This is a genomic window from Oceanobacillus alkalisoli (genome assembly GCF_021556485.1).
GTDB lineage: Bacteria > Bacillota > Bacilli > Bacillales > Amphibacillaceae > Oceanobacillus > Oceanobacillus alkalisoli.
Genome location: NZ_JAKGBW010000009.1, coordinates 57,672 through 115,342, shown reverse-complemented (window position 1 = coordinate 115,342; position 57,671 = coordinate 57,672). Strand labels below are relative to the sequence as shown.

The following is a 57,671-nucleotide window of genomic DNA, read 5'->3' as shown; positions in this document are numbered from 1 at the left end:
GTGTTTTTAAATTTATAAGCATGAATGAATTTCATCATTACCAAAGTCGGCTTTTCCATCACCATATGTAGTTGGGAACGAACCAACTCAACTACATATGGTGATGGTGAAGCATTAAATACGTATTATGAAATTCATTAGCATAGATAAAGATTAACAAGACATATATCCGCCATATTTGAAAACAATCCAGGTATCCTCTATACTTTTATGTATGAAGAAAGGATGAGCTCGTATGAAATTTGAAGAGGCATTGCCACGTCTTCGGGCGGGTGAAAAAATAATCCGTTCCGGTTGGCCGGGCGCTGAACTTTACGTCAAGCTTGTTGGTGAAAGTGCAATCGATGGTGAAAAATTGAATCCATATTTATTAATAAATGTCGAGGGGGAAGGGTATACAATGTTTACCCCGACTGTTTGTGATTTACTTGCAGAAGATTGGGAAATAGTCAAGTAAAGGGGGAGCCTATTTTTAGCATGGGCTCTTTTTTAATAGTAACTATAAAATAAAAGTGCTATGGATAACTTAGGTATTCAGGGCTGGCCACGTCCGGCTCAAGCGCCCAGCAACTATCAAACTTCACACTCCTCCAATCGATAAAGAAGACTTAGCCGTTTGGTCTTTGTGAGGCTTAGTCGCACTTATACCCTTGCGGTGAAAGTCAACATCAACTCTCTATCGTCGCCTGAGTTTCCTTTATCTCCCCTTCGGAGTGCTCCAGTTTGTACGTTGCTAAACGGGCGCTTGCGCCTTTGTTCTATAAAAAACTTTAAAAGGATGATGATGCTTGAATTTTTCAGAGTACGATGGGAAAACGGTTTTTATTACAGGTGCAGCTTCGGGGATTGGCTATGCGCAGGCAGAAGCCTTCTTGAAGCAAGGTGCTTCCGTATTTGCGGTGGATCAGAATGAAATGGGTTTACAGCTGTTAAAACAAGCGTACCCGGAGAAATTTGCTTTTTGGTGTGCGAATGTAGCGGAGAAGCAAGAAGTTGCGGAAGCGGTCCATCAAGCATTAAGAGAGTATGTCCGGATTGATATTCTCGTGAATACAGCAGGCATCCTCGATGATTATAAAACAACCCTCGATACGACGGAAGAATTATGGGATAACGTATTTGATACAAACGTGAAAGGAATTTATCATGTTACGAATAATATCCTGCCTCATATGTTGAAATGGGAGCAAGGTGTTATTGTGAATACCGCATCGATTGCCGGGCTTGTCGCAGGTGGCGGGGGAGCGGCATACACGGCTTCCAAGCATGCGATTGTCGGCTATACGAAACAGCTCGCTTATGATTACAGCAGGAAAGGGATCCGGGTAAACGCGATAGCACCTGGAGCAATCCGGACCCCAATGAACGCAGAAGACTTCGCGGGTGGAGGCGAGATGGCGAACTGGGTGGCAGAAGAGACACCGGCCGGGCGCTGGGCTGAACCAGAAGAAGTTGCAAGCCTTACCTTATATCTTGCAAGCAGTGCGGCAGATTATATTCATGGAGCTGTTATCCCGGTTGACGGCGGCTGGACTGTTAAATAGCGTATCCTAACTCTTTTCAGGCAAAAATCCTTCTATGCAACAGAAGGGTTTTTTGTTATACTCATCTGGCAAACTTTTTTGCTTGTATTATGGCACTTTGCAGGGCGCTTGTCCGATCCTTTGGCCATAATTATTACTAAAATAGCAATCTGCTATTTTACAAAGGAGTCTATCAAATGAATAGTTCTATTGCACACGAAGAGTCACTGACTTCCATAAGAAGTATAGTGAAAATTTCATTAGTTGCCGCATTATATATGGCGGTCACCCTCATTTTATCTGTCATTAGCTTTGGACCAATCCAGCTCCGTCTATCTGAAATGTTCAATTACCTGGCACTATTTCACAAAAGATATATTGTCGCGGTTTTCTTGGGTGTTGTGATTGCGAACTTCATGTCACCGATGTGGTTTATCGATGTGCCAATCGGCGGACTTGCGACCCTTGCAGTACTGCTCGCGGCCCGGGCTCTGACAAAAAATATAAAAAATGTAAAAGCTAAATTTGTTGTTACAGCTATTATTTTTACGTTATCGATGTTTACCGTCGCTGTGCAGCTTTATATCCTATTCAATCTTCCATTTTGGATGACTTATCTCACGGTTGCCCTAGGGGAACTGCTATCTATGACAATCGGTGGGTTCATCATGTACATGGTAAGTAAGAGAGTGGATCTGACAAAATAAGACGAAAGCCAGGTTTTCAAAGTGTTGACCTGGTTTTTAGTATTTGTATTAAATTACCGAGTCCCCTTACTATACGCCGCAATATATTGTATAATAGATTCAACTATCATTGAAACGGAAACACATTAGAAAAAGAGAAATTAGGTGTAAAAGTGAAAACAATTAGTGTAGAACGAATTTCCAAAGAATTATCCTTGGAAATTCTTGCAGGGGCAGATAGTCTTGACAGAAAAGTATCAAAGAATAAATCACACCGGCCAGGACTTGAGTTTATCGGTTATTTTGATTTTTTCCCGACGGAACGCGTGCAAGTTCTCGGATTAACGGAAATAAATTACTTGAAATCGCTTAGTGTGGAAGAAAGAAAACAAAGAATCGGCAATATTGTAAATTACCATCCTCCTTGCTTTATTGTAACGCGGGGACAAGAAGAATTGACCTATCTCGAACAGTATTGCAACCAGGAGAATATTCCGTTACTCCGAACGAATGATTCTACATATGAATTCATCGCTAAATTGGACGCTTATTTGGGTAGAGCTCTAGCAGAGGAGATTGCTGTACCGGGTGTTTGCCTCAATGTATTCGGGATTGGAATCCTCTTGCGCGGTGAATCGGGAATAGGAAAAAGTGAAACCGCTTATACGCTAATCGGTCGGGGTCATCGTCTTGTTGCCGATGATATCGTCGTCCTTAGAAAGCTTAGTCACCGTACGATCCTTGGAACACACAATGAGATGAATAAAGAATTCCTTGCATTAAGAAGTGTAGGTCTGTTAAATATTGTTCGTGTTTATGGAAGAAAAGCATTCCAGGATGAAACGCGGATTGCGCTTGATATCGAGCTCACCAAATGGGGAGATAATGAGCTGAACAATGATCTTGAGTTAAAGACAGAATATACGAGTTATATGGGAGTCGAAATTCCTCATATTAAAATCCAGCTTCAGCCGGGAAGAGATGTTGCCGGTTTAATTGAGGCAGCAGCAAACAGCTGGTATTTAAAACAACAAGGCTACAGTGCTGCTGAAGAATTTATCCATCGAACGGAAAATTATAATGGAAACGAATAAGGACAGCTGGTTCGAGCTGTCCTTTTCTTGTGTCCGGTAAATGGCCGGTTTTTCGTAGGGCGAGCATTGTCAGTTAAAACTCCAGCCTCTTCCAATTGAGAAAGAAAATTTATCCGTTCGTTCTTTGTCAGGCTTAGTCACCATTTAATCAACTGAAGCACCAGACGGCCAGATTTTTCGGGCGATTAGGGCATTACTAATCTACCTAATCAGCGGAATGGCAGCTCCTTCAGTTGATTAGGAGCTCTCTGATTTATCGAAACAACAGAAAATCAGATCTTTTACGTGATTAAGGGATATGTTTCTTACAAGTAAAAGAAAAGTTCGATTAAATTTATCTGCTTCTGGGGCGTTTCCCGCTCTTATTCTTTTTAAATCCGCTTTCTTACCGTAAAGTTATCCCGCAGCAATTCCCAGTTCTGAGGGAAAGGATAGCCGAGTGCCCAATAACTGATTCCGCCAAGATTGAATTCTTTTGCCAAATCAAACTTTGCCTGAGCACTTCTCGCATCCTCAAACCACACTTCATGATCTACGCCGTCTTCATCCGTATAACGAAAGAACGGTGAAGCGGCAACTTCATCATACTGAATTTCTGCGTTATATTCGGTAGCAAGCTCCACAGCCCTTTGAGGACTGAACGTTTGTGCAGCTTGCCCCTGCACATGTGGCAACTTCCAATCCCGCGCGTAAATCTGGAAACCGAGGAATATTTTTTCCGCGGGGATTTCTGTCAAGGCATATTTTATAACCCGCCGCATTTGGTTTAACGGTGAAATGGCTTGAGGCGGACCGAGACGGTATCCCCATTCATATGTCATCACGACAACGAAATCGGCAATCCTTCCTTGGGCTGCATAATCATGTGCTTCATATAATAATCCAGGCTGGTCGGCGCTCGTCTTCGGTGCTACAGCGGTCGAAACAAAATAGCCTTCTGGATGGAGCCGGTCCACAGCCAATTGAATAAAGTTATTGAAACGCTCCCTGTCTTCCGGCAATACATTTTCAAAATCAATATTTAATCCCCGGTAGCCTTTTTCATTCATCACCCTTAAAATATTCGTCAATAATGTATCCATCAGTTCGTCGCTCGTTAGAATGGTATGAGTGAGGGTGGACCCGGCTTCCTCCGAGGTGAAATTCAAAATCGACATCATCGGCAAAATATTCTCCTCATAACTTGCAGCAATCATCTGCTCATCCGGAAAAGGCTCCAAGCTTCCATCCGCTTGAATCAAATAGGCGAATGGGCTCACAATTGTCAGCAGCTCTCCAACTTCACGGATCGACTGGGCGCCAGCAGCATCTTGTTGGTAGGAATAGGCATTGACATCAATAATTGGTTTTTCCCGTGGGATAAACAGTGTTTGGCCAGTGAAGATAGGCTCGGTTATCGTGAGGGCATTCTCCTGGGCGAGTGCATATACAGATACCCCATACTGGTTTGCAATACTTGCGAGCGTCTCACCTGGTGCCACTTCATGACGTAGAAGTGGAATAAAAATTTCCTGTCCTGGCATGAGTGTCTCCGCATCAATTCCTGGATTTGCTTCTAAAACTAGATTTAAAGACATTCCATAATCATTAGCAATACTCCACAAGCTTTCTCCAGCCCGAACCGTATGCCACGTTCCTTTAACCGGAATAAGTAAAGCCAGCCCAACAACAAGCTGTTCTGGATTCGGCAAATCATTTACCCGCAATAAATCGGCCATGCTCACCCCATATCGTTCGTGTAACGTATACAAATTATCTCCTGGCTCCCCAACATGAATAATCAAAACAAACTCCCCCTCACAAATTTCGCTCCAATATCCTATGCCCAAAAAGTGAGAATGTGTAGGAAATAGGGTCAGGGCATTTGTTCCGCTAAATTAATAGAAATTTTAAGAAATAAATCATTATCCCAATAGACATCTGCCTATAACATGTTAAAATTAAAGTAAGGAAATGATTGGGAAGTGATGCTCATGAAGATATGGATGAAGAAAGCGCTCGTTGCACTTATTGCAATTGCAACACTCGGAATGTACACGCCGACCGCTTTACTGGAAATTGATGCCGAAAATAATAAGAATAGTGTCTCCTCGAAAACAGAATTTGATCAAGCGACTGAACTCCGTACAAGTGAAGCGACTCTCGAAAACTATGAAACAATGCTTGAGATCGAGACAGAACCGGATTATTTACGGAAGCTTCAAGAACAGGCGAAAGTTCAAAGCTTGATGAAATTTGGTCCTCGTATTGCTGAGCAGGTAGAGGACGAGTTTTCTGCGGTTATTTTGCCGAAAATGGAATCTGTGTTGGAAGAACTAGCAGTTGAAGCGGGAGAAGATGCTGTCCGTTATTATAGAATCACGGAACAACCGGCAAAAGGTTACGGGGAGCGAATCTTTCACGTAACGGATTACCGGACGGAAGAAGATATCGTCCGCTTCCATGTCCGCCGTGATAACCGCCCATTAGAAGGCTATTATTTCAATTTCCATTATCATCTTCAAAAAGATGATTTCAAAGAGCACCACACTCTCGGTGAAATTTACTGGGATAAAAATACACCACCTAAGTGGATGGCATAAAGATAAAGGAAAAGGTTGGGATATAACTGTCCCAATCTTTTCCTTTATCTTGTTAACAGAATGAATTTCATAATTACCAAAGTCGGCTATTCCATCACCATATGTAGTTGGGAACGAACCAACTCAACTACATATGGTGATGGTGAAGCATTAAATACGTATTCTGAAATTCATTAAATATAAAAGGGAGCTGCCAACTATTTTAGTAAACCACTTTACCATAGTGTTAATAGAACTAACTATTTAGAATAGTTTCACTGGTTTGTCACAATTCACCAAAACGGCAAGCGCTTCCAGATGCTATGATAGTTTTGAAAGCGAAAGACGAATTTTTATAAAATAACATGCTCAACAATTCACAATAAAGAGGTGATTATAACATAAACGAACAGACACTATTCTCCCGGTTTTAAATGAAATTTGCTGGCAAGCATTAAGCCATATTTTTTTAAAATTAAAATGATCAATATTTCACAAATAAACGAGGAGGATTTACGATGACTACCAAAGCGCCTGAAAAGAAACAAGTTAAATCATTAGTCGAAAGCATTGATGCCCTAGTTGAAAAAGGGAATAAGGCATTAAAAGAAATGAAAATGCTGGATCAAGACCAAATTAACAACATAATTAAAGAAATGGCTTTAGCAGGTATGGAGCAGCATATGGAATTGGCAAGGCTCGCTGTAGACGAAACAAAACGCGGGGTTTACGAGGATAAGATTATTAAAAACATGTTTTCAACAGAATATATTTATCACAACATTAAATATGAACGGACAATAGGGGTCATGCATGAAAATGAGATGGAAGGCATCGTTGAAATTGCAGAACCTATCGGAGTCATTGCTGGAATTACTCCTATTACCAATCCGACTTCTACGACAATGTTTAAATCAATCATCTCAATTAAAACGGGCAATCCGATTATCTTTGCTTTTCACCCCGGGGCACAAAAATCAAGCGCCAAAGCAGCGCAGGTCGTCTATGAAGCTGCTTTAAAAGCGGGAGCACCTGAGCACTGCATCCAGTGGATTGAACAACCAGCTGTGGAAAAAACGCAGTCACTTATGAAACATGAAGGTATCGCGCTCATCCTAGCTACAGGTGGAGCCGGTATGGTTAAATCTGCTTACAGTTCCGGGAAACCAGCCTTAGGTGTCGGTCCTGGTAATGTCCCTTGTTATATAGAAAAAACTGCACATATTAAACGGGCAGTCAACGACCTTATTTTATCCAAAACATTCGATAATGGCATGATCTGCGCTTCCGAACAAGCTGTCATTATCGATGAGCCAATCTATGAAAAAGTGAAACAAGAGATGATTGCCCATAATTGTTACTTTTTAAATGCTACGGAAAAGGTAAAAGTCGAAAAACTGGTCATTGATGAAAATAAGTGTTCTGTCAATCCTGCAATTGTAGGAATGAGTGCAGCTGCCATTGCGAACATGGCTGGAATCACCGTACCGGAAAATACAAAAGTATTGGTCGCTGAGTTAACCGGTGTGGGTCCTGATTATCCGCTGTCACGGGAGAAGCTCAGCCCTGTCCTTGCCTGTTATAAGGCGAATAATACAGAAACAGGACTCAGACGATGTGAGGAAATGCTGGAATTTGGTGGACTTGGTCACTCCGCTGTCATTCATTCTGAAAATCAGCAGGTCATCGATGCATTCAGTCAGCGGATGAAAGCCGGCCGCTTGATTGTCAACCAGCCATCTTCCCAAGGGGCAATTGGTGACATTTACAATGCGTATACCCCGTCACTGACTCTTGGATGTGGTTCATATGGCGGAAATTCAGTGTCTAGCAATGTGAGCTCTGTTCATTTATATAACATCAAAAAACTGGCAAAAAGAAGTGTTAATATGCAGTGTTTTAAAATCCCACCAAAAATATATTTTGAAAAGAATGCCGTCCGATACCTTGAGAAAATGCCGGATATCTCAAAGGCTGTCATTGTAACGGACCCGATGATGGTCGAATTGGGATATGTGGATAAGGTCTTATATTATGTAAGAAAACGTCCGGACTATGTCCATTGCAGAATTATATCGGATGTGGAGCCAGACCCTTCTAAGGAAACAGTTATGCGTGGTGCAAAGGTGATGAAAGAATTTGAGCCGGATGTCATTATCGCTCTCGGTGGCGGCTCACCTATGGACGCCGCTAAAGGGATGTGGTTATTCTATGAATATCCGGAAACAGACTTTAATGGTTTGAAGCAGAAATTCATGGATATTCGTAAACGTGTTTATAAATACCCGCAGCTCGGAAAACGGGCGCAATTTGTCGGGATTCCAACAACCTCCGGGACAGGTGCGGAAGTCACATCTTTTGCCGTCATCACGGATAAAGAGAATAATATAAAGTACCCGCTGGCTGACTATGAATTGACACCGGATGTCGCAATCATTGACCCACAATTTGTGATGAGTGTACCGAAAACGGTGACAGCTGACACTGGAATGGACGTCTTAACCCATGCGATTGAAGCTTACGTATCCAATATGGCGAACGACTTTACAGATGGGTTGGCAATTAAGGCGATTCAGCTTGTCTTTGAATACTTACCACAAGCCTATCATGATGGATCGAATGAATTGGCTCGTGAAAAAGTGCATAATGCTTCTTCCATTGCGGGAATGGCGTTTACCAATGCTTTCTTAGGGATAAATCATAGTTTGGCACATAAACTGGGCGGTGAATTCAATATCGCGCATGGGCGTGCCAATACCATTTTGTTACCTCATGTCATTCGCTATAATGCAACGAAGCCGACGAAATTTGTGTCATTCCCTAAATATGAACATTTCATTGCAGATAAACGCTATGCAGAGATAGCCAAAGCAATCGGCTTACCAGCTGCTACGACTGAAGAGGGGGTAGAAAATCTTGTCCAAGCCATTATTAAATTGGCAAAAGAATTGGATATCCCGATGAGTATGGAAGAGAATGGGGTCACGAAGCGAGAATTTGAGGCGAAAGTGGATCATTTAGCTGATAAAGCTTTTGAAGATCAATGTACAATGGCAAATCCAAAGTTACCTCTCGTCACAGAACTGGCTGATGTTTATAGAAAAGCATTTAAAGGTGTATAGGCCGTAAAGGAGAAGAGGTTGGGAAAAAAGCCAGTAAATAGAATTGAAAGACGCGGTATCTACTCTCATTAGTGGATACCGCGTCTGTTTTTTTTTCTTATAGATTCTCATCCAGTTCTTGCAAAAGTACACCAATTTTCTTATCTTGGATAACTAAATCTGCAGACCCATCAAGCGGTGTATCTTCCGCATTCACAATAACCAATTTCGCGCCGTTTTCTTTTGCAAGCATGGGGAATTGGTTTGCCGGTGTGACAGTAAGCGAAGAGCCGAACACAATGAATAAATCTGCCTTCTCCGTCTCCCGGAGTGCAAATTCAAACGCATCGACTGGCAAGCTTTCTCCAAATAAAACAATCGAAGGTCGCAACACACCGTTACATTCCTCGCAGTAAAACGCCTCTTTTACATAATTCTCACTACCATACTGGCGCCCGCATGATTCGCAATGTAATTTTTGCAATGTACCATGAAGTTCTGCAACTTGCTTACTGCCTGCAAGCTGATGAAACCCATCGACATTTTGTGTAATAATCGATTTTACTTTGCCGGACTGTTCCCAGTTTGCAAGGATTGAATGTCCTTTATGGGGACCGTATTCCTTCACACCGAGGACACGCTCCCGATAAAATGCAATAAATTCTTCCACATTATGATTGAGTGCATCAGTACTTGCAAGCTGCGCGGGGTCTTTTTTCGTCCATAATCCTGTATTTGCCGACCGAAAATCCGGGAGGCCACTTTCTGTCGACATCCCTGCTCCGGTGAATACGACCGTATAATCAGACTGCTCCAACCAATTTTTAAGCATGTCATTCCTCCTTCTTGATATCCCCAGTATACCGTGAATTCAGGAAGCTTGCAGGGAGACCCAAGTTGATTGACTTCATAGAAAGGATATGGTATTTAATTAGGTGGATTAGTACGTGCGAGTTTACATACTTATAACGAAAGAGGAGAGAGATTATGGAAAGAAGAGAATTTCAAGCGGAATCCAAGAAACTATTAGATATGGTGATCAACTCGATCTATTCACAACGGGAAATTTTCCTGAGAGAGTTAATTTCCAATGCGAGCGATGCAATCGACAAACTATACTACCGGGCACTTACAGATGACAAGCTCACGTTTGATCAAGACAGTTACTTCATCAAGCTTGACCCGAACAAAGATACACGAACATTAACCGTAACCGACACGGGTATCGGAATGACAAAAGAAGAGATGGAGAACAACCTTGGCATTATCGCGAAAAGCGGATCCCATCAATTTAAGCAAGAGAATGAAATTAAAGATGGCCATGACATTATTGGACAATTCGGTGTCGGCTTCTATGCGGCCTTCATGGTTGCGGAAAAAGTAACTGTCATCAGTCGTTCTGTTGATAGTGAAGAAGCTTATAAATGGGAGTCAACAGGACCAGAAGGCTACACGATTGAACCGGCAGAAAAAGCTGAAGTCGGTACGAAGATTATTCTCACAATCAAAGAAAATGAAGAAGAAGAGAATTACGATGAATTCCTAGAAGAATATCGACTCAAGCAAATTGTGAAGAAATACTCCGACTTTATCCGCTATCCAATTAAAATGGACGTGACGGAAAGTAAGTTAAAAGAAGGTACGGAAGACGAATATGAGAATGTTTCTACGGAAGAAACCTTGAATACGATGATTCCAATCTGGAAGAAGAATAAGAATGAACTTACCGATGAAGATTATGAAAACTTCTACCAAGAGAAGCATTATGGCTTTGATAAACCGTTAAAACATCTCCATCTATCCGTTGATGGTGCGGTTCGGTATGACGCGATTCTTTATATCCCGGAGAGCGCCCCATATAATTATTACACGAAGGAATTTGAAAAAGGCCTGGAGCTTTATTCAAATGGGGTTCTTATTATGGAGAAAAGTCCAGAGCTGCTGCCGGACTATTTCAGTTTTGTAAAAGGATTAGTAGATTCCGAGGATCTTTCTCTAAATATTTCACGGGAAATGCTTCAGCATGACCGTCAGTTAAAAACAATCGCGAAAAACATTAATAAACGAATCAAACAGCAACTGAAACAAGTACTGAATAATGACCGGGAAGCCTATGAACGCTTCTATCAGTCCTTTGGTCAACAATTGAAATTCGGGGTTTACAGTGATTTCGGCCAGCATAAAGAAGTGCTGCAAGATTTATTATTATTCTATTCATCGAAAGAAAAGAAATTGGTTACGTTGGATGAATATGTGGAGCGCATGCCAGAAGAGCAGAAGTATATCTACTATGCACAAGGGGATAGCGTTGACCGCGTGGATAAGCTTCCACAAACGGAACTTGTAAAAGACAAAGGATATGAAATTCTATATTTCACGGACGAAATTGATGAGTTCGCAATCCGCATGCTCATGAGCTATAAAGAGAAGGAATTCCGAAACGTCTCCAGTGGTGACCTCGGCATTGAACAAGATGAGCAAGAGAAGGAAGAGGAGAAAGAAACAGCGAAGGAACACGAAGACCTGTTTACGAAAATGAAAGAGATGTTAGGAGATAAAATTACAGATGTCCGGGCTTCAAAACGTCTGAAATCCCATCCGGTTGTGCTCACGGCAGATGGCGATATTTCAATTGAGATGGAAAAAATCATTAATTCCATGCCGGATGACCAGCAAATTAAGGCAGATAAAGTATTGGAAATTAATGTGGATCATGAGATCATGAATGCATTGGAGAGAGCGAAAGAGCAAGGCGACGAGCAATTGAAACTTTATACAAATCTATTATATAATCAAGCATTACTAATCGAAGGCTTACCAATTGAAGACCCAGTTGCTTTCACGAATGATATGTGTAAAGTGATGCTTTAATATTTTAATGGTGCTTTTCCATATATCTGGAAAGGTGCCATTTTTTATCTACTCGATTTTCGTAAAAAAATAGCAATTTAGCCCTATCAAGCACTCGTACTTGGGCTAGATATGAAATGACCAGCGGATTGCTTTCATACAGCGTAAGTGCGCCAAACCCCGAAACTTCCTACTGGAGGTCCGCAGTCCAGACACCTCTCGCACCTGCTGAGCGGCTGGTGAGCCTCCTCGCGGGCAAGCCCGCTGCGGGGTCTCACCAAGCCTATCCTCCCGCAGGAGTCTCGAGGTATCTGGACTGCTACCAGGAAAGGAAAAATTTTGAACACTGTTTAATATTCCAGGAGTTTAATCCTTATCGTGACGGAACAATTTCTATTCAGAGAATCATCTAACCAGCTCAGTTGCCCGGGGGACGGTGACTCTTACCAGAAAAGCACGTGTCCAGACCTGAGCAGGAAGTGTACTTCTTCCGAGGAGGCTGAAGCCGTGCCCTTAGGATGCGCATCCGTCCCCCGGGCAACTGAACGGCGATTGGTGCTCTGAATAAGTGAACGAGCCAAAACACTTATGCTGTATGAAAGCAATCAGTAGCCTTGGAACGGAGCGTTTAGTTATTCCAGGCTGTTAAAGTTGGGTTATCTACTGAAACTTTAACTTGCAATTATATCACTTTTTTGATATGATGGAAGGAAACCCAAAAATTACAGTAAATAACTTACCATCTGAATGAATTTCATAATTACCAAAGTCGGCTTTTCCATCACCATATGTAGTTGGGAACGAACCAACTCAACTACATATGGTGATGCATTAAATACGTATTATGAAATTCATTAATCTATGTTAGAAATTACCTCCAGACGGGTAGACTGTTTTTCCCAGTCGATTGAAAGTATCTGAAAGGAAGTGATTTCATGATATTCAGTATTATCCTACCTGTCTTATTCCTCGGCCTCATTGTCTTCATCTTGCGTCAGTCAACTAGAAGATCCTAAATCAAAAGCGAGTCATTCCTGGCGTATTCATCATAGGCCAGGAAAGACCATGTCGCAGCCCTATCATTACTTACACATAAAAATTAACCTGTAAGATCAATTTTCGCCTTCTAAAATAGGTAACTATCTCTTGATACAATTAGTGAAACTACCTATTCACAATGGTTCTAGATACTTTAGAAATCCGCTCTGATTTCCCAATATCCCCGTCTCAAAAACTAACGTAACCACTTAATACTTTTACTCTCATTCAGCGTAAGTGATTTGCACGTTCTCTTGGTAGGTTTTCTAGTCGGCGTTCAGTTGCCCGGGGGACGGATGCGCATCCTAAGGGCACGGCCTCAGCCTCGACGCAAAGGACGTGCTAATGCAGGCGTTTCCACAGGACGTGGCGTTCTTAGTCTGCCTCGGAAGAAGTACACTTCCTGCTCAGGTCTGGACACGTGCTTTTCCGGTAGGAGTCACCGTCCCCCGGGCAACTGAGCTGGAAAGAGGATTATTATAAATAGCATTTATTCCAGTGCCGTATCACGGTAAAAATAATAATCTTGGAATAATAAACAGTGATCAAAATATGGCCTTTCCTGGGAGCAGTCCAGACACCTCGAGACTCCTGCGGGAGGATAGGCCTGGCGAGACCCCTTAGTGGCTCAGCGCGGGGAGGCTTGCCGGCCGCTCAGCAGGTGCGAGAGGTGTCTGGACTGCGGACCTCCAGTAGAGAGTTTCGGGCACTTACGTTGTATGAAAGTAGTCATCAAATCAATTTGAAAAGGCCTTCATTTTAAAGTACATACTTCAAAAAATACGGTTTTCAGGAAGAAAGTAGGAGTTTTGCTACAGCGAATTAAGGTAATAATGATTCTATGAGGCAATTGTGGAATAAATAAGTAAAAAGTTAGGAAACCCCCATATTGCGTTGACAAATGACACCGTGTCATCTATCATAAAATTATAAAGATGACACCGTGTCATGATCTGGTGGAAATGGAGGTACAGGAATGCCCAAAGCAACATTTTTTAATCTGCCAGAGAAAAAGCGTCAATCCTTAATTAAGGCAATGGAAATGGAATTTTCCAGAGTTCCTCTATTCGAAGCCTCCATCGCAAATATCGTAAAGACAGCAGAGATATCCCGGGGAAGCTTTTATCAGTATTTTAAAGATAAAGAAGACGCATATTATTATATTCTCCAAGAACAGGCAAACCGTAGAAACAAACAGTTCATTCAACAACTGCAAACACATCAGGGAGACTTATTCGAAGCAATTACCGCTTTTTACTACGATTTGCTTATTGAATTACCTGATCAAAAGGAGTATAACTTTTTCCGGAACGCTCTTCTTAACGTAACACATCAGATTGAAACCATTTTCAATGAGATAATTGAAAGCAATCTGAAAAAAGATGGCATGGAAAAAATTACAAAACTAATAAATAGAGAGCTTTTAAATATCGAATCAGACAGCGAATTAACCCATGTCATTCATATTATATCGGCCGTTGCATTTCGCAATTTTGTCGAAAAGTTTACGAAAGAGCTATCCGACGAGGAGGCAATTGAAAGCTTCAAAGTAGAAATGAGCTTATTGAAAAAAGGCATAGCAAGATAAACGTATCAATAAATTAACCAAATTGAAATGGGGTATGATATATGACAGTGATAATATATGGAGCTGCATGTTCATCGACAAGGAAAGCGAAACAATGGTTTACGAAGCAAGACATCCATTACGTAGAGCGGAACATTTTGAAACACCCGCTGACAGTATCGGAACTTCAAGGCATCTTACGTATGACGGTTGACGGTACGGATGAAATTATTTCAACCCGATCCAAGATTTATAAAGATCTTGATCTGGACATTGAGGCATTACCACTTCAAGAACTGTTGGAGCTGATTCACAAGCATCCTCGTTTGCTGCGCAGCCCAATTATGGTCGATGAGAAGCGATTGCAAGTAGGGTACCATGAGGACGATATTCGCCAATTTTTACCGAGGAAAACACGTGAGTACCAATGGTTGCAATGGAGACTTAATCATATGCGACTTGCTGAAGGATAATTTATGACACAATTGCTGGCAGAACAATCGTATGTGAAAGTTGTTCGCACCGTCGATTCCATCAGTCAGACAAATACGGAAGAACAACGTATGATGTATTTATATGAGGATCGATTGGTGACGAGACATCGTGAATTTTTGATAGATACCATTCATGATCTGTCCTACCGGATGCTCGGAACACAAGGTGGGCTGCTATATGTACATACGAATAAAGGTGTATTCTCCTATATGATTAAAAGCTCTCCAGAACAATTTATTGAAGTTTTTAAAACATATAAAAAAAGGTAAGCCCGGGCTTCAGGGTTTACTTTTTTTATTGCAGCAGCCTATTTGCTGAAAATATGTGGGCACCTCAGGTTACTAACTCGAAACAACCAATCACGCCTTTATTCTAATCGAAAGGGAGTCATGTCTTTAATCGGCTACTTGTTATCAGCCTCGTGTACATTCTGAAATACATTAAGAACAAACAAAATAACAGATAATAGAAATGCAATCCCGCCGCCTGAGACAAAAATTTCAAGCACAACTGGTGGTACATTAAAATAAATCATCATCATTCCGATAAAAAGGAAAGGTAGGCCAATCTGATGAAGCCAAAAGTGTAACTTACCAAGTGGACTATTTCCTGCTCTTGGATAAATGGAATAAATGACGCCGATTAGACCAGTAGACAGCCAACCGACAACATTAATATGAGCATGCGTCGCTCCCCATTGAAGCTGGATCGTGTAATGCATGAATAGCCCGAAGCCAATCCCGATAATGAAATAAAGAACTGCGATTTTTATCCACTTTGCACCCAACGTTATCCACTCCTTTATTTTTTGAATCCCTTTCGATCGTTAATCCGAATTCCAGGAATATAGAAATAGGCGGAAATGCTGAGTTACGATACTCTACCTAACAAGAAGCATCTTTAACATATTTTTCAAAAAACTTCCTCATTTTTAATTCAACTCCTTCATACGTATATATTGTTCCAATTGGAACAATATGCCCTACCCAGAGGCTATTAAGAAATGTTAAAATATAAAGTAATGATAGAACAGAGGAGTTTATCGGATGAAACGATTAAGTTACCGGGATACATGGGTTGAAGTTTCTTTAGCTGCAATCCGGGGGAATACGCAAGCCTTTAAACAATATATGAATAAAAATAGTAAACTGCTCGCAGTTGTAAAAGCGGATGGCTACGGTCACGGAGCGGCAGAAGTCGGAAGGGCTGCCTTGGCGGCTGGAGCTGATGGTTTAGGTGTCGCCTTGATCGATGAAGCGATTGAACTTCGGCGGGCGGGGATTGACGCTCCGATTCTAGTGCTTGGCTTCACGAAACCCGAAGTTGTAAAAGAAGCGATTATAAATGGAATCACACTTACTGTTTATAGCGAAGATGTGCTGGATGCCCTCATCACCGCTTGTGATGAATTAAAGCAAACGGCTAAAATCCACTTGAAAATAGATACAGGTATGGGAAGAGTTGGCGTTCAATCAAAAGAAAAAGCACTTGAGTTACTTAAGAGCATAGAAGGTAAACGAATTGAAGTTGAAGGGATTTACACCCATTTTGCAGATGCGGACAATGCGGATGATACATATACACGGATGCAATTTTCACGTTTTCTCGAAGTAACGGATTATTTGGCTGAGAATGGTTTTTCCGTGCCATTGAAGCATTGTTGTAATAGCGCAGCAACAATTAATTTTCCAGAGATGCACCTGGATATGTGCCGGGTCGGGATCAGCATGTATGGCCTTTACCCAGCAAGATATATGAAAAAGATGATTAGCTTGACCCAAGCAATGACCTTCCAGACAAAAGCGGTGCTGATTAAGGAAGTGGCGGCAGGAGAGCCAATCAGTTATGGATGTACCTATCAAACAGAGAGAAATTCGCGAATAGCTACTCTTTCAGTCGGATATGCGGACGGTCTTTCGCGTCGCCTGTCTAATTGTGGCAAGGTCACGATAAATGGTGAGCGAGCACCGATTGTGGGAAGAATTTGTATGGATCAGACAATGATTGACGTAACAGACATCGATGAAATGCAAGATGATGATATCATCACGATATTCGGTGAGGAAAAGAAAGGTTATATCTCCCTCGACGAAATAGCGGAACAACTGCAAACGATCCACTACGAAATCATTTGTCTTATTGGAAAACGCGTCCCAAGAGTTTATGTCGGATAAGGAGGAGGCGGCAGAGATGCCGCCTCTAAATTTTTTTATTAGACTTACGAATCATAAGCAAATAATAAATAAGAACAAAAAGATTGCAACTAGGGAGAAACCATGTTATATTATTGACTGTAATTAAGTTATATTTAATTAAAAGTTATTTAGACATAGACAACAGGAGGAATACGAATGTTAAAGATTGGTATTGTTTTAGGAAGTGTACGTGAAGGACGCAACGGAGAGCAAGTTGCGAAATGGATGATGGATTTTGCAAACAATCGCAATGACCAGGATGTCGAATATGAATTGGTAGACTTAGCAGATTACCGATTACCATTCTTAGGTGAAAGCCTTCCAGAAACAGAACAAGAAGAAGCAAATGCAACAATTAAAGCTTGGTCTGATAAAATGGCCTCTTTCGATGGTTATATTTTCATCACTCCAGAATACAACCATGCAATCGGTGGTGCGCTGAAGAACGCAACAGACTACTTAAATCCTGAAGTGAACAACAAAGCGGCAGGATTTGTTGGTTACGGAAGCCTTGGTGGGACACGTGCTCATGAAAACATGCGCTTAATTCTTGGTGAATTGCAAGTAGCGGACGTCCGTACTGCAGTTACCTTCTCCCTACTAGCTGACTTTGAAAACTTCTCTGTCTTCAAACCAGCTGATTACCATGCAGACAATGCAAACCAAATGCTGGATCAAGTCATTGCTTGGAGTACTGCTTTAAAAACACTAAGAGGCAATTTAGCAACCGAAAATGCTTAAAGAATAAAGTAAAAAAGGAAGATGCTGTGATTAACGCACAGCATCTTCCTTTTTTTCATATAATCTCAGAAATTCCGGGATATACATCAAGAAAGATATAGATAAGAAAATCCCTGTTACAATCATGAGGAATGTGATCAAATACGTATCCAAGTTAGGAAATGTAATCAAAATTCCCATTGCAAGATAGAACACTGCCGTCGATACTTTTCCAAACCACTTCGCTCCGTCCAGTTTTTTCCCGCGTTTTAATAGAATGAGTCCATTGATTCCCATAAACAACTCTTTCAAGATAAAAAGGATAAACAGAATCCACATATACGGATAGCGGAACAATAGACAGGCGACGATTGCTGTCTGGGTCAATTTATCTGCAATCGGGTCAACAATTTTCCCGAGTTCTGTAATTTGATTGAATGTCCGGGCAATCCAACCGTCCAATGCATCTGTTAGACCAGATAAAAGTATAATAAGACCGATAACATAATAATCTCTTGAGTCTGTTGCATGGAAAAAGAGATAAATAAATACAGGAATCAAGAGAATCCGGATATAAGATAAAATATTCGGGACCGATAAAACTTCCCTTGTTGTTAACTTCACATGAAATTCCTCCTATGTTAGAACTAAACGAGCGAACTCTTGTAATTTAAAGCAGCTAGGTATACCATATAAAGTCTTAATAAACATATTAAAAATAGTTGTTTTACATTCTGTATTGCTACCAAATGATGCGCTTGTTTTGGTCAATAAGCGAGTAGAGACTAACTGTAATGAAAAACTGAGCTGCATAGTACGGGAACATAACAAGAGCATCAGCAAATGGAACTGGATCGATGAACATATTCCAAGCAAGAATCGAGTCGGAGATAACAAATAATAATGCCCCAAATTGTGCTGGTCTATTCCCTGTTGCAACCGCGGCAAAGAGCATGAGTGAAATAATGATGATATAAGCAATTACTGGGATTACGAGCGCTTGCTCCCCGGTATCCGTTAGAGCAGGAATAAGGAATATCCCGAAAGTAATAGCGTAGATGCTGATTGGAACCGCAGCTAACATCCGCTTTCTAGTAAACTTGGCCACCGTAAAAAAGCCAATCACATAACAGACATGGGCAATAAAGAAAGCGACAAGTCCAACGAGAAACCAGTGCAAAGTTGCGTCACCTATCATCGAAAAAAGAAGACCAAGAATAATGAACCAATGGACAGCCATTTTATTTTCCGGTGCGATTCGGAAAGCGTAAAATAAAATGACGATCATTGGCAGCAGTTTAAAAAAGAGCTTGAACGCAAAGGGCTCATCAGGAGCGATGAAAATGTATACGAGACTTAGGGTAAGAATCATTATCGGCAAGCGGTAAAGAACCATGATGTTCCTCCTCGTCGTTAATCCATGTCAACTTATTTTAAGATGGCAGGCAGCTTAATTTGTAATGTAAAGATTTGATTTTTATAAACGAAATCAAGATAGCCAGCATGTTTTTCGACAATATGTGCAATAATCTGTGTTCCCAGTCCTTCATGATTTCCTGATTTTGTTGATTGTGACCGTTTCGTAAATAAATGATCGAGCACATCATTCGGCAAGGGACGGGTGCAGTTTTTGCAAGTTAGCATAAAAAGACCGCTGCGCTTGAAGGACTGTAAGATAATCTGCGGTTTTTTTCCGTTCTCTCTTTGCCATTCGGCACTCGCCTCCAGTGCATTATCTAGTATATTCCCGATTAAGGCTGTTAAATCACGATCAGAAAGTGGTAAGCCGGAAATCGCTGCTTCGAGATCATATATCACTTCGATCCCTTCTTCCTGTCCTTGCCGGTAACTGTGATGCAGGACACCCGCTACTGTTCCGCGTTCTCCTTGAATAGACAGGTTTGTTTCCTTATATCCTTCTACTAGCTCATTTAAATACGTTGTTGCTTCTTTATGGTTATTATTTTCGAGCATATAATGCAAGCTGGATATATGTTTTAAAAAGTCATGTCTTTCTTTGCGGACAATGAGAAAGGTGTCATTCATTTGCTCCATTTCTCTTTTGTGTGCCTGGATAAGTTGGCGGTTATTATGTAGCTTATGACTGATGATATGCCGGTTCGCTTCCAACAGGATAAAAGTGAGAAGCGGAATAAGCGAAATCAGACCAGGTTCAGTTAATACGTAAATGATGAGAAGCAGGAGCTGGATGCTGTATAATCTGAGATTTTCCTTTGTTCCAAGTGCATCTATGTGTACCATGAGTTTCCTCTGTAATAGAAAAATAAGTAGGAAAGCTAAAAAAATCGAGACGAAAAAAGGTAAATCAAAAGGTAAAGCTCGTCCTGCAAATTCAATATGAATAACAGCGAGCGAGGCAATACTTACCCAATAAAAATACACACGCTTCATAACTCAACCCCCTCTCAGCCGGGACAACTGCACTGACCCCATGTCCCAATGGAGCAGAGGGATTGTCCCGTTCTAAAAGTAATTTTCCTGTAAGTAGTCGACCATGTCTTTTGTAATCATTGCTGTTTCATCTAATCCGTCAAAGTTTACGACGAATGAATTTTTGGCGTATAGTTCAAAGTTTTGAATATAGTGGATGTTAATGATAAAGGAACGGTGGGAGCGAAGAAAATCCCTTTCCCTCAGCTCACCCTCCAACTCTTTTAACGTTTGGTACGTCTTAATGGTTCCATTTTTTGTGAAAATCGTAGAAGACCTGCCTGTTCGTTCAATGAAAATAATATCTTTCTTTTGGATGATATGAATGTTGTTCTTCTGCTTAATATAAAGTCTTCCCGTAATTTCCGCTTGCCGAGACCTCTCCATTACCCGCTTAATCGATGTCTTGAGCCGGTCTTTCGTATAGGGCTTCATAATATAGTCATGTACATTGATTTCAAAGGCATGAACCGCATACCCGCTGTTTGCTGTTACAAAAATAACCTCAATATGAAGCGCATGGGAATGAATAATATCTGCGAGCTCATAGCCGGAAAGATGGGGCATTTCAATATCGGCGACGAGCAGCATGATTTCCTCATCTTTAATCCGTTTATACGCTTCTTCTGCGGATGTGGTGGCGAAGACGATCTCCACATTATCAATCTGTGAAACAATCCCAACCACTTTATCTAAATCAATCTGACGGTCATCAACAATTCCAACCTTCAGCATACGTGCAACACCTGTACTTTCTATTGTTTTTGACGCAATCGTTTTTCTTCATTATACCATCTCGAAGCGTGAATAGGGCATTTTCACGACATCAAAGGGACGATTCGCGACATGTCCGGTGAAAGAAGCGATGGTTTTGCTTACAATGAATGTAACAAATCAAAAGAGGGATGGGAACGAAATGATTGAAATTCAAAACGTGACGAAACGATTTCAAGATAAGAAAACATCAGTAACTGCTTTAAATCATGTGTCCTTTACAGTTCAGGAGGGGGAAATTGTTGGTCTGTTAGGGGAAAACGGAGCTGGGAAGACGACGCTTCTCCGCTCGATTGCAACATTGCTTACACCGACTGAAGGGGAAGTTCTGGTAAAAGGCTATGACACGGTGAAAAAGCCAGATGAAATTAAAAAGCGGATGGGCGTCTTATTTGGCGGTGAGACAGGGCTCTATAACCGCATGACCGCTAGAGAAAACCTCGAATACTTTGCAACACTCTATCACTTGAGCAAGCATGAGACGAAGGTGCGGATTGATGAGCTCGCGAAAATGTTCGGTATGCGCGATTTTCTTGACCGGAAAGTGGACGGTTTTTCTAAAGGGATGCGCCAGAAAGTGGCGATCGCCCGAGCTATCATTCATGACCCGGAAATTATTCTATTCGACGAACCGACAACAGGGCTTGATATCACCGCTTCCAACGTATTCCGCCAGCTCGTTCAAGAACTGAAAACACAAAGAAAAACCATTATCTTCTCGAGTCACATTATGGAAGAAGTCGATCTGCTCTGTGATCATGTCGCGATGATCCATAAAGGTGAGCTTGTTTATCACGGGGAGAAAGAGGCTTTATATGAAGAAGAAAACAGTCGTGATTTAAACTATATCTTTATGAGTAAATTAGTGAGGGGGACAGATGGCTATGCTATTTAAAATATATAAAAAAGAAATGATCGATTCCTTCCGTGATAAACGGACATTGTTATTAACCGTGTTATTACCGATTTTGATGATGTCGGCACTGACTTTTTTCTATGAAAGTTTGATTAGTGACGGCGAAGATGAAACATATACACTGGCTGTGGAAGAAGAGTTGTCAACCGGACAGGAAACGATACTTGGGACAATGGATAATGTGGAACTCTTACGTACGGAAAATCCAGAACAGGCATTTATTGATGGAGACGTCCAAGCGGCAATTGTATTTGCGGATAACTTTGATGCGGAAGTTCAAGCGGGAGAAGCCGGTAATGTGGAGCTGATCGGCGATACATTTAGTCAAAAGTCTTCTAACCTTATTTACATTGTAACTAGCAAGCTTGCGGAATATGAACAGATTGTTGTCGCAGAAAGATTGCAGCAAGCGAATATCGATCCATCCATCACCCAGGCAGTTGCAATGGAGCAACGGGAAACGAATGCAGAGGATAGTAATATCCAGGTGCTGGCGCTGTTAATTCCCCTTATTCTATCGATTGCAATTGGGGTTGGAGCAGGCCCATCAGCAGCAGATATCTTTGCGGGTGAAAAAGAAAAGAAAACGATGGAAGCACTGCTTATGACACCAGTCAATCGCTCTACGTTATTAATGGCAAAATACTTAACGATATCCTCTGTGGGTGTCATTATTGGAGTTATTACGCTCACAGTCGTGGCAATCGAGGTAGCCTTCTTTACGGAACACTTGAAAGCGGCAATTTCGTTCGGTGATAATATGGTTGCGATCATTGGAATGGGCGCACTTGTGACGCTAGTCTATTCGTTCTTCGTTGGTGCTCTCTTAATGATCACAAGTATTGTTGGTAAAACGGTAAAAGAAGCGCAGAGTTATAGTACACCGATTATGATGGTAATCATTTTCCCTGCGATGATGATTGGCGGACTTGGGGTGAATGAGTTTACGATGAATCATTTTATCCTGCCATTTGTAAATATCTTTGCGATTCTTACGGAATTGTTGTTTGGTGTAGTGAATTATGGGCACATATTTATGACGATTGGCAGTAATCTTGTTTGTATCATCATTATTTTTATCATCAGCAGAATCCTATTTAGTAAAGATAAATGGGTGATGAACTAAACGTGAATGAAATGTAATCATCTTAGAGTTAAATAAATCCGGACCAATCAGCTGATCGGTCCGGATTTTATTTGAATAGGATGTGCAACCTAGATTATCCTAACGTATTCAATCGATTAAACCACCGATTCTCTCTACTAACAATTATTTGCTCATTGGCCGACAATATGTTCAACGACTTTTCCATTTCCATCGATTATAACAATCTCTACATATGGTGATGGTGAAGCATTAAATACGTATTATGAAATTTATTAATATAAGAAACGAATATAAAAGGCAAAGAATCTGACTCTAGTGGGAGTGCTATGACGGTATTCTCTTCGTGCGATTATATTGAATATTGCTTGGATGTCTAGTTGTCTCTTAAGATGAATGTTTCGATACCCAATTGTAAGATCTGTTTACGTTTGTTTTCCGCAATGATGCGACTTGAATAGGCGCCTATGATGACCCGGTGCATCGTTTTTCCGTTAACTGAGACTTGCTTTACAGTCGCTGGGATTTGTCTCGTGGTGAGTAATACTTGTCTTGCTTTGGCATTTGATTGCTTTGCAAAGGAACCGGCAATTAATTGGTATCGTCCTTTACTCGGAGAAACTGCTTTTTTCAATTTAAAAATCTCGACTAATCCATCTACGTGTGCAGCTGCGACTTTTTCCCTCCAAGCCGTTTGCTTCATCAATTTCGCATCTTCCGGATGATCGATAAATCCATTCTCTGTTAAAATTGCCGGCATATTCGATTCGCGCAGTACATGAAAGTTGGCTTGTTTCATTCCACGGTTCGGTATGCCGATTGCTCGCCGAACTTTTTCATGAAGGGTCACTTGATAACTTCTCGTAGCCGCTCCTCTTGGCAATTTGTTATAAACAAAATCCTCATATCCCCGGGCACGCCCGTTAAAAGCATTACAATGGAGGGAAAGGAAAATATCTGCGCCCCAGCTGTTCGCTTCATTCGTCCGTGCGCGAAGACTTTTCGTTACATCCGTTGTGCGGCTTAACTTTACGGTAGCTTGCGGGTAATTGTACAGTAGTCGCCTGATCCTGATTGCTAAATCAAGGACAACTTCCTTTTCCTGCAACCCATTGCCGGCTGCACCGGGATCACTTCCACCATGACCGGCATCAAGATAAATTTTCATCTGTATCATCTTCCTTTCTATTAAATATCCATTCATTTCTATAATCGAAAAGAAATGATAGAAAGGGAGGCATAGATATAGAAGAAAGCTGCATATAATAAAAAAGACCTGCAAATTTACAAAAGCTTTACATTCGGATAATACTTCCTTTACATTGGGGCACTATACTAGTACTTGAGAGCGAAAAGCACTCAAGATAAAATCATCTATTATTGGGGAGGACATTGTCGTATGAAGCTCAAGAAATTTCTTATGTTCCTTTTAATTGGAGCATTGCTCACAGTACTTGCAGCATGTGGAGGAACAGAAGATAACGGAGATGACACTGGAGCTGAAGAGTCATCGGAAGAAACAGAAGAAACAAATGGCAGTTCAGAGGAAGCGCAAGAAGGCGAATCTGAAGAACTGGAAGGTAGTGTAGAAATTGACGGGTCTGGAACAGTTTATCCATTAATGTCTAGACTTGCTGAAGAATATATGCTTAACGAACAGCAAGGCGTATCTGTCGAAGTTAGCCGTGCAGGTACAAGTGCTGGTTTCGAACGATTCTTAGCGGAAGGCGGAACAGACTTTAACGATGCTTCCCGTGAGATTAAAGAAGAAGAGCAAGCAACAGCAGATGAGCTTGGTATTGAAGTAAAAGAATTGAAAGTAGCGCTTGATGGGTTAACAATTGTTATCCATCCAGATAATGATTGGGCAACGGAACTCACTCCAGAGCAAATTATCGATATTTTCTTAGGTGAGTATACGAACTGGTCTGATATTAACCCAGACTGGCCAGAAGAGCCAATCAATACATACGGACCGAACGAAAACCATGGTACGTACGAATTCTTCTATGAAAATATTTTAGAAGAACAAGATTTAAGAGATGATGTTAACCTGCAACAAGAGTATTCAACCCTCGTAACGTTAATTTCTGAAGATGTGAATTCCATCGGGTTCTTCGGGTTCGGTTACTATGTAAACAACCAAGATCAAGTACAAGCAGTTCATGTTGATTTTGGAAATGGCCCAGTTGAGCCATCCCTCGACACGATTGCGGAAGATGGCGACTATGGAGATTTCACACGCCCGGTATTTACTTACCTGAACGTGAATAATGCCAAGGAAAAACCACAAGTACTTGATTATGCAATCTATGTTATGGAAACTGCTTCAGATCTTGCTGGGGAAACTGGATTTGCACCAATTCCTGAAGAAGAAGCAAGTACATTAGTTGAAGAATTAGAAGCTCTTAAATAAAATAATCAACATCATGTAAACAATAAAGATGAGGGCAAAATATTGCTCTCATCTTGTTGTGAGTTTTAAAGCTTGGGAAGGAGTCAAACGGAAATGGCGGGGAACAGCGATACAAACAAAAACGCTGTGAATGTAAGAGAAATGATTGCGGAAAAGAAAAAAAAGAAAAATCTCTCCAATTTTACGGAAAAATTCATTCCAACTTTTCTTCTCCTCATCGCATCGATCTCTCTTCTGACAACAGTAGGAATTATTATAACTTTATTTACGGAAGCAATTGAATTCTTTAAAATAGTGCCGATTTGGGAGTTCTTTACCGGTACCGTACTGAGACCGATGAGTCAAAATCCGGAATTCGGGGTGCTGCCTTTAATTAATGGTACATTGATCTCAACCTTTATTGCGATGCTTGTAGCAGGTCCAGTTGGGATCATGTCGGCGATTTATTTAAGTGAATATGCATCTGACCGGGTAAGACGGGTGTTAAAGCCTCTGCTTGAAATTCTTGCGGGGATTCCGACGATTGTGTATGGTTTCTTTGCATTCACATTCGTTACGCCACTCATCCGAAGTATTTTTCCGGAGGTTGGAGCGACAAATATTCTGAGTCCTGGTCTTGTAATGGGAGTCATGATTATCCCGATGATTGCTTCCTTGTCTGAAGATGCGATGAGCTCCGTGCCAAACAGTATGCGGGAAGGTGCATTCGCCTTAGGTGCGACAAAATTAGAGACGACCTTTAAAGTTGTCATCCCAGCAGCACTGTCTGGAATCATTTCATCCTTTGTACTCGGTATTTCACGGGCAATCGGGGAAACGATGATTGTTACGATTGCAAGTGGGAGCTCAAAGAATTTTACCTTTGATATCACGCAATCGATGCAGACGATGACCGCTTATATCGTGGAAGTTTCTTCAGGAGATGCTCCGGCAGGTTCGACGATTTATTACAGTCTTTATGCTGTCGCAGCTACATTATTCATATTTACGTTGTTAATGAATATCCTTGCAAGATATCTCTCTCGTAAATTCAGGGAGGAGTATTGATTATGAAATATGTTGATGAAGCAGTTGTAGAAAAACGGATGAAAGCACGTATACGCAATAATTCCATACTGAAATTCATCTTTTTACTATCTACTTTATTTGGCTTGGTAGTCTTGGCAGTATTGCTTATACGTGTATTTTCCCAAGGTATTGCTTGGCTGGATTGGGATTTTATTACGGGTAGACTATCTACAGACCCAGATCGTGCAGGAATTTTGGGAGCGATTCTTGGAACCTCATGGCTCATGCTCGTCGTCATTCCAGTTACTTTATTCATAGGGGTAGGGACCGCTATCTATCTTGAACTTTATGCGAAACCTGGCCGTTTTCAAAACTTTATCGCAACGAATATATCGAACTTAGCTGGTGTACCATCGATTGTTTATGGTCTACTCGGGTTAACTATTTTCGTCCGGGCACTTGAGTTTGGCAATGTCGTGTTGGCAGGCGGTTTAACCTTATCACTCTTAGTATTGCCGATTGTTATTGTAGCAGCTCAGGAAGCGATTCGCGCCGTTCCGCAGTTTTTAAGTGAAGCAAGCTATGGGATGGGGGCAACGAAATGGCAAACTGTAAAGAAAATTATCTTGCCTGCAGCTTTACCAGGTATTCTGACTGGTTCAATTTTAGCATTGTCACGGGCAATCGGAGAGACAGCACCACTTACCGTAATTGGGATTCCGGCATTACTGATTCCGTTCCCGGGCAGCTTCTTCGATACATTCACAGCACTCCCGATGCAGATTTATTACTGGACACTTGATGCATCCTTAGTATCTGAATATGCTTATCTTGCAGCTGCAACGATTATTGTTCTGCTCGTGCTGTTATTCTTACTCAATTCCGTAGCTATTTTCATTCGGAATAAATTCCAACAACGTTATTAGGGCTTGTTCGAGAAGTCTGGTAAAAGGACATTTATTAATAGGATACGGATCGATTCAAGTTATGTTTTTTAAGGAGAGAAAATAATGAGCCAGAAAATAAAGGTAAAATTAAATGATCAGGCCATCAAAAGTTCTGATCAACAGGAAGACAAGCGTGCCGTATTTGAAACAAACCAGTTGAATTTATGGTACACAGACACGCATGCATTAAAAGATATTAATCTATCCATTAAAGAAAAAGAAGTAACTGCCGTTATCGGGCCCTCCGGTTGCGGGAAGTCGACATATATTAAGACACTCAATCGCATGGTTGAACTCGTTCCAGGCGTTCGCACAACCGGTGAAATCAAGTATAAAAACAGAAATATTTTAGATCGGAATTTCCGTGTAGAAGATTTAAGGACCCAGGTAGGCATGGTTTTCCAGAAACCAAATCCTTTCCCCAAATCGATATATGAAAACATTGCGTACGGGCCGAAAATCCATGGAATCAAAAACAAGAAAATCTTAGATGAAATAGTTGAGAAAAGCCTTCGCGGGGCATACATCTGGGATGAGGTGAAAGACCGCTTGAATGAGAATGCGTACGGGCTTTCTGGCGGGCAGCAACAGCGTCTTTGTATTGCCCGTTGTCTAGCGGTTGAACCTGGCGTCATTCTGATGGATGAGCCGACGTCAGCACTCGACCCGAAATCAACCCTTCGAATTGAGGAGCTTGTTCAAGAGCTTCGTGAGGATTACTCCATCGTTATTGTCACACATAACATGCAGCAAGCCGCGAGAATCTCTGACAGGACTGCTTTCTTCTTGAATGGAGAAGTCGTTGAGTTTGATGAAACAGATAAAATCTTTACCAATCCAAAAGATAGCCGTACGGAAGATTATATTTCCGGCCGTTTCGGCTAAACATGAATAAAACGAGACCAGCTGCGTTGTTGCTGGTCTCGTTTTATCACGCATTAACGGTCTGTAATCTCCTCACCTCTAAACATAGTGAAACGAAACATGTGAAGGTGAGGGTTAAACAGTCCGTAAGTTCCTGATTCTCTTCAACTAACATTCAGTCGGGGGAAGGACTTCCCGACTGAATGAAGTTTCACTTTATTAATAAACCTTTAAACTTCTGCTATACTTGGGGTAGATTTTGTTTTGTTGAAGGCAGGTGCTTTTTAGGTTGACTGGTGTATTGCGTATTATTACTCATATTTTCTTCTTATATGCATTACTCCTGATCGGGAATGTTCTTCAGGAGATTTTTCACTTATTCATACCAGGCAGTGTCATTGGTATGATCCTTTTATTTCTACTGTTAAAACTGGGCATCATGAAATTGAAGTGGTTGGAGGAGGGGACCTCACTTTTATTAAGACATCTCACGTTATTCTTTATTCCGGTGACAATTGGATTTATGGAATATCTTGAATTGTTTAAAGGAAGAGGATTATTACTTCTTATTATTACAGTAATCAGTACAGCGCTTGTTATGGGGGTAGGCGGAGCTGTTAGTGAACAGCTGGCTCGCAGAAAGGAAACGCAGAATGAATGAAATCATGATTGGTATCATTGCAATTGTTGCAACCGTCGCTATCTATCTCTTAATTCTTCCAATTCATAAAAAAATTCAATCGCCGTTTACACAGCCAATCGTCGCTGTATCAGCTATAATAATTCTGTTTTTATTTCTGCTTGATATCCCTTACGAAACATATATGATTGGCGGTCAGTGGATTGAATTTCTGATGGGTCCAGCAGTTGTAGCGCTCGCATTGCCGCTTTATAAGCATTATGACATGTTGAAGGAATATGTGAAGCCAATTCTTGTAGGAGTCACGATAGGTGCCTTTGTAGGGGTGACTACGGGTCTTTTCATGGCTAAGGCGCTCGGCTTTGACCGGGAAGTGATTCTCGCAATTGTACCTAAATCGGTTACGACTCCAGTAGCTATCTCTATTGGTGAAACATTGGGAGGATCGCTGTCGTTGACTGCAGTATTCGTTGTCATTGCTGGGGTTTCCGGATCGATTATTAGCCCGCTTATATTTAAACTTTTTAAATTACAGGGTCCGCTAGGAAGAGGAATTGGTATGGGAAGTGCTTCGCATGCCATCGGTACAGCAGCGAGTATGGACAGAAATGCGCTGGAAGGGTCGGTAAGTTCCATCGCAATGATCATCAGCGCAATCATCGTCTCTTTCTTTGCACCGTTATTCGTCTTGTTATTTTTGTAATTTAATATTAGCGAATGAATTTCATAATTACCAAAGTCGGCTTTCCCATCACCATATGTAGTTGGGAACGAACCAACTCAACTACATATGGTGATGGTGATGCATTAAATACGTATTATGAAATTCATTAAGCAGCATGAGGCAACTGGGTGTATCTTTGTAAAATTTAAGAAAATCCGCAGATTACATTCATTCAGCGTAGGTTTTTGTTTGTTCCATAGGAGGGCTCTCTAATTGCCGGGCAACTGAACTGGTTGGAATAATTACTCTGAATGGAAGTTATTCCGTTATAACGGGCATTTGAGGTGGGAGTTTTACGGATGTTTGCACCGAGTTGAAAAAGAATAGAATCCTCGAAATGTGGTATTTATTATAGTAGACCATTTATCCATTCCAGGAGAAAGGAACATACGCCATGGCATATTACCAGCAAGACATAATAGAAGTACTGGAAGAACTCGATTCAGTAAGAGAAGGTTTAAAGCAAAGCGATGTAGAGAAACGGTTAGAGAAGTTTGGTTATAACGAATTAGCAGACAAGGAAAAAGTTCCGACATGGAAATTATTTCTTGAAAGCTTCAAAGATCCAATGGTCATCGTCCTGCTTGCTGCAGCAGGAATCCAAATTTTACTCGGAGAAATTGCGGAGTCTCTCATTATTTTCCTCGTGCTCATTATCAATTCTGTGATTAGTGTGATTCAGACAAAAAAAGCAGAAAGCTCGCTCGATGCATTACGGGATATGTCCGCTCCTGAAGCTAAAGTGATGCGGGATGGGGCGAATAGGCTGATCCCAGCCCGTGAGCTCGTCCCAGGGGATATTGTGCTGCTTGAAGCAGGGGATTATATTCCTGCTGACGGAAGAATTATCTCAAGTGAATCACTTAAAATAAATGAAGGCATGCTTACCGGAGAGTCGGAAGCGGTGGAGAAAAATACGGAAACGATACCGGAAGAAGCTCCGCTCGGTGATCGATTTAATGCTGTTTATAGTAGTTCCCTCGTCGTCAATGGCCGTGGTATGTTTATCGTGACAGGTACGGCTGAACAGACGGAAATTGGTAAAATTGCCGACTTGATTGCGACCGCTGAGGCAAAACAGACCCCGCTCCAGCAAAAGTTAGAAGTATTTTCAAAGAAACTTGGTCTTGGTATTTTAATTCTTTGTATTTTAATCTTTGCCGTACAAGCGCTACGAATTTGGTTGGGTGATTCAGAGGTAGCTACCGGAACGGCACTGCTCAATGCGTTGATGTTCTCTGTTGCGATTGCCGTTGCAGCAATCCCTGAGGCTTTATCATCAATAGTGACAATCGTCTTATCTGTCGGTACGAATAAGATGGCAAAGCAGCATGCGATTATTCGTAAGCTTCCTGCCGTTGAAACGCTTGGCAGCGCGAGCGTTATTTGTACGGATAAAACTGGAACATTAACCCAGAATAAAATGACGGTCACCGATTACTTCGTGTTAGACAAGGAAGAGAAGACCGCTGGAAAAGCAAAGCAGATGCTGCACTATGTTGCTGCCCTCTGTAATGATGCAGGATTGAATCAAGATGGAAAAGAAATTGGCGACCCGACGGAAACAGCGCTTATCCATTTCGTCAATGACAATGACAAAGGATATGAGGCGATTCGGGAGGAATTCCCGCGTCTTGGAGAACTGCCATTTGATTCGGATCGGAAGCTCATGTCAACCATCCATTCTATTCAAGGTGAAAACCTCTTGCTTACAAAGGGTGGCCCGGATATTATGCTGAATCGGGCAAGCTATGTGTTACAAGCGGGAGAAGAAGTTCCGGCAACTGAAGAATTGCTTTCTAAGTTCACTGAAATGAATGAGGAGTTTTCCAACCAAGCCCTACGCGTACTTGCCTATGGTTATAAAAAACTTCCTGAAGGTATGGTGAAGGTAACGGCAGAAGATGAAGATGACTTTGTGCTTGTCGGAATTACCGCGATGATTGATCCGCCTCGGGAAGAGGTTTATGACTCAATTCGCCAGGCGACAAACGCAGGGATTCGCACGGTAATGATCACGGGAGACCATAAAACGACGGCTCAAGCGATTGCAAAAGATATCGGAATAGCACGTATTGGGGATATTGCACTTACGGGGCAGGAATTGGATGCTTGGAGTGACGCGGAACTTGATGAAAAGTTAGATAAGATATCCGTCTATGCCCGGGTTTCACCGGAAAACAAAATTCGGATTGTGAAAGCTTGGCAGCGGAAGGGCAAGATTTCCGCGATGACGGGAGACGGTGTGAACGATGCACCGGCTTTGAAACAGGCAGATATTGGAGTTGCCATGGGGAGCGGCACAGATGTTGCGAAAGACTCCGCTGCCATGATTTTAACCGATGATAATTTCGTCTCCATCGTCCGTGCTGTCGGTGTTGGCCGTACCGTGTACGATAATATAAAAAAAGCAATCAGTTATTTATTTGCGGGGAACTTAGGAGCGATCATTGCCATTCTTTACGCGGTTATTTTTAACTTGCCGAATCCGTTCACTGCCTTGCAGCTTTTATTTATCAACTTGGTAAATGATTCGCTGCCGGCAATTGCTCTTGGGATGGAAAAGTCGGAACCGAACATTATGGACCGGAAGCCGAGAAAGCTTGACGAAGGCATCTTTGAAGGCGGGACATTACGAGCTGTCATTACGAGAGGGATTCTGATTGCAGTTGTTGTCATCATTGCCTTTTATATCGGGCTCCGTTATTCCACAGAAATGGGTGTAGCGATGGCATTTTCAACGCTCATTCTTTCCCGGACGTTACAAACCTTTGCGACCCGGTCGAATACGCAGACAGCGATTGGTGCAGGGTTCTTTCAAAATAAATATGTACTTGGCGCAGTTGTAATAGGCTTTCTTTTATATGGGATGACAACCTTGCCATTTGCAAGAGGTATTTTCAACATCCCGCCGGATTTCGGTTTCGGGGAATTTGCGATTAGTTTAGGACTTTCCCTTACCGCACTGATTGCAATGGAGCTTGCGAAAATCATTCAAACACGCCTCGTGAAGACAGAATAAGCGGGCAGAAAGGAAATTTCCTTTCTGTCTTTTTTATGCATAATTTTTAAGTTTTTTGTAAAGCTATGATTGTAACAATCTTAGGAGGTGTAAACAATGCATACGTTGCGAAAAATTGCATTGGCACTTGTAATTATTGGGGCGATTAACTGGGGACTTATTGCTTTATTCCAATTTGACCTGGTTGCAAGTATCTTTGGCGGACAGAACGCTGGGCTTTCCAGGCTGATTTATGGACTCGTCGGATTAAGCGGATTAATTTGTCTGAGTTTCTTCTTTGACCCAGAGACAGACGGTGACGTAAATCGTGGTGTTCAAGCGACGAACCAAACGACATTTGGAACAGAATTCGCCGATGATTTTGAACCGGAATATCGCAGAGAACAAGCCGACGAAGTTCCGCCACGCGGCCGAGATGATGTGTGACTGTAAAATAACCCTCTTCATTTAGAAGGGGGTTATTTTATTGTTGACAATGCAACGTATTCCTGTTAACATTTACATATAATGAATTACAAATACTTTAATTAATATAACCTTAATTTATGGAGGGTGACGAATGAATCATTTAAAAGGTATTCACCATGTAACTGCAATTACGAGCAGTGCTGAGAAGAATTATGAATTTTTCACGTATGTATTAGGAATGCGCCTTGTGAAGAAAACAGTAAACCAGGACGATATTCAGACCTATCATTTATTTTTCGCCGATGATGAAGGAAACGCTGGAACAGACATGACGTTCTTTGACTTCCCGGGTATTCCAAAGGGAATGCACGGAACCGATGAGATTTATAAAACATCTTTCCGTGTGCCAAGTGACGCAGCCCTTGATTACTGGGTAAAACGCTTTGATCGCTTGGAAGTGAAACATACTGGAATCAAAGAACAATTCGGCAAGAAGACAATTTCATTTGTCGACTTCGATGATCAGAACTACCAACTTATTTCAGATGAAAACAATCAGGGAATCGCATCTGGAATTCCATGGCAAAATGGCCCGGTCCCGTTAGAATATGCGATTACTGGTCTCGGACCAATCTTCGTTCGGATAAGACAGTTCGATTATTTTAAAGAAATGCTGGAAAAAGTCTTGCTCTTTAAAGAAATTGCAGAGGAAGATGGTGCACATTTATTTGAAGTTGGTGAAGGCGGTAATGGTGCCCAAGTTATTGTAGAGAAAAATATCGTACTCCCGCCACACCGACAAGGTTTCGGTACGGTTCACCATGTAGCCTTCCGGGTCGAGGATCGCTCTGTTCTTGATGAGTGGACAGAACGGATGCATCGTTTCGGTTTCCAAACGTCCGGCTTTGTTGACCGCTTCTTCTTCGGTTCTTTATATGCACGTGTGGCACCGCAGATTCTTTTTGAATTTGCAACAGATGGACCAGGATTCATGGGGGATGAACCATATGAAACCCTTGGTGAAAAATTATCTCTGCCACCATTCTTGGAACCGAAACGGGAAGAAATTGAAAACATGGTCCGTCCGATTGATACGGTAAGAAGTACAAAGGCAATTGAAAAGGAATATTAAGAATAAAACCTCGTTCCGTAATGGAACGAGGCTTTGTTTTTTACTTGATATGCTTACTGGAAATCTCAATGCCAGTTTTTTAAACCGGATATGCTTTGGAGGTTTATTCCGGTGTAATCGTCCGTAAAACCCCCACTGATTGAAGTTTCACTTTATACATTTTTTATCGCATCTTCAACGGGCTCTTCACCTGCAACAAGGTCGAAGGATTGATTTTCTGTATTTTTATTCTTCAAGCTTGCAATCACTGCTTTTGCAACATCTTCTCTAGCAATTGCGCCATATTCCTGCAGATTTCCAGCTTGAACTTTACCAGTGCCAGCTTTATTTTCAAGCTTGCCTGGTCGGATAATCGTATGCTTCAATTTACTCTCCAAGAGGAAATGGTCTGCATAATGTTTTGCAGCCATATAGTGCTTGATTGGACTTTCCGCCCAAAACTCTCGATTTTGTGCTTGGAATGCGCTAATCATAATAAAGCGATCTACACCAGCCTGTTCTGCTGCTTCGATTGCTTTAATTGCACCATCAAGGTCAACGAGAATTGTTTTATCTGCTCCTGTATGGCCACCAGATCCGGCAGTAAAGATAACCGTCTCTACACCGTTCATTACATGCTGTAAATCTGCAACAGAACCTTCCAAGTCTGCGAGTACAGCATTGGTGCCGTCTGCTTTCAATTCTTCCAATTGTTCATTTTTACGTACCATTGCAGTTAAAGAGATATCAGCTTCATCCTTTGCAAACTGGATGATATGTTTTCCGATTTGACCATTTGCGCCAATTAACAGTACTTTCATGAATCCTTCCCCTTTCTTATTTCTTGCTTTGTTTCATTTTTGCAAAAGGATGAAACAAATTCAAGCAATTTAATGAATTTCATAATACGTATTTAATGCATCACCATCACCATATGTAGTTGAGTTGGTTCGCTCCCAACTACATATGGTGATGGGAAAGCCGACTTTGGTAATGGTGAAATTTATTCAATTGATTTCGAGGATTAGAAAAACCAAAAAAATGCGGCAATCAAACTGACGGTAAGCTTGAAAATAAAGCGCATCATCTCACTCCTGAAAGTATGTCTTACCCTTAGTATAGCGTGAGATTATTAAGTTAATATCAAGTCTGTTTAAGAAATCATTAACAATAACAATTAGTGTCGTTTATTCAACCAGAGTACTCCAGACTTCGCCAAACGCGGGAGGAGTCCTGTCATTGGCATCGTCATCATGTTACCGAAACCATCGGACTTTCCGAGTGACCCGAGTGTACCTCTTAACTTGATTGGGCGTGGTTTCCTTGGATTCTTACCGCGTAATAGGGCAAACAAGATTTCAGCAAGCTGTTCTCCCTGTACTCCAGCAAGCTGAGCGCTCGGTGAAAGCTCGGAAGACGCACAGTCACCGAGTACGAAAATATTTTGCTGCTCTGGTACTTGATAGTAATCATTAATGATAACTTTCTCATGAACATCTTTGTCAAATGGAAGTTCCCGGACCAGATAAACCGGTCTTACTCCGGCAGTCCAAATGGTGACATCGTTCAAGTAGCAGACGCCATTATTACACACACCATCTTTTTCTACATATTCAACATTGGAGTGGTGGATGACATCGACATCATTGGCAATGAACCATCGTTCCACATGACTTTGAATTTTTTCATCAAATGCTTTTAAAACAGTCGGTCCGCGGTCGAGGAGACGAATGTTTAAATCTGGCCGGCTTTCCCGGATCTCAGAAGCAACTTCAATCCCACTCAAGCCTGCTCCGACAATCGTTACCCTTCCGTAAGCACTTAAGTTACCAACGGCTACACCCGTATGTCTTGCCTTTGTAAAGGTTTGGACACTTTCCGTATATTCCGTAGCTCCTTTGACACCGTGGAAGTTGTCTTCACAGCCTAGTCCAATCACTAGGTAATCAAAGGGAAGTGTATCTTCCGGGTCCTGGAAAATAATTTGGTTATTCTCAGTATCAATTTTTGTAACTTCTTTAAAAATATATTGAACCCGCTTGTCCTCCGGGAATTCTACACGTACTTCTGAATCTGCTACCGTCCCGGCTGCAATCGTATAAAACTCGGTTTTTAAGGAACGGAATGGATTCCGATCAATTAATGTAATCTCTATATCTTCTGGAAGATGATTTTCTAGCAATCCGGAGAGCACTTTGATTCCGCCATAACCTCCGCCTAATATTACTAGCCTCTTCATGAAATAACCCCCTCAAGTTTGTTCGCATCACTCTTTATCCCACCTTATAGATTACCAAAGTTAGGAGAATTCCGCTACTAACGGCCTCGAAACCTTAAACCAGATGAAAGGGCATCCAAACAGATATATGATATACTAAAGGTAGTTTTTAATGTGTTAACGGTTTACCCCGGTGTAACCGTCCGTAAAACTCCCACTTCAAAACTTTAGGGTCTTCGAGAAAGTTTAGGTGGGAAGAAACGTGAGCTGACACTTAAGGTTCGTTCAACTAACAAGCAGTGGGGGATGAAGAAAAACCTCCACTGACTGAAGCTTCACTTTATTATACAGGGGGAGAAAAGATGACGCAGGAAAAAATCGCTATCCAGGATGAATATGCAGAGGAATTTGCTTGGTGTTATGGATGTGGCAGATTAAATGAAGCAGGACATCATTTTCGAACGTTTTGGCAAGGGGAAAAAACGAGGACGGATTATCGACCGAAAGACGAGCATAAAGCGGTACCAGGTTTTGTTTATGGTGGTGTGCTTGCTTCGCTTGTCGATTGTCATGGAACAGGCTCAGCGGCTTTAGCTTTGCACCGCAAAAATGGTCACGAACCGGGGGACGGGGCAGAACCTCCAAGATTTGTGACAGCATCACTCCATCTCGATTTTTTAAAGCCGACCACACAGGACGTGCCATTGACGGTGATTGGTACGGTGGAAGAGATCCATCCGAAGAAATGGAAAGTTCGTGCCGAAGTATTTGCCAGTGAGGAATGTGTTGTTAAAGGAGAAGTTGTTGCGGTTGTTATGCCGGAAAGTTTTCTGAAAGCATAATGTAGTTAAAAGCTTTGAATGAATGTTGAGGTGGAACATGAAGATGTTGAACTTAGACTCCCTATTGGATGTCATGGGAGAGCTTTTTTCCGATGAAGTATCCATTGCAGTCTCGAATACGACAGAATATATTTATTACCGCAGGAGCAAAAGAATAGATTTAAAGATAAATCCAGGGGACCCAATTAAAGAAGGAACGATTGCCTATCAAGCTATTCAAACGAAACAAAAATCATCCGAGTTCATCGATCGTTCCGTGTTTGGTGTACCTTATCACGGGATGGCAGTGCCTTACTTTGAAGATAGAGAAGTCGCTGGCTGTGTGATGGCGATTTACCCGGCATTCACGGACGGGAAGTCTGTCGTAACGGTTCGGACGGAAGATGGCTGGAAACCAATCCCTTTTCAGGAAGTGAAATTTTTAGAAGCGAAAGACAGGAAGACCCATGTCATTGCAGAACATGATTATGGTACACATAAGAATACGCTGCAAGAGTTTGAATACGTATTGCCGCGGGATACATTTGTACGCTGTCATCGTTCCTTCATCGTAAATGTGCATCAAATTGAAGAGATTTTCCCTGATACACATTCGACATTATTACTATCGATGGTTGGCGGGGAAAAAATCCCGGTAAGTCAATCTTATTCTAGTTATTTCCGAAAATTGTTAGGATTCTAATGCAAAAAATTCATGTTTTGTTCACAATTAGACTTGTCTTAAACAAATAAATATGAAATCTATCCAGCTAATCCATTTTTCCCCCAACTCTCTTGTAAAATAATTATTAAGAGAACGTTAGAGATGGGGGAATTTTCATGCGGGAAAAATTAAAGCGCATACATCTTGCTGAACTTCATGATCGCGTTACTTCTGCAGATGTTGCAGCATCATGGATAGAAGATGGCATGACACTAGGCTTGAGCGGTTTTACGCGGGCAGGCGATGCGAAAGCAGTACCAAGAGCCTTAGTGGGGAGAGCGAATGATGGCGAGGACATAAAAGTAAATGTATATACAGGCGCCTCCCTCGGATCGGATATTGATAAGATGCTGGCAGAAGCAGGAGTCGTGAACAAGCGTGTTCCATTCCAAGCGGACCCAGCAATGCGCAAAACAATTAATTCAGGGGATCATTTGTTTGCGGATCAACACTTATCCCATACGGCTGAACTGCTTCGTTCGGGAGTTATTGGAATCGATTATGCCATTGTTGAAGGGGTAGCGATTACAGAAGATGGATTACTGATTCCAAGTACATCCGTTGGGAACAATCTGGCCTTTGTCGAAGCGGCGGAACATTTGATTATTGAAATCAATACAGCACAACCGGAAAGTCTGGAAGGGGTCCATGACTTGTATAGTCCTGGGAAGCAAGGGGAAAGACAGCCGATTCCATTAACAAAAGTGGACGATCGTCTCGGTGAAATTGGAATTCCGTTAGATATAGATAAAATTAAAGGGATTGTTTTCACCGAGCAGATGGACTCTCCATCGACTATTTTACCACCGGATGATGAAACACAGCAAATTGCGGATCACTTGCTTGGTTTCTTACGGGATGAAATGAAAGAAGGGCGCTTAACAGAAAAGCTCATGCCGCTACAATCTGGCATTGGTACGGTTGCGAATGCAGTGCTGCATGGCATGCTTGACTCTGAATTTGAAAATCTTGAAGTCTATTCGGAAGTATTACAGGATGCTGTGTTTGACTTAATTGATGCGGGGAAAGTCAATTTTGCATCCGCATGCTCCATGACTCTGTCTGAAGAGAAGATGAAAGATGTCTTCGGTGACTTTGAAAAGTACCGGGAAAAGCTCGTTATCCGGCCGCAGGAAATCTCCAACCAGCCGGAACTCATCCGTCGTCTTGGTCTGATTTCTATTAATACAGCACTCGAGTTAGATATTTATGGAAACGTTAACTCCACACATGTGACCGGAACGAAGATGATGAATGGTATTGGTGGATCGGGCGATTTTGCACGTAATGCTAGACTGGCTATTTTCGTTACGAAGTCCATCGCAAAGAATGGCGACATCTCGAGCATCGTGCCATTTGTGTCACATGTCGACCATACTGAACATGATGTAGATGTTATTGTGACAGAGCAAGGATATGTAGACTTGCGCGGCTTGGCACCGAGAGAACGGGTTCCGTTAATTATTGAAAACTGTGCCCACCCGATGTACCGGGAACAGCTTTGGGCCTATTATCAGGAAGCACTTGGACGCGGGGGGCAGACACCGCATGTCCTTGAGAAAGCATTTTCCTGGCATACAAACTTTATACAAAACGGAACAATGAAAGAACGTGTCACGGAAAAAGTAAAAAGTTGAATGAATTTCATAATTACCAAAGTCGGCTTTTGCGTCACCATATGTAGTCGGGAACGAACCAACTCAACTACATATGGTGATGGTGAAGCATTAAATACGTATTATGAAATTCATTAAGTTAAGTTTCAAACAAAATAGGGGTAAATATATAACAAAGGCGGAAGCGCCCTTACAGGCTAAGTACGCGATTCGTCTTCGCAACGCCTGTACTAGCACATCCCGCGTCCCACCAAAAGATCTGCTAGTTGCTGGGCGCTGGAGCTAGACGTGGATAAAGAAAGGCATATACACTTCGGGCAGGAAGTGTATATGCCTTTTACGTTACCTAGAAAACTATAAAGTAAAAAGAGGACGTCGCGTACTTAACCTGTGTGGGCACATCCGCCTTTGATTGTCCCAGTTATCTTCTAATCAATTGCAGGAAGTGGGTGAGAATTCTTGCGGTCAGTCCCCAAATTACTTTGCCGTTATATTGATAAAATAGTTCATTGATATGGCCTGCACTCCATTTATAGTCTTTACCACCGACGATGCGATCGAATGGGAAATTATCTTCCGGTTTGACGTGAACGTGAACCTTATAAATTTCAGGCTCTGTTTCTAGGAAGAAATTGAGCGGGACGGTGAATACCTCGGCTACCTCGGCTTCATTTGGAACAATTCTTTCAGATTGAAGTAAGGTTCCTACAAAGGGATAAATGATGCGGCCGCTGTCATTCACGATATAATCAAGTGGAGTCAGACCTTCAATATCTTTCGCACTGACCCCCAATTCTTCCGTTGTTTCCCGAATTGCTGCATGCTTTGGGGTAGGGTCCTCCGGGTCAATTCTTCCCCCGGGGAAACAAATGTCGCCGGGTTGACTGCGCATATGCATCGCCCTTACTTCAAATAAAACATGGGTTTCATTCTGAATGGTTGTGAGAGGGAGAAGTACGGCAGATTGTCTATAATGTTGTTCGCCCATAACCCGGGGAGTTCTATTTTCTAATTTCGCAAGTATTTTAGATGCATCCATTTCATCACCTCCGTACACGTTTCTTTCTAAATGATTGTTTGAAAAGTCCGGTAAAAATGACACTTCGAGAAAGAGAAGGTTCTACTGAAACCGTCCACGTCCCGTGGACAACGTAGAACTCACCACATCTTATGGAAGCTCGTTGGCTCGCTTTTCCGATCCTCATGTGCCTAATAACGTACATTCCGGTGCCGGGAGCTTCACCGCCTCGAATTTCGACGCACAGGATGTGCTAGTGTCGGCGTTGCAACAGGACGTTGCTTATTTAGCCGATCTCGGTCCTTTTTATCCTCCTTTTTGAATACACTTTCTATTACTATTATACATGAAAATATGGAAATATCCCTTTGTCTGCTTGTGTAAAAGTGTATTTGAGCCCATGTCCTTTTCCAAGCGAAAGTATCTATGCTAAAATAATAGGCATAATACACCCAAAGGATTGAGGGATAAAATGAAGTTGGTATATGAAGGAAAAACAAAGGATGTCTATGAACGTGAAGATGGAAATTATTTATTGAAATTTAAAGATGATGTGACAGGTGAAGGCGGTGTGTTCGATCCTGGTGCTAATACAGTAGGATTGACGCTGGAAGGTGCTGGTCGGGCAGGGCTCGAGCTTACGACATTATTTTTCGAAATACTAAAAGAGAGAAACATTCCAACCCACTATGTTACAAGTGATTTAGAAAAAACGACGATGACCGTTATACCAGCAGACGCTTTCGGTGACGGTTTGGAAGTCATTTGCCGTTACCGGGCTGCCGGAAGTTTCCTTCGCCGCTACGGAAAATACGCTGAAGAAGGACAGGAGCTGGAAACGTTCGTAGAAGTTACCCTGAAAGATGATCAACGGAATGACCCGCCAATCGGAAGGGAAGCACTTAGCACGCTTGGAATTCTTTCTGGCGGGGATTATGAGACGTTAAGGCAATTGACGATTGATATTTCTGATATCATTAAAGAAGAACTTGCTAAGAAAAATATTGAACTTTATGATGTTAAACTCGAATTTGGACGTGATAAAGAGGGGAATATCATTTTAATCGACGAAATTTCCGGTGGTAACATGCGCGTCTACCGGGACGAGAAAGCGATTGATCCAATTGAACTTGCTAAAATCATGACTGCGGAATAATAAAGCACCTGGAACGTGTATTGCTGCTCGTTCCAGGTGCTTTTGTGGTTTTAGCTTACGTCTAGCTCCAGCGCCCAGCAGACTTCCTTTATCTCCTTTCGGTAAAAAGGAAGTTCGATTAAGTTCGCTCACGTATGGGGCAACATCGAACTACCTCCCAACCTAGGGGGCGCAGTTTGTACGTCGCTACGACGCACAGGATGTGCTAGTACAGGCATTGCGAAGACGATCGCGTACTTAGCCTGTAAGGGCGCTTCCGATTTTGTTAATGCTTCTCAACTTTCACATTCGGTTCATCTTTGATTTCACCGATTGCAAGGTCGTCTGTTATATGCAGTTGGCGAGTTTTACCATACTTTGTGACAAATTTAAAGATTCCATTGTTAAAGTCTGTGCCGATTTCTTTATAAAAGATTCCTTCAAATAGATTTTCCTTCGCTCTTGTGAAGGTGATTCGGTAATCGTCTCCTTCTCTAATTAAAAATGCGCGGACACCTTTTTCAAAATCTGTATCGGTATCGAACTTTAAAGAACGGTCGACGGATACAATATGCACATCGACAAATGTTATTTCTTTCAAAATTGAATTGACAAAGGAACCTTTTGTAATCTCTTCCCAACGGCTTTGCGGTGTTTGCCCGACAACAATTTGCGTAATGTTCCGGCTGTGGGCAACCTCAGCTATTGCTTTTGCGACTGGACGTTTTTCGTTATCGCGTAAAATAAATTCTTCTATACCTAGTTGATCGCAAAGCTCTTTCCAAGCCTCCACATAATTTGAACGTTCCGCATCAAAATCATCATATGGAAGTGGGTCTACTGACAGCACATATAATGGACAATCCATGATTTGAGAAAGTTTATGTCCTCTTTTGATTAATCGCTCGCCATTTGGGCCATAGTAAACACAGACTAAAATCTTTTCATCCATCCGACTTTTAATATTTTTCATGATGGCAAAATTCACCTCTTCATACTGATTAATCAGCTGTTATTTCACTTTATCTATTGAAACTGTACCATTCTAACATGTATTAGAAGGTTCGTGAAGACCTATTCGAAAAAAATTACTTTATGTTATAAGTATGTGGAAAAGGGGAAGATGGTAATACACTAATTTATTACGCATGAACGGTCTGTAATCCCCCGTCTTTAAATATGAGGGAAAGCCAAAATGTGAACGTGGGAGATAAACAGTCCATAAACTCCTGATTTTGTTCAACAAACACGGAGTGGGGAAAGAACCCCCCACTGCGTGAAGTTTCACTTTATCATTTTAGACTTCTCAGACATCTGAAGTGCAAGCAGCTTGAATTTCATGTATAATTAATACTTGTAATATCCATTCCACATAAGTTTTACTACTAAAACACATTTTTAAACATACCGTTTAACCCCTTATTTCCAAGTGGTTTGTTGCCCCTATTATCATACGCGTAACTTATTAAGTCAAGGTATCATGATATAACTTCATATATAAAACAAAACTGGCATGTTTCTTAAGAAAATCCTGTATGTTTTGGGCAATCATCAGGTGAATTTTGATTGGAGGTTTGATTTTGGGAACGTTGAATTTCATTGTACTCATACCCTTTTTAGCTGCAATATTTATTCCCCTATTCTATAAAAAAGGATCACGGCTACATATCGGACTATTACCGATGATCGTTGCTGTATCATTATTTATCTATCTTTTGACTTATATACCTCAGATAGCGAATGGCAAGACTTTTTTGCATACCATATCCTGGATTCCTTCCTATGGTATTAACTTTACCACTTATTTGGATGGGCTTAGCTTAATTTTAGCTTTACTTATTACGGGGATCGGAACACTCGTGATCCTCTATTCGATTTATTATTTGTCTGAAAATGAACAGTTGGGTCACTTTTACACTTATTTAATGTTGTTTATGGGTGCGATGCTTGGTGTCGTCCTCTCTGATAACATGATGGGGCTTTATGTGTTCTGGGAATTGACGAGTATTTCTTCCTTCCTCTTAATTGCATTCTGGTATCAGCGGAAACGTTCACGGGAAGGAGCACAGAAATCATTGCTTATTACGGTAAGTGGTGGTTTCGGAATGCTTGTTGGATTTCTGATGATCTATTCGATGACTGGGACGATGAGTGTGCGGGAGGTTATTCAAATCATGCCGGGTATGACGGATCACGGCTTGTTTGTACCGGCAATGCTGCTCATCTTATTAGGGGCGTTTACAAAGTCTGCCCAGTTCCCATTCCATATCTGGCTGCCGGATGCGATGGAAGCGCCGACGCCGGTAAGTGCATATCTGCACTCTGCAACAATGGTAAAAGCGGGAATTTATTTAGTTGCCCGTTTTACACCTGTATTTGGCGGTGATGGGATTTGGTTCTGGGTAGTGACTGGAGTAGGGTTGTTCACGTTGTTCTGGGGTTCCTTCCAGGCAGTGCGGCAAACTGACCTGAAAGCGCTCCTTGCATTTTCGACGGTCAGTCAGCTCGGAATGATTATGAGCATGTTCGGGATGGGCTCTGTTGCTCTTAACTTCGGTTATTCAACCGAATCCGTATTCTACTCACAGGCTACTTTTGCTGCGTTGTTTCATCTTGTAAACCATTCGACCTTTAAAGGTGCACTATTCATGGTAGTTGGAATCGTTGACCATGAAGTGGGGACACGAGATATTAGGAGACTTGGTGGCTTGGCTACGATTATGCCGATTACCTTCACTATTTCCCTAATCGGTAGCTTTTCTATGGCAGGACTGCCTCCATTCAATGGGTTCTTGAGTAAAGAAATGTTCTTCCAGGCAGCTGTTGATATTACCGAGCTTGGACTATTTCATATGGATACAATCGGTAATTTGATTCCGATTCTTGCATGGGTGGCAAGTATTTTCACCTTTGTCTATAGCATGATTATTGTATTTCAGACGTTTCTTGGGCCATACAGGGAAGAGCGTTTGGAAAGACCGGCTAGTGAAGGTCCAGGCGGAATGCTTATTTCTCCGGTTATTTTAGCAGCGTTTGTCGTTCTTATTTTCTTCATGCCGAATGTGCTTGGGAATTATATTATCCGTCCAGCGGTGGAAAGTGTGTTTCCGACGCTTGCGGCAGAAGTGGACTTAGGTGTTAAGATATCAGCTTGGCACGGACTTAATACAGCGCTATGGATGACGATTGGTGTCATTGTCCTTGGTATCTTGCTTTATTCCTTCCCGAAAGCCTGGCGCTGGATTTATGCGATATTCCCAACAGGTTGGTCGCTGAATTCCTTGTATAACTTCACGCTCGAACAGGGTGTGAAATTTTCAAGAACGTTTACGAATGGCTATATGACAGGTTTACTGCGTCATTATATGATGTATATTTATCTGTTTTTCATTGTGCTTGTTGCCGGAGCCTTTATCTTGACTGGGTCGTATGACTTTACGATTTCGGGTAATGCGGAGATTTCGACTTTTGAATGGATTATCGCAATGACCTTGATTATTGCAGCTGTTTCCATCCTGTTTGCAAAATCTCGTCTTACAGCAATTCTCCTAAACAGTGTACTGGGTTATGGGGTTGCACTCTTTTTCGTTATTTTCCGGGCCCCAGACCTCGCGCTAACACAGATGGTTATTGAGACGGTAACGACTGTTCTCTTCCTTGTTGCTTATTATTTCTTACCGGAATGGAAACGGGAAAAAGAGACAAGAAGAATAAATATGTCGAAATTGTTCGTATCAATAGGTGTTGGTGCAACCTTCACTGTCGTTGCTTTGGCAGTTCAAAATAATCGTTTGTTTGAACGGATTTCGACATACTTCGAGAATTCTTATGAACTTGCAGGCGGTCGCAACATCGTAAATACGATTTTAAGTGACTTCCGTGGATTTGATACGATGCTTGAAGTTGTCGTGCTCCTCATTGCCGGACTTGGAGTGTATTCCATTATTAAATTGAAGGCAGGAAAGCGGGGGGATAAGCTTGAAAATCAATAACGTTATTTTAAGAACCGTTACGAAGATCTCTGTATTTATTATCCTGACCTTGGCTGTTTACCTGTTTTTCGCTGGGCATAACAGCCCAGGAGGCGGGTTTATTGCAGGACTTGTTCTTGCAGCTGCATTTGTACTCCTGTTTCTTGTGTACGATATGGATACGATTCGCAAGGGAATACCTATCGACTTCAAAAAAATTGCTGCATTCGGAGCGTTTTTGGCAGTCGGGACGGGCTTCGGTGCATTTGTATTTGATGTGCCGTTTCTTACTCAAAGCTTTGATTATTTTGAAGTTCCGTTCTTCGGTGAAGTTGAACTGTCGACTGTGACGATATTTGAAGCTGGTGTCTCGTTTGCGGTAGTCGGTGTTGTAATTACGATTATCTTAAGTATTAGTGAGGATGTGTAGGTTATGGAAACATTGATGATCATCCTAACCGGCGTTTTAGTCACGATTGCGACTTATCTTGTTCTATCGAAAAGTGTGATCCGTGTCATTCTCGGAACAGCCGTTTATTCCCACGCCGCACATTTATTAATTATAACGATGGGTGGCCTGAAAACGGGTAATGTACCGATTTTGGGAGATGAAGATATTAGCACATTTGTTGATCCGCTTCCGCAAGCATTAATTTTAACATCGATTGTAATCAGCTTTGCGGTGACGGCACTCGTGCTTGTACTTGCATATCGTGCTTACCAGACGCTTGGAACGGATAACATGGAAGAATTGCGAGGTAGTAAGTATGAATAATATTATTGTACTGCCGATGGCTCTTCCAATTATGCTCGGCATTATTCTAATCTTTTTAAGACCTTATATAAAAACACAACGGGTAATAACCGTTTTGGGGCTATTGGCTACTATTGGAACGAGCATGTACATGCTCCACTGGATTCAAACGGATGGCATTATCCGGCTTGATTTTGGAGGCTGGGAACCGCCGTTTGGTATTCTGTTTGTAGCGGATTCCTTTGCAGTCATTCTTGTGACTGTCGCTAGTATCGTAACTTTAATTTGTTTAATTTATGCATTTTCCTCGATCGGCGAGAAAATTGAGAATATGTATTTCTACTCCTTTGTTAATTTCCTCCTTGCAGGTGTTAACGGATCCTTTTTAACAGGCGATATCTTTAACCTCTATGTAAACTTTGAGATTATGCTGCTTGCATCATATGTGTTGATTGTCCTCGGTGGAAAAAGGATGCAGCTAAGGGAATCACTTAAGTATGTTGTCATCAATATTATCTCTTCTTGGTTTTTCCTTGTTGCTATCGCGTATTTGTATGCACAGCTCGGGACGTTGAATATGGCGCATATTTCAGTGTTAATCAGTGAATCAGGACAAACGCCATTGCTTACGGTAACGAGTCTCGTGTTCTTGATCGTTTTCGCTTTGAAATCCGGGCTCCTTCTATACTTTTGGCTGCCGGGTTCGTACAGTGCACCACCGACTGCTATTGCAGCTTTGTTCGGAGGGTTACTGACGAAGGTAGGAATTTACGTCATGATCCGCGTGTTCACGTTGATCTTTTACCATGAACCGCAGATTACCCATACGATAATAGGAATTTTAGCTGGTCTGACTCTCGTTATGGGTAGTATTGGAGCGATTGCCTATAAAGATATCCGGCAAATCGTTGCGTACAACGTTATTATTGCGGTTGGCTTTATACTAGTCGGGCTTGCTGTGATGACGCAGGAAGCATTGGAAGGTGCGGTTTATTACCTGATGCATGACATGGTTGCGAAATCCCTGCTCTTCCTGCTTGCCGGTACGATGATTACCGTGACAGGAGAGAAACGACTCGATAATATGAGTGGATTAATCCGTAACTATCCGGCATTTGGCTGGATGTTCTTTATCGTCATGCTATCCTTAGCCGGAGTACCGCCGCTCAGTGGTTTTATCGGAAAAGTACTAGTTGGTCAAGGAGCAATTGAAGCAGGCTCTTATGTTCTGCTTGCACTTGCCTTCATTTCCAGTATCTTTGTACTTTACTCCCTCTTACGGATTTTCTTGAACAGCTTTTGGGGAGAGACGATTATTAGTTTTGATGATGAAGTACCAATGAAAAGGGGCTGGATTGTTTCATTTGGATTACTGACCGCACTCATGTTTACGTTTGGAATCGGAGCAGAATATTTTGCCCCCTACGTAGCAGATGCAGCCAACACCTTGCTCAACCCGCAAATTTATATTGATGCTGTATTAGAGTAATTAGATTGCTGCCTGTAGCAAGCGGCTATAGGCAACAGTTAAAAGAGGAGCTGACGATGGATGCCAGCACAATTTTTTCTAAATGTATTTATTGCGATATTATGGGTATTTATTAGTGACGAATACGAATTGCAATTCACTACATTCGTTTTCGGATATATTGTCGGAATCGGAATCGTATTCCTGATGCACCGATTATTCGGGGAGCGGTTCTATCTCGCTCGCCCATGGGCTTTATTTAAGTTAATACTTATCTTTATCCGTGAGACATTTTCATCGAGTATCTGGGTGTTGAAGCATATTTTAAGTCCGAAAGTAACGTATAAACCAGGTATTTTCAAATATGAGACACAAATGCGGGGGGAGTGGGAAATCACGGCAATTTCATTACTTCTTACGCTCACGCCGGGTTCAGTAGTGATGGAGGTTGCTCCGGAAGAAGACTACCTATACATTCACGGCATGGATCTGGAAGAATCAAAAGAGATGCTGCTCAAATCCTTGTACACGTTTGAAAAAGCAATTATGGAGGTGACGCGCTGATGATTAATACATTGCTAGTTACATCGCTCATATTATTCGGAGTGGCGATCGCCATTACCCTCATCCGTATCATTATTGGGCCGAGTTTACCAGACCGCGTCTTGTCTCTTGATATGATTGGTGTTCAAATCGTTTCTTCACTTGCGATTATTTCAATTCTCCTCAATACTCGTGCATTCTTGGAAGTAATTCTCGTACTTGCCATCCTGGCATTTATTAGTACGATTTCCTTCACGAAGTACATAGAGAGGGGTGTTATCATTGAACGTAAGCGTGATAATTGAGTATATCGGTGCCATCTTGATTTTTATCGGTTCATTATTTGCTGTTATTAGTGCAATCGGACTGATTCGATTTCCTGATGTCTACACCCGTTCTCACGCAGCGACCAAGAGCTCAACGCTAGGTGTACTGCTTACCCTGACAGGTGCACTGATCTATATTCTTGAAAGTCAGGATTACTTCAGTGTGCGCCTTGTCTTAGGGATTGCCTTTGTGTTCCTGACTGCTCCAGTCTCCGGGCATTTGGTTACGAGAGCGGCTTACCGGAAAAAAGTCAAGTTGGCGGATATTACGGTTGAAGATGATTTGAAAGATGTTATTCATGGGAAGAAAGAAGAATTAGAGGAAGATAATACGAATTAAAATTGGGACATAACTTTCTGCTTTAACGGAAAGCTATGCCCCAATTTTTTTGATTAAATTTTTGAAGTTATAAAATAAAAATGTTGTGGATAACTTGATATCCAGGGCTAGCCACGTCCGGCTCCAGCGCCCAGCAACTAGCAAACTTCACACTCCTCCAATCGATAAGTCAACATCAACTCACTATCGTTCGTTGTGTTTCCTTTATCTCATTACGGAGTGCTCCAGTTTGTACGTTGCTAAACGGGCGCTTGCGCCTTTGTTCTTACTAATCGAATAAATCAGCCACAATTTCATACGAACGTAATCGATCTTTCAGGTGGAAAATCTGTGATCCGATAATGATCTCATCTGCCCCAGTTTCTTCTTGGAATGCGATGAGACCCTTTCTGATCGTATCTTTATCCCCGACAATCGTTGTGCGTGGATCAAGCGATTCATAGACGGCAGCTTTTTCCATTGGAGACCAGACGCTATCCATGCTTTCAATTGGTGGCTGGAGTTTTCTTGTTTTCCCGCGGCGCAAGTCAAGGAATTGCATATACTGGGAGCTTGCCAGATACTCTGCTTCTTCGTTTGTATCTGCTGCAATCACGTTGACACCAACCATCGCATATGGCTTCTCTAACACATCAGAAGCTTCGAAGTTATCCCGATAAAGCTTTAATGCTGGAACCGTGTAAGCTGGTGCGAAATGACTTGCAAAGGAGAAAGGCAGTCCTTTATGGGCAGCAAGCCTTGCGCTAAAGTCGCTGGAGCCAAGCAGCCAGATTGGAACATTCAGTCCCTGGCCAGGAACAGCCCGGATATTTGTTTTCGGCTCGTCAGAAAAATAATCCTGTAATTCATTTACTTGCATTGGAAATTCCTCTGGTCCTGCATTCAGGGTTCGTCTTAGAGCAAAGGCTGTCGCTTGGTCGGTTCCAGGCGCTCGGCCAAGTCCAAGGTCGATCCTTCCCGGGAAGAGGGACTCAAGCGTGCCGAACTGTTCAGCGACGACAAGCGTTGCATGGTTTGGCAGCATAACGCCCCCGGCTCCAACACGCATATAATTCGTATTCCCGGCGATATGAGAAATCAAGACAGATGTCGCCGAACTAGCAATCCCCGGCATATTATGATGCTCAGCTAGCCAGTAACGGTTAAAGCCTAACTTTTCAACGTGCCTGGCAAGTTCCACACTTTCCTTAAACGATTCCTCTGCATTTGAACCTTGGCGAATTGGTGCAAGGTCTAGTACAGACAAAGGGATTTTATTAAAATTTTTAGCATGTTCATGTTTCAACCAACTCACTCCTTTAATCTCAGTACTCTATTTTTCACAACTAAAACAAATCTATTCAACCTGATGATTGCTTTCATTCAGCAGAAGTGAGCGTAACTCCGAAACTTTCTCCTGGAGGTCCGCAGTCCAGACACCTGTCGCACCTGCTGAGCATTAAGGGGTCTCACCAAGCCTATCCTCCCGCAGGAGTCTCGAGGTGTCTGGACTGCTCCCAGCATAGGCCGAATTTAGATCACTGTTTAATATTCCAGGAGTTTAATGCTTATCGTGATGGAAAATCTCTATTTATAGAATCATCTAACCAGTTCAGTTGCCCGGGGGACGGTGACTCCTACGGGAAAAGCACGTGTCCGAAGACCCCGCAGGAAGTGCCCTTCTTCCGAGGACGCTGAGGCCGTGCCCTTAGGATGCGCATCCGTCCACCGGGCAACTGAACGGCGATTAGTGATCTAAACTAGTGAATGCGCAGGACACTTACGCTGAATGAAAGCAATCATCATAAAGGTACACTTAGTTTGTGCAGGTTGCAAAAATGGAGTCATTACTATAAAGGATAATCTTTTGAATAAATGCCGTCCACTTATCCGCTTAAAGCTGAGAATTCGATTTGCTACTATAGACGGATTAAAGTAAGATTAAGGAAGGAAAAGTAAAAGAAATGGGGAAACATCATGGCAAAAAAATCCATTTATGGATTAACATTTAAGCAACTGGAAGATTGGCTAATCGAAAATGGCGAGAAGCGTTTTCGCGCAAATCAAGTATGGGACTGGATATATAAGAAACGAGTGAACCAGTTTTCTGACATGTCCAATGTTAACCAAACAACCATTCAATTATTGGAAAAAAACTATGACTTATCAACATTAGAAGAGGAAGTTAGACAGGAATCAAAAGATGGAACGGTTAAATATCTCTTTAAGCTTGCAGATGGAAATGTAATTGAAACGGTTCTCATGCGCTTTGATTATGGACTTTCTGTCTGTGTGACGACGCAGGTCGGCTGTAATATCGGCTGTTCCTTCTGTGCAAGCGGATTGCTCCGGAAGAGCCGGGATTTAACAGGTGGAGAAATCGTTGAACAAATTATGCATGTTCAGAAGAATCTTGACTTGAAAGGGAAGGACGAACGGGTCAGTCATATCGTTGTCATGGGGATAGGTGAGCCATTAGATAACTTTAATAACTTAATGGATTTCCTTTATATTGTAAACGATGATAAGGGCTTGAACATCGGTGCCCGTCATATTACCGTTTCAACAAGCGGGCTTGCTCATAAGATTTATGAGTTTGCCGATACAGGAATCCAAGTGAATCTTGCTATATCCTTGCACGCTCCGAATGACGAACTGCGTACGCAAATTATGAAAATCAACCGAGCATTTCCAATTGAGAAGCTTATGAAGGCCGTTGATTATTATCTTGAGAAAACAAACCGCCGCATAACATATGAATATATTATGCTACAAGATGTCAATGACCACAAAAAGGAAGCAAAGGAACTCGTCAAGCTTCTTTATAACCACCGTCATTTAGCTTATGTGAACTTGATTCCGTATAACAAGGTCGATGAGCATATTCAGTATGAAAGAAGCCATGTCGATACGATTCAGGAATTCCACCAAACATTGAAAGCAGGTGGCATCAATAGTGGAGTGCGCTGGGAAAACGGCGCAGATATTGATGCAGCATGCGGTCAATTAAGAAGTAAGCAAATTGCAAAAACGAAAAAGAACAAAGCGGTATAGTCTGAAACTAATCTGAAGAAAGGATTACAAAGCAGATGAATGATTACGTGACACCGTACGAAGCGAAGAAGACGACACCGGAGAAAATAGCCCAGCACGTCGAGTCAGGCTGGGTTTGCGGCTCTGATATCGGTCTTTCGGCACCTCCCGGGATTATTGCTGCGCTTGATGAACATGTAGGGGAAAAAGACTTGGCCGATGTATATTATCATACGCTTTTGGATTGGTTGCCGATGGGTGCTTACAGCGAGGAGTATCCGGGAATAACTGGAGTTTCTTGGTTTTCCGGCGGTTTTGCCAGAAAGGCTGTTAACCAAGGAATTGCTGATGTGATGCCATCCTATTTCCGTGATATGCCGTCTTTAATTGGGGAACAGAACCAAATAGATGCAATTTTTCTTGCGGTTGCCCCAATGGATGAATTCGGAAATTTCAGTACTGGTCCTTCTGCAGCTCTTAGTGAGGCATTACTTAAGAAGGCGAAGCGTATTTACCTGGAAGTGAATAACCATATTCCCCGCTCCGTGACAGGACCTGTCGTGCATCTTTCCGATGTGGAAGCATTGTGTGAGAATCATGTGAAGCTGCCTGATTACCCGCGTCCTGAACTGGATAAGGTGAGCAAGCAGATTGCAAGCTATATTGCTGAAGAAATACCAGATGAATCCGTCATTCAATTTGGGATTGGCGCTATTCCGGATGCAGTAGGGCTTGCATTACGGGAAAAGCGGGATCTCGGCATCCATACAGAAATGTTAACCGAAAGTATGGTTGAATTAATTGATGCAGGAGCGGTTACAAATGAGAAGAAGACTTTGCATCGCGGGCAAACCGTTGCATCTTTTGCCTTCGGTTCCAAGCGGGTATATGATTTTATTCACGAAAATGAAGCATTAACGATGCTGCCGATCCAATATATCAATGATCCAAGTATCATTAGGCAGATTCCGAGTTTCATGTCGATCAATTCTGCGATTGAAATAGATTTCTTCGGCCAAGTTTGTGCAGAGTCAATGGGGACGATGCATTTTTCAGGAACGGGCGGGCAAGTCGATTTTGTCCGCGGTGCGGTATTATCACCAGGCGGAAAAAGCTTCCTCGCCTTCCCGTCGACGGCAAAAGATGGGACCGTTAGCAGAATCAAAGCAATCTTGTCGCCAGGAGCGATTGTAACGACGAGCAAGAATGATGTGAATTACATCGTGACGGAGTATGGAATCGCTAATTTGCGAGGCAAAACGCTAGGACAACGCACAAAAGCATTAATCGATCTCGCCCATCCGAAGTTCCGGGAAGAACTAATTTTTGAAGCAAAAAAACGAAATATTATTCTATAAGAAAACAGCCAGATAAGCAGATACTGGCTGTTTTTATTTTGGACGGGACATTGGGGTCAGAACACTTGTCCCACGTGAAGTGGGACAGTTGCTCTGACCCCATTTGTCTCATTTTTAAGTTTTCTCAAACTTTTTTGCGAGTTGGGGGGTATTTATTAGTGAAGAGATTTTGGAAAGGGGTGGTGAGGTGAGTGATAAGGAACGAAAATTGATTAGGAGAATCAAAAGGGGAAATCAACACGCATTTCAAACGTTATATAACCGGTATGTGGATGATACTATCCAGACGGTTTACGGCATTACGAGAAATCATAACCATACCTTTGATATTGTTCAGGAAACATTTATTAAAGTTTATCGGCATCTGGAAAAATTTGATGAAGAGAAACCGTTTAAACCGTGGTTTCATCGTATTTTATTAAATGAGAGCATGCGTTATTCAAAAAAAGAAAAGTCCGCTATCCCGATTTTCCAGAAAGTTTATATGGAGATCAGTCGGGAAGAGAATACGACGACTGAAGAAGTTATCGAAAGGATTAAAGAGGAAATAGAAGCAGATGCAGGAATGGGTATCCGCAGAGAGGAGCGAACGACGGAGCCGATTGAAGCGGAGATGATTCTAGGGATGGGACTGGATGGCTCAAGGGACACAGAGAGCTTCGGCAGCGAATGGAATACACCGATTCATCGTTATTACGTGATGGATACGATAAATGAGCAAGTTTTCATCATTAAACAAGTTTACTTTCTTGAAGCAGCAGAGGGGCATGGGGCAAGATTTCATTATATGCTAGAAAGCTTTGAAATTGCCAAAGAATAGATAGAAAGTCATGTAGAGAGGCATAATCTGCATGGCTTTTTCCTTTTAAACCAATACTAACCAACTCATTTTTTAGAATTGTTTTAAAAACAGCTATCTTAATTACTGAAAATATGATAAAATCACACGTATACAATATTACTTTAGTACGTTAATGCGCACAGGGGGTAAAGTGAATGAGAAAGATAGTTTGGACATTGTTAACAATTGGGCTCTTGCTGCTTACAGCTTGCGGCTCAAGTGATACAGAAGCAACAGAAAGCAGTGATAATGAAAATGCAGATGGTGAAGTATACAACATCGGTGCAACGCAAATCGTTGAGCATCCGTCACTTGACGCTGCATATGAAGGATTCCAGCAAGCATTGGAAGATGCTGGTTTAAATGTGGAATATGATTTTGACAGTGCGCAAAATGATCAGAATAATGTAAAGCCGATTTCTGATAGTTTTGTAGCGGATGGAGTGGATCTCATCTTTGCAAACTCGACACCGAGTGCACTTGGTGCCTTACAAGCAACAAGTGAAATTCCGATACTATTCACATCTGTAACAGACGCGGTTGAGGCAAAGCTTGTTGATTCGATGGAAGAACCTGGCGGTAATGTAACAGGAGTGGTGGACTTGCATCCAGAGGGAATCCAGTCAACAGTACAATTTATTGCTGAATATTTCCCGGATGCGGCAGTTGGTACAGTTTATAATGCCGGCGAGCAAAACTCTGTCACGCAAGTAAATACAGTAAAAGAAGCTGCAGAAGAAGCAGGTCTCTCGGTTGTGGAGCGTACTGTAGCTAACACATCCGAAGTACAGCAAGCGATAGTCTCATTAGTGGAAGACGTTGATGTACTATATATCATCACAGATAATACGGTAGTTTCAGCACTTGACAGTGTTGTAGGTGTTGCGAACGATCATGAAATACCACTCATTGTAGGTGAACCAGATTCCCTTGCAAAGGGTGGCTTTGCAACATTTGGGATCGATTATCATACAATCGGGTATCGTACAGGTGAAATGGCTGTCGATATTTTAACAAATGACAAATCTCCAAGCGAAATTCCGGTAGAATATCCAGCGGAAATGCAGCTGTTCATTAACAAAGAGGCAGCTGAAGCGCAAAACGTCGAATGGCATTCTGACTGGGATGAAGATGCACAATTTATAGAGTAAAAATAGGATAAGTCGCTAATATTGGCGACTTATCCTATTAGAAGAAAGAAGTCAGCAGAAGGAGTACAAAATATGTTTATTTCAATGTTTGGTGCAGTAGAATCCGGGATTATTTATGCAATCATGGCACTTGGTGTTTATTTGACATTCCGAGTTCTTGATTTCCCTGATCTAACAGTCGATGGAAGCTTTGTCACAGGAGCTGCTGTTGCTGCATTAGCCATCATCAACGGGGTTCCGCCGATTATCGCTACGATTCTTGCTGGTATTGCAGGTTTCCTTGCAGGAACGCTAACAGGACTCTTGCATACAAAAGGAAAAGTAAATGCCCTCTTAGCCGGTATTCTTATGATGACGGCATTATATTCGATTAACCTCCGTATTCTCGGCCAGCCGACCTTATCCCTCCATACAGAAGCGACCATTTTTGATCAATTAGGGAACGTATGGGGAGCACCAATCGATAACATGTTGAACAGCATGCTAGGTATATTCGGGCTTGAACGGTTGCCGAGCACGTGGGGAATTTTAATTGTTATGCTTCTTGTGACGGTTATCATCAAGCTTATTACCGACTATTTCCTGAAGACAGAGGTTGGTCTTGCAATCCGGGCGATCGGGGATAATAAGCGGATGATTCGCAGCTTGTCTGCTAACACAGATAATTTAACGATTCTTGGGGTTGCTCTATCCAATGGGTTAGTCGCTCTTTCGGGTGGTCTAATCGCCCAGCTTGGTGGATTTGCTGACGTCGGAATGGGAATCGGAATGATTGTTATCGGTCTAGCATCTGTTATTATCGGAGAAGCGCTCTTCGGAACGAAGACGATCGCGCGGGCAACCTTGGCAGTCATTGGTGGAGCTGTCATCTACCGAATGATTGTGACACTTGCGTTGCGTTTTGATTTCTTTGAAACGGGTGACATGAAATTGATTACCGCAATCATCGTTATTATTGCACTTATTTCACCGAAGATTCTAAAGACCCAGCGTGAGAAGAAGCGCCGAATTGAAAAACGTCGGGCTTTAGAGCAAGAGATCAAGGAGGTTGGCTAAATGCTTGATGTGAAGAATATTTCCATTGTCTTTAATGAAGGAACAGTTGATGAGAAGACGGCCTTGAATAATATTAATTTAAGCTTAGAAAAGGGAGATTTCGTCACTGTTATCGGGAGTAATGGTGCCGGGAAATCTACCTTGATGAACGTCATTGCCGGCCAGCTTTATCCGGATGTCGGAGATGTGCTCATTAACGGGAAACAGGTGATCCATCTGCCGGAGTATAGACGTTCACAGTTTGTCGGCCGCGTGTTTCAAGATCCGATGGCAGGGACAGCCCCATCCATGACGATTGAAGAAAACCTAGCAATGGCTTATTCGAGAAATAAAAAGCGGAAATTAACCTTTGGTGTTACAAAAAGTCGACGGAAGATGTTCAAAGAATATTTGCAGACTCTAAACCTCGGGCTGGAGGATCGTTTGACGGCAAAGGTCGGAATGTTATCAGGCGGGGAACGGCAGGCATTATCGCTGCTCATGACGACATTTACCGATCCAGATATTTTGCTGCTTGATGAACATACTGCAGCGCTTGATCCATCCCGGGCGGAGCTAATTACGGGTCTTACGAAAAAGGTGGTTACAGATGCTGGGCTCGCGACTCTGATGGTAACGCATAATATGCAGCAAGCCCTTGACCTCGGAAATCGGTTAATCATGATGGATAAGGGACAGATTATATTTGAAGCAAGCGGGATTGATAAACAAAGACTAACAGTGGAAGACCTTCTACATGAATTCCAGCGGATTCGCGGGGAGCAGTTCGAAGATGACCGTGTTGTTTTAGGGTGAGGAAGTTGTCAAGCAATCTTCATTTATAGCTACTCCAGAACGCATGCCACCATGCTAAAATAAAAGCATGAGATTAATTTTATGCAGGGAGAGTGGAATAGATGATGAGAAAAATGACAATACTTATCTTTGTAATTTCAGGTCTCATCCTGTCAGCTTGCAGTGCTGGAGAAGAAGCGGCAGACACGGAGGCGCCAACGGATATTGAACAGTTTGTTCATGAATACAGTACAGGTACGTTTGAAAATGTATCTGCATCGATCACTTCAAATGAATTAATTGTCACTTATACTAATAATAAGGAAGAA

Annotated in this window: 54 protein-coding genes (1 of these 54 only partly in view); 41 read left to right on the top strand and 13 right to left on the bottom strand. The window is 42.0% G+C overall.

Annotated elements, in window-relative coordinates:
* Positions 1 to 235 precede the first annotated feature (235 nt).
* The 4 genes from LZD48_RS10600 to hprK all read left to right on the top strand — a co-directional run bounded on the left by LZD48_RS10600 (position 236) and on the right by hprK (position 3,303).
* Entirely contained in the window at positions 236 to 457 is a 222-nt protein-coding gene (locus LZD48_RS10600; RefSeq protein ID WP_235762721.1) for a DUF2829 domain-containing protein, read from the top strand.
* Positions 458 to 788: 331 nt separating this feature from the next.
* The gene (locus LZD48_RS10595; protein ID WP_235762720.1) at positions 789 to 1,544 is read left to right on the top strand and encodes a 3-oxoacyl-ACP reductase; all 756 of its coding nucleotides are present in this window, start codon (positions 789 to 791) and stop codon (positions 1,542 to 1,544) included.
* Positions 1,545 to 1,720: 176 nt separating this feature from the next.
* On the top strand, positions 1,721 to 2,230 hold the full coding sequence (locus tag LZD48_RS10590) for a QueT transporter family protein (RefSeq protein WP_235762719.1): 510 nt from the start codon (positions 1,721 to 1,723) through the stop codon (positions 2,228 to 2,230).
* Between the two features lie 152 nt (positions 2,231 to 2,382).
* Positions 2,383 to 3,303, top strand: a complete 921-nt coding sequence (hprK, locus tag LZD48_RS10585; protein ID WP_235762718.1) for an HPr(Ser) kinase/phosphatase — start codon at positions 2,383 to 2,385, stop codon at positions 3,301 to 3,303.
* 371 nt (positions 3,304 to 3,674) lie between these two features.
* Here the strand turns inward: hprK and LZD48_RS10580 are convergent, their stop codons facing one another.
* Positions 3,675 to 5,087 carry a LysM peptidoglycan-binding domain-containing protein gene (locus tag LZD48_RS10580; protein WP_235762717.1) on the bottom strand — a complete coding sequence of 471 codons (1,413 nt, stop codon included), beginning with the start codon at positions 5,085 to 5,087 and terminating at the stop codon, positions 3,675 to 3,677.
* A 189-nt stretch (positions 5,088 to 5,276) separates the two neighbouring features.
* Here LZD48_RS10580 and LZD48_RS10575 point away from each other — a divergent pair, with 189 nt between their 5' ends.
* Together LZD48_RS10575 and adhE are read left to right on the top strand one after the other, a co-directional pair.
* A complete protein-coding gene (locus LZD48_RS10575) occupies positions 5,277 to 5,885 on the top strand; it encodes a YpjP family protein (RefSeq protein ID WP_235762716.1) in 609 nt (202 codons plus the stop codon).
* 497 nt (positions 5,886 to 6,382) lie between these two features.
* A complete protein-coding gene (gene adhE / locus LZD48_RS10570) occupies positions 6,383 to 8,986 on the top strand; it encodes a bifunctional acetaldehyde-CoA/alcohol dehydrogenase (protein WP_235762715.1) in 2,604 nt (867 codons plus the stop codon).
* Positions 8,987 to 9,083: 97 nt separating this feature from the next.
* On the opposite strand, the gene LZD48_RS10565 is transcribed toward adhE, so the two are convergent.
* A complete protein-coding gene (locus LZD48_RS10565) occupies positions 9,084 to 9,797 on the bottom strand; it encodes an NAD-dependent protein deacylase (RefSeq protein WP_235762714.1) in 714 nt (237 codons plus the stop codon).
* A 155-nt stretch (positions 9,798 to 9,952) separates the two neighbouring features.
* On the opposite strand from LZD48_RS10565, the gene htpG reads away from it, so the two are divergent.
* The 4 genes from htpG to LZD48_RS10545 all read left to right on the top strand — a co-directional run bounded on the left by htpG (position 9,953) and on the right by LZD48_RS10545 (position 15,184).
* On the top strand, positions 9,953 to 11,836 hold the full coding sequence (gene htpG, locus LZD48_RS10560; protein ID WP_235762713.1) for a molecular chaperone HtpG: 1,884 nt from the start codon (positions 9,953 to 9,955) through the stop codon (positions 11,834 to 11,836).
* 1,993 nt (positions 11,837 to 13,829) lie between these two features.
* A complete protein-coding gene (locus LZD48_RS10555) occupies positions 13,830 to 14,441 on the top strand; it encodes a TetR/AcrR family transcriptional regulator (RefSeq protein WP_235762712.1) in 612 nt (203 codons plus the stop codon).
* A gap of 41 nt (positions 14,442 to 14,482) precedes the next feature.
* Complete coding sequence (locus tag LZD48_RS10550; RefSeq protein WP_235762711.1) at positions 14,483 to 14,893, top strand: Spx/MgsR family RNA polymerase-binding regulatory protein; 411 nt, start codon at positions 14,483 to 14,485, stop codon at positions 14,891 to 14,893.
* 3 nt (positions 14,894 to 14,896) lie between these two features.
* Entirely contained in the window at positions 14,897 to 15,184 is a 288-nt protein-coding gene (locus tag LZD48_RS10545) for a hypothetical protein (protein ID WP_235762710.1), read from the top strand.
* 134 nt (positions 15,185 to 15,318) lie between these two features.
* Here the strand turns inward: LZD48_RS10545 and LZD48_RS10540 are convergent, their stop codons facing one another.
* Positions 15,319 to 15,702: a hypothetical protein gene (locus LZD48_RS10540; protein WP_235762709.1), complete on the bottom strand. Its 384-nt coding sequence runs from the start codon at positions 15,700 to 15,702 to the stop codon at positions 15,319 to 15,321.
* A 259-nt stretch (positions 15,703 to 15,961) separates the two neighbouring features.
* Between LZD48_RS10540 and alr the strand changes: the two genes are divergently transcribed.
* Together alr and LZD48_RS10530 are read left to right on the top strand one after the other, a co-directional pair.
* Complete coding sequence (gene alr / locus LZD48_RS10535; protein ID WP_235762708.1) at positions 15,962 to 17,089, top strand: alanine racemase; 1,128 nt, start codon at positions 15,962 to 15,964, stop codon at positions 17,087 to 17,089.
* Between the two features lie 177 nt (positions 17,090 to 17,266).
* The gene (locus LZD48_RS10530) at positions 17,267 to 17,851 is read left to right on the top strand and encodes an NADPH-dependent FMN reductase (protein WP_235762707.1); all 585 of its coding nucleotides are present in this window, start codon (positions 17,267 to 17,269) and stop codon (positions 17,849 to 17,851) included.
* 30 nt (positions 17,852 to 17,881) lie between these two features.
* Here the strand turns inward: LZD48_RS10530 and LZD48_RS10525 are convergent, their stop codons facing one another.
* The 4 genes from LZD48_RS10525 to LZD48_RS10510 all read right to left on the bottom strand — a co-directional run bounded on the left by LZD48_RS10525 (position 17,882) and on the right by LZD48_RS10510 (position 21,016).
* On the bottom strand, positions 17,882 to 18,454 hold the full coding sequence (locus LZD48_RS10525; RefSeq protein ID WP_235762706.1) for a CDP-alcohol phosphatidyltransferase family protein: 573 nt from the start codon (positions 18,452 to 18,454) through the stop codon (positions 17,882 to 17,884).
* A gap of 118 nt (positions 18,455 to 18,572) precedes the next feature.
* The gene (locus LZD48_RS10520) at positions 18,573 to 19,226 is read right to left on the bottom strand and encodes a lysoplasmalogenase (RefSeq protein WP_235762705.1); all 654 of its coding nucleotides are present in this window, start codon (positions 19,224 to 19,226) and stop codon (positions 18,573 to 18,575) included.
* Between the two features lie 32 nt (positions 19,227 to 19,258).
* Complete coding sequence (locus LZD48_RS10515) at positions 19,259 to 20,242, bottom strand: sensor histidine kinase (protein WP_235762704.1); 984 nt, start codon at positions 20,240 to 20,242, stop codon at positions 19,259 to 19,261.
* A 72-nt stretch (positions 20,243 to 20,314) separates the two neighbouring features.
* On the bottom strand, positions 20,315 to 21,016 hold the full coding sequence (locus LZD48_RS10510) for a LytR/AlgR family response regulator transcription factor (RefSeq protein ID WP_235762703.1): 702 nt from the start codon (positions 21,014 to 21,016) through the stop codon (positions 20,315 to 20,317).
* Between the two features lie 181 nt (positions 21,017 to 21,197).
* Between LZD48_RS10510 and LZD48_RS10505 the strand changes: the two genes are divergently transcribed.
* Together LZD48_RS10505 and LZD48_RS10500 are read left to right on the top strand one after the other, a co-directional pair.
* Positions 21,198 to 21,950: an ABC transporter ATP-binding protein gene (locus tag LZD48_RS10505; RefSeq protein WP_235762702.1), complete on the top strand. Its 753-nt coding sequence runs from the start codon at positions 21,198 to 21,200 to the stop codon at positions 21,948 to 21,950.
* Positions 21,940 to 23,097 (top strand): ABC transporter permease, encoded by a 1,158-nt coding sequence (locus LZD48_RS10500; protein ID WP_235762701.1) that lies wholly within the window; start codon positions 21,940 to 21,942, stop codon positions 23,095 to 23,097. The genes LZD48_RS10505 and LZD48_RS10500 overlap by 11 nt, the downstream gene beginning before the upstream one ends.
* 355 nt (positions 23,098 to 23,452) lie before the next feature.
* Here the strand turns inward: LZD48_RS10500 and LZD48_RS10495 are convergent, their stop codons facing one another.
* On the bottom strand, positions 23,453 to 24,244 hold the full coding sequence (locus LZD48_RS10495; protein ID WP_235762700.1) for an N-acetylmuramoyl-L-alanine amidase: 792 nt from the start codon (positions 24,242 to 24,244) through the stop codon (positions 23,453 to 23,455).
* A gap of 231 nt (positions 24,245 to 24,475) precedes the next feature.
* On the opposite strand from LZD48_RS10495, the gene LZD48_RS10490 reads away from it, so the two are divergent.
* From LZD48_RS10490 to LZD48_RS10450, 9 genes are all read left to right on the top strand, one after another.
* On the top strand, positions 24,476 to 25,492 hold the full coding sequence (locus LZD48_RS10490) for a PstS family phosphate ABC transporter substrate-binding protein (RefSeq protein ID WP_235762699.1): 1,017 nt from the start codon (positions 24,476 to 24,478) through the stop codon (positions 25,490 to 25,492).
* Between the two features lie 93 nt (positions 25,493 to 25,585).
* The gene (gene pstC / locus LZD48_RS10485; protein WP_235762698.1) at positions 25,586 to 26,539 is read left to right on the top strand and encodes a phosphate ABC transporter permease subunit PstC; all 954 of its coding nucleotides are present in this window, start codon (positions 25,586 to 25,588) and stop codon (positions 26,537 to 26,539) included.
* A gap of 2 nt (positions 26,540 to 26,541) precedes the next feature.
* The gene (gene pstA, locus LZD48_RS10480; protein ID WP_235762697.1) at positions 26,542 to 27,426 is read left to right on the top strand and encodes a phosphate ABC transporter permease PstA; all 885 of its coding nucleotides are present in this window, start codon (positions 26,542 to 26,544) and stop codon (positions 27,424 to 27,426) included.
* A gap of 84 nt (positions 27,427 to 27,510) precedes the next feature.
* On the top strand, positions 27,511 to 28,332 hold the full coding sequence (gene pstB, locus LZD48_RS10475) for a phosphate ABC transporter ATP-binding protein PstB (protein ID WP_255770992.1): 822 nt from the start codon (positions 27,511 to 27,513) through the stop codon (positions 28,330 to 28,332).
* A gap of 268 nt (positions 28,333 to 28,600) precedes the next feature.
* A complete protein-coding gene (locus tag LZD48_RS10470) occupies positions 28,601 to 28,972 on the top strand; it encodes a CidA/LrgA family protein (RefSeq protein WP_235762696.1) in 372 nt (123 codons plus the stop codon).
* Positions 28,965 to 29,654, top strand: coding sequence for an LrgB family protein (locus LZD48_RS10465; RefSeq protein WP_235762695.1), 690 nt, complete (start codon positions 28,965 to 28,967; stop codon positions 29,652 to 29,654). Before LZD48_RS10470 ends, LZD48_RS10465 begins: the two co-directional genes overlap by 8 nt.
* 415 nt (positions 29,655 to 30,069) lie before the next feature.
* Positions 30,070 to 32,697: a cation-translocating P-type ATPase gene (locus LZD48_RS10460; RefSeq protein WP_235762694.1), complete on the top strand. Its 2,628-nt coding sequence runs from the start codon at positions 30,070 to 30,072 to the stop codon at positions 32,695 to 32,697.
* Positions 32,698 to 32,793: 96 nt separating this feature from the next.
* Entirely contained in the window at positions 32,794 to 33,123 is a 330-nt protein-coding gene (locus LZD48_RS10455; protein WP_235762693.1) for a DUF378 domain-containing protein, read from the top strand.
* Between the two features lie 133 nt (positions 33,124 to 33,256).
* A complete protein-coding gene (locus LZD48_RS10450; protein WP_235762692.1) occupies positions 33,257 to 34,237 on the top strand; it encodes a ring-cleaving dioxygenase in 981 nt (326 codons plus the stop codon).
* A 152-nt stretch (positions 34,238 to 34,389) separates the two neighbouring features.
* On the opposite strand, the gene LZD48_RS10445 is transcribed toward LZD48_RS10450, so the two are convergent.
* Entirely contained in the window at positions 34,390 to 35,037 is a 648-nt protein-coding gene (locus LZD48_RS10445; protein ID WP_235762691.1) for an SDR family oxidoreductase, read from the bottom strand.
* Between the two features lie 356 nt (positions 35,038 to 35,393).
* The gene (locus LZD48_RS10440; RefSeq protein WP_235762690.1) at positions 35,394 to 36,455 is read right to left on the bottom strand and encodes an NAD(P)/FAD-dependent oxidoreductase; all 1,062 of its coding nucleotides are present in this window, start codon (positions 36,453 to 36,455) and stop codon (positions 35,394 to 35,396) included.
* A gap of 341 nt (positions 36,456 to 36,796) precedes the next feature.
* Between LZD48_RS10440 and LZD48_RS10435 the strand changes: the two genes are divergently transcribed.
* From LZD48_RS10435 to scpC, 3 genes are all read left to right on the top strand, one after another.
* On the top strand, positions 36,797 to 37,276 hold the full coding sequence (locus LZD48_RS10435) for a PaaI family thioesterase (RefSeq protein WP_235762689.1): 480 nt from the start codon (positions 36,797 to 36,799) through the stop codon (positions 37,274 to 37,276).
* Positions 37,277 to 37,313: 37 nt separating this feature from the next.
* Positions 37,314 to 37,958 carry a LytTR family DNA-binding domain-containing protein gene (locus LZD48_RS10430; protein ID WP_235762688.1) on the top strand — a complete coding sequence of 215 codons (645 nt, stop codon included), beginning with the start codon at positions 37,314 to 37,316 and terminating at the stop codon, positions 37,956 to 37,958.
* A gap of 137 nt (positions 37,959 to 38,095) precedes the next feature.
* Positions 38,096 to 39,616: a succinyl-CoA:acetate CoA-transferase ScpC gene (gene scpC / locus LZD48_RS10425; RefSeq protein WP_235762687.1), complete on the top strand. Its 1,521-nt coding sequence runs from the start codon at positions 38,096 to 38,098 to the stop codon at positions 39,614 to 39,616.
* A 400-nt stretch (positions 39,617 to 40,016) separates the two neighbouring features.
* On the opposite strand, the gene LZD48_RS10420 is transcribed toward scpC, so the two are convergent.
* Positions 40,017 to 40,634 carry an NUDIX hydrolase gene (locus LZD48_RS10420; protein ID WP_235762686.1) on the bottom strand — a complete coding sequence of 206 codons (618 nt, stop codon included), beginning with the start codon at positions 40,632 to 40,634 and terminating at the stop codon, positions 40,017 to 40,019.
* A 451-nt stretch (positions 40,635 to 41,085) separates the two neighbouring features.
* On the opposite strand from LZD48_RS10420, the gene LZD48_RS10415 reads away from it, so the two are divergent.
* Positions 41,086 to 41,769 (top strand): phosphoribosylaminoimidazolesuccinocarboxamide synthase, encoded by a 684-nt coding sequence (locus tag LZD48_RS10415; protein WP_235762685.1) that lies wholly within the window; start codon positions 41,086 to 41,088, stop codon positions 41,767 to 41,769.
* A 265-nt stretch (positions 41,770 to 42,034) separates the two neighbouring features.
* Here LZD48_RS10415 and LZD48_RS10410 read toward each other — a convergent pair whose 3' ends face one another.
* On the bottom strand, positions 42,035 to 42,721 hold the full coding sequence (locus LZD48_RS10410) for a universal stress protein (RefSeq protein WP_235762684.1): 687 nt from the start codon (positions 42,719 to 42,721) through the stop codon (positions 42,035 to 42,037).
* 607 nt (positions 42,722 to 43,328) lie between these two features.
* Between LZD48_RS10410 and LZD48_RS10405 the strand changes: the two genes are divergently transcribed.
* The 7 genes from LZD48_RS10405 to LZD48_RS10375 are packed head-to-tail and all read left to right on the top strand — an operon-like array spanning position 43,329 to position 49,150.
* Positions 43,329 to 45,740 carry a Na+/H+ antiporter subunit A gene (locus tag LZD48_RS10405; RefSeq protein WP_235762683.1) on the top strand — a complete coding sequence of 804 codons (2,412 nt, stop codon included), beginning with the start codon at positions 43,329 to 43,331 and terminating at the stop codon, positions 45,738 to 45,740.
* Positions 45,727 to 46,149 carry a Na(+)/H(+) antiporter subunit B gene (locus LZD48_RS10400; RefSeq protein WP_235762682.1) on the top strand — a complete coding sequence of 141 codons (423 nt, stop codon included), beginning with the start codon at positions 45,727 to 45,729 and terminating at the stop codon, positions 46,147 to 46,149. The genes LZD48_RS10405 and LZD48_RS10400 overlap by 14 nt, the downstream gene beginning before the upstream one ends.
* Positions 46,150 to 46,152: 3 nt before the next feature.
* Positions 46,153 to 46,494, top strand: a complete 342-nt coding sequence (locus LZD48_RS10395; RefSeq protein ID WP_235762681.1) for a Na(+)/H(+) antiporter subunit C — start codon at positions 46,153 to 46,155, stop codon at positions 46,492 to 46,494.
* On the top strand, positions 46,487 to 47,962 hold the full coding sequence (locus tag LZD48_RS10390) for a Na+/H+ antiporter subunit D (RefSeq protein ID WP_235762680.1): 1,476 nt from the start codon (positions 46,487 to 46,489) through the stop codon (positions 47,960 to 47,962). Before LZD48_RS10395 ends, LZD48_RS10390 begins: the two co-directional genes overlap by 8 nt.
* Before the next feature lie 60 nt (positions 47,963 to 48,022).
* Positions 48,023 to 48,505 carry a Na+/H+ antiporter subunit E gene (locus LZD48_RS10385; protein WP_235762679.1) on the top strand — a complete coding sequence of 161 codons (483 nt, stop codon included), beginning with the start codon at positions 48,023 to 48,025 and terminating at the stop codon, positions 48,503 to 48,505.
* Positions 48,505 to 48,789, top strand: a complete 285-nt coding sequence (locus tag LZD48_RS10380; RefSeq protein ID WP_235762678.1) for a Na(+)/H(+) antiporter subunit F1 — start codon at positions 48,505 to 48,507, stop codon at positions 48,787 to 48,789. The genes LZD48_RS10385 and LZD48_RS10380 overlap by 1 nt, the downstream gene beginning before the upstream one ends.
* Positions 48,767 to 49,150, top strand: a complete 384-nt coding sequence (locus tag LZD48_RS10375) for a Na+/H+ antiporter subunit G (RefSeq protein ID WP_235762677.1) — start codon at positions 48,767 to 48,769, stop codon at positions 49,148 to 49,150. The genes LZD48_RS10380 and LZD48_RS10375 overlap by 23 nt, the downstream gene beginning before the upstream one ends.
* 268 nt (positions 49,151 to 49,418) lie before the next feature.
* Here LZD48_RS10375 and LZD48_RS10370 read toward each other — a convergent pair whose 3' ends face one another.
* Positions 49,419 to 50,435, bottom strand: a complete 1,017-nt coding sequence (locus LZD48_RS10370; RefSeq protein ID WP_235762676.1) for an LLM class flavin-dependent oxidoreductase — start codon at positions 50,433 to 50,435, stop codon at positions 49,419 to 49,421.
* Between the two features lie 671 nt (positions 50,436 to 51,106).
* Here LZD48_RS10370 and rlmN point away from each other — a divergent pair.
* The 7 genes from rlmN to LZD48_RS10335 all read left to right on the top strand — a co-directional run.
* Complete coding sequence (gene rlmN, locus LZD48_RS10365) at positions 51,107 to 52,183, top strand: dual-specificity RNA methyltransferase RlmN (protein WP_235762675.1); 1,077 nt, start codon at positions 51,107 to 51,109, stop codon at positions 52,181 to 52,183.
* Positions 52,184 to 52,218: 35 nt separating this feature from the next.
* Entirely contained in the window at positions 52,219 to 53,520 is a 1,302-nt protein-coding gene (locus tag LZD48_RS10360; RefSeq protein ID WP_235762674.1) for an acetyl-CoA hydrolase/transferase family protein, read from the top strand.
* Between the two features lie 187 nt (positions 53,521 to 53,707).
* On the top strand, positions 53,708 to 54,340 hold the full coding sequence (locus LZD48_RS10355; RefSeq protein ID WP_235762673.1) for an RNA polymerase sigma factor: 633 nt from the start codon (positions 53,708 to 53,710) through the stop codon (positions 54,338 to 54,340).
* A gap of 176 nt (positions 54,341 to 54,516) precedes the next feature.
* The gene (locus LZD48_RS10350; protein WP_235762672.1) at positions 54,517 to 55,512 is read left to right on the top strand and encodes an ABC transporter substrate-binding protein; all 996 of its coding nucleotides are present in this window, start codon (positions 54,517 to 54,519) and stop codon (positions 55,510 to 55,512) included.
* 72 nt (positions 55,513 to 55,584) lie between these two features.
* Positions 55,585 to 56,568: an ABC transporter permease gene (locus tag LZD48_RS10345; protein ID WP_235762671.1), complete on the top strand. Its 984-nt coding sequence runs from the start codon at positions 55,585 to 55,587 to the stop codon at positions 56,566 to 56,568.
* Positions 56,569 to 57,363, top strand: coding sequence for an ABC transporter ATP-binding protein (locus LZD48_RS10340; protein ID WP_235762670.1), 795 nt, complete (start codon positions 56,569 to 56,571; stop codon positions 57,361 to 57,363). It begins immediately after the preceding gene.
* Between the two features lie 104 nt (positions 57,364 to 57,467).
* Positions 57,468 to 57,671, top strand: the 5' portion of a protein-coding gene (locus tag LZD48_RS10335) for a CueP family metal-binding protein (RefSeq protein WP_255770994.1). It continues 321 nt past the right edge of the window; 204 of the gene's 525 nt are visible here — the first part of the coding sequence; it begins with the start codon at positions 57,468 to 57,470; its stop codon lies beyond the right edge, outside the window.

Excerpts from the sequence above, each read along its gene's own strand:
- LZD48_RS10600 (WP_235762721.1), top strand. The coding sequence starts at position 236 with ATGAAATTTGAAGAGGCATTGCCACGTCTTCGGGCGGGTGAAAAAATA.
- LZD48_RS10590 (WP_235762719.1), top strand. The coding sequence starts at position 1,721 with ATGAATAGTTCTATTGCACACGAAGAGTCACTGACTTCCATAAGAAGT.
- LZD48_RS10575 (WP_235762716.1), top strand. The coding sequence starts at position 5,277 with ATGAAGATATGGATGAAGAAAGCGCTCGTTGCACTTATTGCAATTGCA.
- adhE (WP_235762715.1), top strand. The coding sequence starts at position 6,383 with ATGACTACCAAAGCGCCTGAAAAGAAACAAGTTAAATCATTAGTCGAA.
- LZD48_RS10565 (WP_235762714.1), bottom strand. The coding sequence starts at position 9,797 with ATGCTTAAAAATTGGTTGGAGCAGTCTGATTATACGGTCGTATTCACC.
- htpG (WP_235762713.1), top strand. The coding sequence starts at position 9,953 with ATGGAAAGAAGAGAATTTCAAGCGGAATCCAAGAAACTATTAGATATG.
- LZD48_RS10555 (WP_235762712.1), top strand. The coding sequence starts at position 13,830 with ATGCCCAAAGCAACATTTTTTAATCTGCCAGAGAAAAAGCGTCAATCC.
- LZD48_RS10550 (WP_235762711.1), top strand. The coding sequence starts at position 14,483 with ATGACAGTGATAATATATGGAGCTGCATGTTCATCGACAAGGAAAGCG.
- LZD48_RS10545 (WP_235762710.1), top strand. The coding sequence starts at position 14,897 with ATGACACAATTGCTGGCAGAACAATCGTATGTGAAAGTTGTTCGCACC.
- alr (WP_235762708.1), top strand. The coding sequence starts at position 15,962 with ATGAAACGATTAAGTTACCGGGATACATGGGTTGAAGTTTCTTTAGCT.
- LZD48_RS10530 (WP_235762707.1), top strand. The coding sequence starts at position 17,267 with ATGTTAAAGATTGGTATTGTTTTAGGAAGTGTACGTGAAGGACGCAAC.
- LZD48_RS10520 (WP_235762705.1), bottom strand. The coding sequence starts at position 19,226 with ATGGTTCTTTACCGCTTGCCGATAATGATTCTTACCCTAAGTCTCGTA.
- LZD48_RS10515 (WP_235762704.1), bottom strand. The coding sequence starts at position 20,242 with ATGAAGCGTGTGTATTTTTATTGGGTAAGTATTGCCTCGCTCGCTGTT.
- LZD48_RS10510 (WP_235762703.1), bottom strand. The coding sequence starts at position 21,016 with ATGCTGAAGGTTGGAATTGTTGATGACCGTCAGATTGATTTAGATAAA.
- LZD48_RS10505 (WP_235762702.1), top strand. The coding sequence starts at position 21,198 with ATGATTGAAATTCAAAACGTGACGAAACGATTTCAAGATAAGAAAACA.
- LZD48_RS10500 (WP_235762701.1), top strand. The coding sequence starts at position 21,940 with ATGCTATTTAAAATATATAAAAAAGAAATGATCGATTCCTTCCGTGAT.
- LZD48_RS10495 (WP_235762700.1), bottom strand. The coding sequence starts at position 24,244 with ATGAAAATTTATCTTGATGCCGGTCATGGTGGAAGTGATCCCGGTGCA.
- LZD48_RS10490 (WP_235762699.1), top strand. The coding sequence starts at position 24,476 with ATGAAGCTCAAGAAATTTCTTATGTTCCTTTTAATTGGAGCATTGCTC.
- pstC (WP_235762698.1), top strand. The coding sequence starts at position 25,586 with ATGGCGGGGAACAGCGATACAAACAAAAACGCTGTGAATGTAAGAGAA.
- pstA (WP_235762697.1), top strand. The coding sequence starts at position 26,542 with ATGAAATATGTTGATGAAGCAGTTGTAGAAAAACGGATGAAAGCACGT.
- pstB (WP_255770992.1), top strand. The coding sequence starts at position 27,511 with ATGAGCCAGAAAATAAAGGTAAAATTAAATGATCAGGCCATCAAAAGT.
- LZD48_RS10465 (WP_235762695.1), top strand. The coding sequence starts at position 28,965 with ATGAATGAAATCATGATTGGTATCATTGCAATTGTTGCAACCGTCGCT.
- LZD48_RS10460 (WP_235762694.1), top strand. The coding sequence starts at position 30,070 with ATGGCATATTACCAGCAAGACATAATAGAAGTACTGGAAGAACTCGAT.
- LZD48_RS10455 (WP_235762693.1), top strand. The coding sequence starts at position 32,794 with ATGCATACGTTGCGAAAAATTGCATTGGCACTTGTAATTATTGGGGCG.
- LZD48_RS10450 (WP_235762692.1), top strand. The coding sequence starts at position 33,257 with ATGAATCATTTAAAAGGTATTCACCATGTAACTGCAATTACGAGCAGT.
- LZD48_RS10445 (WP_235762691.1), bottom strand. The coding sequence starts at position 35,037 with ATGAAAGTACTGTTAATTGGCGCAAATGGTCAAATCGGAAAACATATC.
- LZD48_RS10440 (WP_235762690.1), bottom strand. The coding sequence starts at position 36,455 with ATGAAGAGGCTAGTAATATTAGGCGGAGGTTATGGCGGAATCAAAGTG.
- LZD48_RS10435 (WP_235762689.1), top strand. The coding sequence starts at position 36,797 with ATGACGCAGGAAAAAATCGCTATCCAGGATGAATATGCAGAGGAATTT.
- LZD48_RS10430 (WP_235762688.1), top strand. The coding sequence starts at position 37,314 with ATGAAGATGTTGAACTTAGACTCCCTATTGGATGTCATGGGAGAGCTT.
- scpC (WP_235762687.1), top strand. The coding sequence starts at position 38,096 with ATGCGGGAAAAATTAAAGCGCATACATCTTGCTGAACTTCATGATCGC.
- LZD48_RS10420 (WP_235762686.1), bottom strand. The coding sequence starts at position 40,634 with ATGGATGCATCTAAAATACTTGCGAAATTAGAAAATAGAACTCCCCGG.
- LZD48_RS10415 (WP_235762685.1), top strand. The coding sequence starts at position 41,086 with ATGAAGTTGGTATATGAAGGAAAAACAAAGGATGTCTATGAACGTGAA.
- LZD48_RS10410 (WP_235762684.1), bottom strand. The coding sequence starts at position 42,721 with ATGAAAAATATTAAAAGTCGGATGGATGAAAAGATTTTAGTCTGTGTT.
- LZD48_RS10395 (WP_235762681.1), top strand. The coding sequence starts at position 46,153 with ATGGAAACATTGATGATCATCCTAACCGGCGTTTTAGTCACGATTGCG.
- LZD48_RS10390 (WP_235762680.1), top strand. The coding sequence starts at position 46,487 with ATGAATAATATTATTGTACTGCCGATGGCTCTTCCAATTATGCTCGGC.
- LZD48_RS10385 (WP_235762679.1), top strand. The coding sequence starts at position 48,023 with ATGCCAGCACAATTTTTTCTAAATGTATTTATTGCGATATTATGGGTA.
- LZD48_RS10380 (WP_235762678.1), top strand. The coding sequence starts at position 48,505 with ATGATTAATACATTGCTAGTTACATCGCTCATATTATTCGGAGTGGCG.
- rlmN (WP_235762675.1), top strand. The coding sequence starts at position 51,107 with ATGGCAAAAAAATCCATTTATGGATTAACATTTAAGCAACTGGAAGAT.
- LZD48_RS10360 (WP_235762674.1), top strand. The coding sequence starts at position 52,219 with ATGAATGATTACGTGACACCGTACGAAGCGAAGAAGACGACACCGGAG.
- LZD48_RS10350 (WP_235762672.1), top strand. The coding sequence starts at position 54,517 with ATGAGAAAGATAGTTTGGACATTGTTAACAATTGGGCTCTTGCTGCTT.
- LZD48_RS10345 (WP_235762671.1), top strand. The coding sequence starts at position 55,585 with ATGTTTATTTCAATGTTTGGTGCAGTAGAATCCGGGATTATTTATGCA.
- LZD48_RS10340 (WP_235762670.1), top strand. The coding sequence starts at position 56,569 with ATGCTTGATGTGAAGAATATTTCCATTGTCTTTAATGAAGGAACAGTT.